Raw genomic sequence first — 57,671 nt, 5'->3', positions numbered from 1 at the left:
GCAGGGGAGCACCGTCCCGATCTGGAGCGAAGCATGCCAAAGGCACCCACGGTCTTCTGATCGTCGTTTCCGACCGTCGCCCCCAAGATCCTCCAGCCCGTCACTGTGACGGGCACAGAGTGATCAGGAGTCGAAATGGTTGTTGGGATCCTCACCGAGAAGCCGTCCGCGGCACGTCACCTGGCCGCCGCCCTCGGCGGAACCCGCGGCCATTTCAACGGCGAAGAGTTCGTGATCGCCCATGCGCGCGGGCACCTGTACGAGTTCGTCGACCCGCACCGTATGGTCCGGGATCCCGCTTTGCAGGCACAGTACAAGGCGTGGGATCTCGCCCATCTGCCGTGGGCGCCGGACGACTTCACCTGGCAGCTCGAGGCGGATGCTGACGCGGAGCCCGTGGCCCGCGAAGTGAAACGGACTCTCGCGGAGTGCGATGAGCTCGTGATCGCCACCGACGTCGACCCCTCGGGTGAGGGCGGCATGATCGCCGTGAATGCCTTCCGGGAACTCGACCTTCGCCCGACGTCGTGGTCGCGCATGTACTTCACCGATGAGGCAGCACCCTCTCTGCAACGCGCGTTCACCGAGCGCCGTCCGATCCTCTCGTTGGAGGACTTTGACGAGTACAAGAAGGCCGTGTACCGGTCCAAGTTCGACTTCCTGTCGATGCAGTGGACCCGGTGTGCGACCGTCCTCGCCCGCGGCACCGGCCGCGACGTGGTGCTGCGGCAGGGCCGGCTGAAATCGGCGATGGTGACGCTCGTCGGTGACCAGCTGAAAGCGCACCTTGAGTACGTCAAGCGCCCCTATTTCCAGAGCAGGTTCCGGGATGAGAACGGCGTCACGTACACGAATCAGAAGGAGCCCCGATTCGAGGATCGGGCGCTCGTGCCGCAGCAGTACGCAGCGGCACCGGTGGTCATCGACGACACGACAGTGAAGTACACGGCTCCGCCGAAGCTGCTCGACCTGGCGGCGCTGTCCGCGATGCTCGTGGGCAACGGCACGACCGCGAAGCAGGTGCTGGAGATCTACCAGCGGATGTATGAAGCGCAGGTGGTGTCGTACCCGCGCACCGAAGACAAGACCATCACCCCGGAGCAGTTCGCCGAACTCGCCCCGCTCATCAACAAGATCGCTGCGGTCGTCGACGTCGACCCCGGCATCCTCACGCGGCGTGTTCCTCGAGCAACCCACGTGAAGGCGCAGGGGGCGCATGGAGCGAACCGTCCCGGCCCGAACGTCCCCGCATCGCTTGACGACGTCGCCGGGCAGTTCGGACAGACCGGTCGAAAGATCTACGAGGTGCTGGCACGCAACTACCTCGCGATGCTCGCCGACGACTATGCGTACGAGCAGCAGAAGGGGCACCTGCAGACCTACCCGGAGTTCGTGGGCATCGCGAACGTCCCTCAGACCTCCGGGTGGAAGGTCGTGTTCGACCCCGACGCCGGCAAGGAGACCAAGGACGACTCCGCGTCAGACGACGGCGGCATCACGGACAGCACGGCCGGGCTCGGTACATCCGCCGCACCGTTCGTCTTCGAGGGCGCGAACAAGCGGCCGGAGCATCCGAGCATGAGCTGGCTGATGAAGCAGCTCGACAAGCGAGACGTCGGCACCGGCGCCACACGCACGTCGACATACAGCGACGTCACCAACACAGCCACCGCGCACCCTCTGCTCGAGGCGCAAGGCCGGAAGGTGACTCTCGCGGCGGCCGGGGCGATCAGCTGGCGACTGCTGCACGGAACCCGCATCGGAGATCTCACGCTCACCGAGAAGGTCTACGCCGACATGCGAGAGATCGCCGCCGGCACCGCGACCGCCGAAGAGCGCCTCACCGTGGTGGCCGAGTGGGTCCGGGAGGATATCGCGACGATGACGGCGAACGCTGCCGCCCTCGGAAGGAAGAAGGGCGTAGCCCCAGAGCGCGAGAAGACGGCCGGCACCTGGCAGGGATGCGAGGTGAGCTTCGCACGGGAGTGGGGAGGACATCGATTCACCGACGACGAAGTGGCCCGTCTTCTCGCCGGCGAGACGATCGAGTTCAACGCCCGCAGCGCACAAGGTACGACCTACGACGTGTTCGGCGCCCTCGCCGAGCAGCAGCACAAGGGCCGCACATTCGTCGGCTTCGCCAAGCAGGGATTCGGCAGGCGCGACGCCACAGGCGCGGCACTACCGCCCCGGCAGTGGTGTTCGCACACGTTCACGGCCGCGGAGCTCAAGCAGCTCATGACTGGTGAGGCCGTTGAGGCCACTGATTTCGTCAGCAAGAAGGGCAAGCGCTTCCGCTGCGTCGTCACCTTCGAAGAGGAGAAGAAGGGCGAGGGAAAGAAGATCATCGCTCGATTCCCCTGATAATCGTCGGCTCGCGACAGGCGCACCTCGTCTTCGACTCGATGATCGTCGAAAGCACGCGTTCGGGACAAGGTTCGGCAAGTGCGTCCCAGGAGGGGACGTCGTGACAGAAATGGATGGATCGACATGGCTGTGAAAGTACCGATCACCGTCGAGGGGAACCTCGGCAAGGATCCGGAGCTCGGTGAGAAGGATGGCCGCCCCTACGCGCGTCTCCTGGTCGTTGAGAACGATCGCCGGTTCAACGACCAGACGAAGGAATGGGAAGACGTCGGTGAACCGATCTTCCACAACACGGTCGTGTTCGGCCGCCTGGCGGAGAACGTCAAGGCGTCGCTGCGGGAGGGCAATGCCGTGGTCGTTTCCGGCGACCTGCACTTCACGTCCTATGAGAAGGACGGTCAGCGGCGTCAGGGCACGCAGATCGTGGCCTCAACCGTTGCGCCGTCGCTGAAATTCGCGACGGCGCAGGTGCAGCCGAACGCGAAGGCCCAGAAGCCGGCACTGAGCGCGGAGGCGTGGTCGACGCCGGCTGCCGAGGCCACGGGTCCGGTCGCGGTTCCTGATGCGGGGTGGGAGGTGGCCAACATCCCCCGCTAACCCGGGGTTGAGCACGAAGGGGCGTATGGATTCGTGGGATCCATACGCCCCTTCGGCATCTGCTGCGGCTGCACGAAAGGGGACTTGGATCGGCTCGGGTGCTGTTTTGTCCGGCCAGTAGTCTGGCGGGATGCTTCCGGTCATTGTCCTCGACAGCACCGCTCTTCACGGGCGAAACTCGCTCGCTGGAGCGAACGTCACGTTGCTCCTCGCGCTGGCAAAGATCGGTGAGATCAGGCTTGTGGTGCCCGAGGTGGTGTTGCTGGAGCTTTCGAGGCAGTGGGCCGAGGAGGTCGAGTCAGCGACAGCCGGCATTGGCCGATCCGTCGGGAAACTCAACGCGGCACTCCGCGACGTCGGGCACGAGCCGCTAGTCGTCGACGTGACGTCCCTCGATCGGTCAGTGTTCTATGACCACGTCTCGGCGCACCTCATGGGCAAGAGAGTCGAGATCATTCCGCCACCGCAGGTCTCCGTCGTCGATCTCATGCACAAAGACCTCGACGTCAGGAAGCCGTTTGTTCGCACCGGAAAGGGCTTCCGCGACGCTTTGACGTGGGAGACAATCAAGCAGCTCTGCAGCGGCCTGGCGGATCCAGCGAACTTGGTCGTCTTCGTCACTGACAATCACACGGACTTTTGCATCAAGGAGAACGGTCCGCTGCACCCCGATCTCCGAGCCGAGCTTCACCCCTCCCAGCGGTTCGACGTACTGCCTTCAATCAAAGCGCTACTCGAGCACACCGAGCTTGATCTCATCGTGAAGCGATTCCGCGTCCTCGAAGAGACCTTCACACCGACGCGTCTACTGGAACTGATCGACTTCGCCCTCTCCGAGCTGGTCGGTCAGGAGGTCTCTGACGCACTCGGCGTCTACGAAGGGGACGGACTGTATTCCGTGCCGATCAATGTCGGGCTGGACGGCGCTGCATTCGACGAGATCATGATCGACGAGAATTCGATTCAGTCCGATATCTACCGGGTCGGCAAAGACCTGACGATCCGGGTGACGGTGGAAACCGAATGCAGCTTCGACGGCTTCATCGACAAGAGCGACTACTTCGTATCCGACGATGAAGATGGGCTGTCTCTCCTCGAGGACTGGAATGACCACGTGTTCCGGGCCGGAGCTCGGCGAGAGGTCCGCTTCACGCTGAACGGATCGTTCACGGAAGACACGCTCGATACCTTGTCGCTCACCGTTGACGATGCAGTAGAAATCTGACGAAGGCGGAACCGAGGCATAGCCCTTCACGGTCCTCGCCGTTGCACTCAGCCCAGCGAGGGGCCTGTCGGGCGGTCGGGCGACGAGACGGGCTCGGGAGCTTCCGTCGCCGCGGCCCGTCGGGGCGCGTGACGCGCCTGTGTCTCGGCCGCGGCGCGGTCGGGCTGTGCGGAGAGTGTCTGGAGTTCCTTCGCGAGCTGCACCCGGGTTTCGATGTCGAGGATGTCACCGTCCGCGTCGATGCCGACCTCGAGCAGGGCGGTCAGAGACTCGACACGGGCGGCGTTCGCTGCAGCGTCTGCAGCCAGTTGTTCACGGAAAGAGTGCTCCCGCGCGACCGCTTGGGCGAGACGGGTGAGTTTCGTGTGGCGGTCGACAACCTGGTCGTAACCGGCCTGTGCGTCTTCGAGGAGGGCGGTGATGCGTTCGCGGTGTTCGGGGGTGAGGGCGATCCCATCAGGTCCGGCGTCGGTACGCAGCATCGTCTGCACGGCAGCGATCTTCTCGGCTCGGCGATCGCGCTCTCCTGCGACCTCGTCGAGTTCGTTCTTCGTCGCGATCGCCTTCGCACCCAGCGCAGTGACCTTTCCGAGGGGACGGCGGGCGCGGTCGTCCCAGGCGGGGATCTCGTTCGCGAAGCGTGTGCGGATGGCGCGACGGCGGGCGTCGTCCTCGTAGGCGGTGACATCGGGGCCGAGGCGTTCACGGATCGCGCTCTCGCGCTGCAGGTCGTTAATGCGACGGGTGATCTTCCCGTACGCACGCGACAGATCGGCGCGCTCCGCTCGGGCGGCCGCGAGTCGCGCATCCAGGGCGTCCTTCGCCGGGAGCAGGAGAGGGGCCGGCGCGTTGTCGTGGTCGCTGATCGCGATGGCGTGGCTGACCGCGTCCCAGGTGGCGATCTTAACGTTCAGTTCGTCGAGGGCGTCCTGGTCGACGCTGATGGTGTCGCCGAGACGGGCGATCTGTTCGTAGAGGCTCTTCTCCTGGTCGACGGCATCGGCAAGGAGCTCGTCGATCCGCGCCCAGGTTCCCAGGGGGCGGGCCGTGCGGTCATGCCACGGTGCCGGCGTCCCGTCATCGGTCACGGGCGTGTCAGCGCGGCGGGCTGCGCGAGAGAGCTCCAGACGTGCGGCGGTGCGCGCATCGTCCAGGGTCGCTTCGATGCGACCGCGCTGCATGGTCTCGACGAGCTGCGCGCGGGCCTCTCGGTTGCTGTCCGCTACGAGAATCGCAGCGTTGTGGAGCCGCCCACGGGTCAGCCCGACGTAGAGGCCGGCGGCGTCGACGCCGGGCCCGACGAGCGCCCGGTCTGTGGTCTCTCCCTGCACGCCGTGCACTGTCGCAGCGTAGGAGAGGTGCGCGTGGTCGGTCAGGTAGTCGCCGTCGACGTCGCGGGTCATGCCGGGATCCTCGACGGAGACCAGCCGCGCGGTCAGCACTGTGCCATCGCGGGTGGTGGTGACGTCGCTGATCGTCCACTGCTGCCGGTTCTCGACGTCGTGGTAGCGGTGATTGCGCCGGGTTTGGATGATGTCGCCGATGTAGGCGACCTGACCGCCCTGCAGTCCGACGGGGCGAGTGATGTCCAAGTGGCCGGCCTGGATGCGGCGGGCTTGGATGGTCTCGCTGATGGTCTGCGATTCCTCGTGCGTCGCGGTCACGAGTGCGATGCGTTCCCCAGCCGCATGTCCACTCAGCCACGCCTCGACCATGTGTGCGCGGGCGTCGTGGTCGGTGGTGACGACGACAGCGTGGCCGGTCTCGATGATCTCGTGCGCGACAGTGTTCGCGTTCGTGCCGGGATCACGCACCCGAAGCGACAGCTCGGCCCAGGCAGTGTCTTTCGTGGGTTGACCGTTTTCGTCGGTGGTGAGGAAGCGGTGTACGGACGAGAGTTCCACGACCGCGGTGGAACGGGTACGCATCAGCGACATGGCTCCGGAGTGTCCGACCGGGAGGGCTTGGAGATGATCGCCGACCATCGCGATCCCGACGCCGGTGTCGCGCGTGATCGCGGCGAGGGCGTTGGCGGTGTGCAGGTCGACCATGCCGGCCTCGTCGACGACGATCCGGTCGCCCCGCTCGAGCGGGAACCGTCGCGGGCCGGTGTACTCAGTCCCCGTGACAGGGTCAATCTGGCCGGGCACGAGTCGGGTCCATACCTGGCCGGTGGGGGAGTCTTCCCACCGGAACCCCCAGTCCAGGAGCAGGCCGTGCAGACTCGATGCTTTCGCGCCGGTCTCTCGGCCCGCCACGCTGGCGGCCTTTTTCGTCGGTGCGACGACGACCATGCGTCGTCCTTGGTTCTCGAGCAGTCGACGTGCCACTTGCAGCATGGTGGTCTTGCCCGTACCGGCGGGGCCGGTCACGGTCACGAGTCGGTCCGTGCCCGCGATCGCTGCGGCCGCGTCGGCCTGGCCCGCATCGAGGGTGCGCCCGGCCGGGAGGGTGGCCGCGGCGACCTCGGCCACGGTGTCCGAGGGGATGACCTCACCGGGGGCGGACAGTTTCTCGAAGGTGTCCGCGAGGGCGAGCTTCGCCCCGGCTGTGCGGGTGGCCATCCGGTGCTTGACGTGACCGGGCATGTCCGGGTCCTCTACGACCTGGACGGTGGATCCCGTGGCTGCACGCGCGGTCACGTCCTCGATCAGCTCGGTCAGCTGCGCCCGGTCAGCGACAACGCCGGCTGCGGCCAACGCACGGACAACCCCTGCACGGAGGTCGAAGTCGCTGAACCGGCCGCCAGTTCCGGCTGCGCGGTTGTCCGCGTCCGCGACCGCTCGGGCAGCGAGGTCGTCCCGGTCAATGTCCGCGATCGCCACCGACGTGACCGGTGCGGGCGGACGTCCGCCGGCGGCGACGGCCGCAGGGTCGATGTCCGCGATCTCGCGGCGGACGGTGTCGAGCCATTCGTCCTCGTCGACGTGGCCAGGCTTGTCCGGGCGTTGGTGCGCCCATGCCCACCGGTCAATGGCCGTGAGGACGTCGCGGTCCGGTTCCTGGCCGGGATTCTCTGCCCGCCACGCGGCCAGGCGGACAGCCTTGTTGGCCTCGATCTGGTTCGACCGACGCGACAGTGGCCGGACAACCGTGGCCAACTGTTCGATCTCGCCGTCGTCGCCGATCGTGTAGCCCTTCGCGGCGAGGGCGGCCACCCACTCGGGGTCTGTCCGTGCGGCCAGTTCCCCTTCCGCGTTGACCACGTTCTGGAACCGGAGCATCACCCGGGAGTCGATCGATGACCACTTCCCGTCGACGCCGAGAACCTTCGCGTTCAACCACAGATGGCGGTGCTTGTGTGCGTCGAGGGCGCGGGAGCGTTCGTGGCGCAGCTCAACGACTTCGATCTGCGCGAGGTCCATGCGTTCCCGGCCGGCCTGACCGCGGCGGCTATTGAGCTCTTCCCGCCACATCGTGATGATCCGGTCCCGGAGCCGGTCCTGCAGCGCCTCGTAGGCGTCGTTAAGTTCGGGGTCGAGGACCGCGGCGAGGCTGAAACTCTTCGGGGCGTTGATCGTGGCATCGAACACCAGGTCGGTGGCGGGGGAGGAGAGGTCGCGGCCGCGGCGTTCCCCGGTATCCGGGTCGGAACCGGAGAACCAGGTCTGCAGCTCGTCGACGTTGAGCCGATCCAGGGCGATGCCCGCATCGGTGACGACGAACCGGTCCACGGTCGCGCCGGCGTAGCGCGCCGCGGCGATCGTGCCCTGGGTGCTGTCGACTTCGCGATCGTGCCCGGCGTCGCAGGCACCACCGAAAGCGTAGGCGGCTGCGGAGGTCACGCCGGAGACTCCGACGCCCTTTTTCCACCGTGCAACACCACCCCGCATAAGGCCAGCGTAGCGGCCTTTCACTCATAGTGCCTGCGTGCATCAAGTTCTGTTTCTTCGTGTGGGACTGCTAGCGTGCTGGGTATGGCTAGTCGTCGGAGCTGGGTTGCTGGGTCTTCGGATCTGTCGATCAGTTGTGTTCTGGGGGCTGGTTGTGATTTCGCGCGTGTTCCTTGCCTTGTCGTCTCCGGATCTCGGTTCGTCGTCCCCCACACAGGGGAGGGCGTCCTGCAGTCGGGTGTTGTGGCCGCATCTCTCTTCCTGAACGCGAGGAATGATGGCCCGACGTACCCGCCGCACCACCGGCACCGATTGGCAGCAGCCAGAACTCGACCTGTGGGGGCTCTCCGATTCGGAAGCCGACGCCACGGTGGAGGCCACACGGACCGCCCCGCCGACCGAGCGGGAGCGCGAGCTTGCCGGACTGCTGGACTTCAGCGCCGGGCAGTCATCGGAGGAAGGACGCGACCATGACCCAGCACGATCCGCACAACCACGAGCAGTGGGCGTTGTCGACCACACCGGAAGCACAGACCGAGATGGAGAAGCTCTTCCGGAGCGGTCGAGTAGAGATGACTCCCCGTACCGACCCGGAGCTGGTCCGCATGCTGTCGGGCACCGATCCGGCAGGGGAGTCGTACTTGGAGAAGGTCGGGCGGATCAACAACGCCCGGACGCGGGCGACGGAGATCGCGATGGCGGACCTGCCGCGTCCGGTCGATCAGGACGACTGGGAGCACCGGTTCGAGATCTGGCAGGGCGGGCACCCGTTCAGGGTGCTGCTGCGCGAGTTCCACAGGGCGATGGACGAGATCGAGGACCGGACGCCGGAGACTCCGGAGGACGAGACGGCGCAGACAGCCGACGCGACGTCGACGAAGACCTGGTTGCTGTCCGACCTGGAACGGGCGGGCCTTCCCACGCATCTGGCCGAGCAGTGCCTGCAGCCGACCCCGGTCGAGGGGACGGACGTGGCGACATGGCAGACGCCGGCGTCGGCCGACGCCGCGATCACGACGCTGCTTCGGGGGCAGTGGGAGTCGCTGGCAATCGCGACGCGGGAGGCGGCCTGGGACGCGCCGTCGGACGGAGCGGACTACTACCAGGCGACGCAGCGCGTGGCACAGGGACTGCCCCGCTTCTAACCGCACCCCGGTTCACCCCCGGCTCTCAAGAGGATCTCGCACCCTCGGGCGCGAAGGCCCGCTACGAGGCGAACGTCACCGCGATCCGCCTCGCGAACGCCCTCGCCGTAGAGGACCGTGCGGCAACGGCCGCGGAGCAGGCCGTGCTGGCACGGTACGGATCCTGGGGTGCCGTCCCGGACGTGTTCGACCTCCGCAAAGACAACTGGGATGCCGAGCGCGTCGAGCTGCTCCGGCTGCTCGGCCATGAAGCATACGACGCTGCGGCGATGACGACCATCAACGCCCACTTCACGGACCCGGCGTACGTGCGGGAGATCTGGGCTGGGCTGGAGCGGCTCGGCTTCGACGGGGGACGGGTGCTGGAGCCCGGCGCCGGTGCTGGGACCTTCATCGGCCTCGCACCTGCGTCGGCCGAGATGATCGGTGTGGAGATCGACCCGACCACCGCTGCGATCGCGACCGCCCTGTACCCGCACGCGGATATCCGGGCGGAGTCGTTCGTGGACACGAACCTTCGAGGGCAGCTCGTCGACGCCGTGGTGGGGAACGTGCCGTTCGCGAACGTGCAGCTGCACGACCCGGTGCACAATCCCGATCGCCGGCACTCGATGCACAACCACTTCATCCTGAAGTCTCTGGCCCTCACCCGCCCGGGGGGAATCGTCGCCGTCCTGTCGTCGTCGTTCACTCTCGATGCCGGCAACCCTGGTGCCCGCCGGGAGATGAACAAGCTCGCCGATCTGGTTGGTGCGGTTCGTCTGCCCACCGGGGCGCACAAGCGCGCCGCGGGCACCGAGGTCGTCACCGACCTGCTCATCTTCCGTCGCCGCGAGGCAGGCGTCCCCCCGCGCGACCGCACCTGGGAGACCGTTACTGCCCGTCACGTCGACGGGGAGACGGTGCACCTGAACAGTTACTTCGACACCCGCCCGGAGAACATCCTCGGCGACGTGCACGCCAGTCACGGCATGCATGGCAGCGCCACACTCCACATCGCCTCCCACCTGGACACAGTGCCTGCACGTCTCCGGCAGGCGATCGACGGGATCGTCGCCGACGCGACCGCACACGACCAACTGCTCACCCCACGCACCGCGGCCGCGGTCGTCGACGTCGCGCCGCGGCGCGTGGCCGACGAGGCTCTCTGGGAAGGGTCGATCGTCCTCGACGGCGACGGGTTCGCGACCGTCGAGGACGGGATGCTCACCCCCCTCAAAGTCGCGAAGAAGAACACCGCCGAGCTGCGACTGTTGCTCGAGCTGCGCGACCTAGCAAAGCAGCTGCTCGAGTTGGAAGCCTCCACCCTCGACGACACCACCGAGATCGACTTCGCGCGTGCCACACTGCGCGACCGGTACCGGGCATATGCGGGCAAGTACGGGCCGATCAACCGGTACAGCTATGCGTCCAACGGCGCACGGATCACCCCGGAAGCACCGCGCAAGATGCTGCTGGACCCGTTCGGGCCTCCGGTGCTCGCGCTCGAGCTGTTCGATGACGAGGAGCAGACCGCCACCGAGGCGGCGATCCTGAGCGGCCGAGTCATTGCCCCACGGCCGCTCAAGGAAGGCACCGACAGCCCGGCCGAGGCGATCACGTTGAGCATGGAGCGTCACGGCCGTGTTCAGCTCGACACGATCGCCTACCTGCTCGGCACGTCTGAGACCGAGGCGAGGGAGCAACTGGGCGACCTGGTCTACGACGACCCCGAGGATTCCGACCGGATCATTCCCGCTGCCGAGTACCTGTCGGGGAACATCGCCGAACGTCTCGACGTCGCCCGCGCCGCGGCCGAGACCGACCCGGACCGGTACGGGGTGAACGTGACCGCCCTCGTCAAGGTGTTGCCGGCACCGATGCTGCCGGAGGAGATCGAACCGCGCATCGCCGCGGTGTGGATCGACCCGGCCACGCATCAGCAGTTCTTCCGTGAGCTGCTGCGCAACAACCACCTCCATGTCGCCTCCCCGCTCCCGGGATCCTGGGAGGTCACGGGCGGCACGAAGTACGGGGTGCTGTCGACGGAGACGTGGGGCACGGAGCAGAAGCCTGCTCACGAGCTGATCCGGTCGCTGCTGAACCAGACGCCGATCAAGGTGGAACGTGAGGTCGAGTTCGGGGACCGGACCACGAAGATGATCGATCCGGAAGCGACCGCGGCCGCGATCGCGAAAGCGGAAGAGATCCAGGAGCGATTTGCGGAGTGGGTGTGGGAGGATCCCGAACGCTCCGCACGTCTGGCGGCCGAGTACAACCGGCGCTTCAACTCGATCGTGCTGCGCAACTACGACCAGGCCGGCGACTTCCTCACCTTCCCCGGCATGGTCGAAGGGTTCCGTCCCCGCCCGCACCAGCGGGCCGCGGTCGCGCGTGTCATCAGCGAACCCGCGGTCGGCCTGTTCCACCAGGTCGGGGCGGGCAAGACCGCCGAGATGGTCATGGGGGCAATGGAGCTTAAGCGGATGGGCCTGGTCAACAAGCCTGCCGTGGTGGTCCCGAACCACATGCTGAAGCAGTTCGCGCGGGAGTGGTTGCAGATCTACCCGCAGGCCAGGATCCTCGCTGCGGGTACGGCAGATCTGGAGAAGGACAAGCGCCGGCTGTTCGTCGCACGCGCTGCGGCGAACGACTGGGATGCGGTCGTTCTCACCCAGACCGCATTCCAGTCTCTGCCCCTGTCGCCGGAGGCGACCGAAAGGTACATCCGCACCGAACTCTTCGCGTACAACGAGGCACTGCTGGCGGCACAGGAGGCGGGCCTCGAAGGGACGAGCGTGAAGAAGATCCAGAAGGCGATCGCGAGCCGCACCGAGGCGCTCAAGTCACAGTCCGCAATCACCCGGGATGCGGGGATCGGATTCGAGCAGACCGGGATCGACTACCTGTTCGTCGACGAGGCGCACCTGTACAAGAGCCTGTTCACGCCGACGTCGCTGGATGTGGCACCGAACCCGTCGAAGAAGGCCACCGACCTGCACATGAAGCTCGGCCTGCTGCGCGAGCGCAACGGCGACCGGGTCGGCACCCTGGCCACGGCGACCCCGCTAGCCAACAGCATCGTCGAGGCGTTCACGATGCAACGGTATCTGCGACCAGATCTGTTGCACGCGGCGGGGATCCGCACGTTCGACGAATGGGCGGCAACGTTCGCAACCGTGGCCTCCGACGTGGAGGTCGACGTCGCGGGCCGGCTGAAGATGAAGTCGCGTCTGGCGAAGTTCCAGAACGTGCCGGAGATGCTGCGCATGTGGCACGTGTCCGCGGACGTGAAAACGCAGGAGGACCTCAACCTCCCAGTCCCGACGCTCGTGCCGCGTGAGGACGGGAAGAACCTCGCCGCGACGCACACGATCGCCCCCAGCGCCCAGCTGGTGGAGTTCTTCCAGCACCTGGCGGTGCGCGCCGACGAGGCGAAGGGGCACCGCCCGCAGGAAGGCGCGGACAACATGCTCGCGATCGCCACGGACGGACGCAAGGCCGCCGTCGACGCACAGCTGGCAGGGCTCCCCGCCGACACGAACTGGGTCACCAAGGCCGATGTCATCGCCGAGAAGGTCTACGGGATCTGGGAGCGCACACGCGATCGCGAATACGCGAACATGGAGACCGGGGAAACCTCGCCGATCAGGGGAGCGCTGCAACTGGTATTCAGCGACTACGGCACCCCCAACTCGGACGGCACGTACTCGATCTACGAGGACCTCCGTCAGAAGCTCGTCGACCGGGGGATGGATGCCTCATCGATCCGGTTCATGCACGAGGCGCGCAACGACCGGGAGAAGGATCAGCTGTTCACCGCCGCTCGCGCCGGGCACATCGCCGTCCTCATCGGGTCCACCGAGAAGATGGGTATGGGCACCAACGTGCAGGCCCGCGCGATCGCGCTGCACCACGTCGACTGCCCTTGGCGCCCGGCCGACGTCGAGCAACGCGAAGGGCGTGTGATCCGGCAGGGGAACCAGAACGTGGAGGTGGAGATCCACCGCTACGTCGTCGAGCGGTCTTTCGATGCGTTCATGTGGCAGACCGTGGAACGCAAGGCCCGGTTCATCGCCCAGGTTATGCGCGGTAGTCTCGATGCCCGCGAGATCGAAGACGTCGGGGATGCGGCGATCAGCGCCGCGGAGACGAAAGCGATCGCCACCGGAAACCCGCTGCTCCTCGACCAGGTGCAGACGAACGATGAGCTGCAGAAGCTGCGGCGCCTCGAGCGCGTCCACAACCGTTCCCAGTCGAACCTGGTCCGCTCCCGCGAGTACGCTCAGCGCCGCGACATCATGCTGCGCCGCGACATCACCGAGCTCGAGCGTGCGGCCTCCCAGGTCATCAATACGGCGGGGGAGCAGTTCGCGGTCGAGGTGAACTCCAACGGCGGATACGGACGCTCCTGGAGCAGGTACACGAAGCGGTCCGATGCCGCGCACGCGATCGGCCAATGGGCAGCCCAATCACGCATCGCCTACCGATCCACAACGATGCGACTCGGGGAGATCGCGAAGATCGGGGCGTTCACGATCGAAGCGCAGCTCCTCGCCGCCCCCGGGGTGACGGACGCGACCGTGAAGTTCACGATCGATGGCATCCCCGACGCGGAAGCGACAGCAACACGCAACGACGTCCTCGCGGGCAGCATCGGAGTCGTGACGAGAATCGAGAACCTGCAGGCCTCAATTCCGACCCTGCTGGACCGCACTCGCGAACTCCTCGTCGACAACGAGCTCAACCTCGCAGACGCCGAAAGACGCATCGGACAGTCTTTCAAACACGCTGAGCTGTTGACCGAAGTGCAGACCCGTGCTGACGCGATTGCAGCACAACTCGTCGAACTGGAACGCGCCGAAGATGCTCCCGTAGCTTCCTCTCACGCTGCGCTTCTCCCACAGATCCAGGACAACGACTGGTGGCGCGAACGTCCAGTGGCGGAGGTCCGTGAGCTCCTCAACAGTACGCACGACACCCGTGGTCAGGATCCCGCTGCGGCAGCTCTCTACGAGGCACTCAGCACGCAGGTGCGGAGCCGCTACCCAGCGGCCGTCGCACAGCACCTTGGACTGACATCGAGCATCGATCAGCCCCGTGGCAACATCCAGTGCGAAACCGGACCCGCGGTGGCATCGTATGAAGCGGGGATCCCCTCACTGAGATGACCGTTGTACCGAAGACAGCCCAGCCACCGGAAGCGTCTGGCCCCACCATGATGAACGGTCAGAGCGATTCCCTCCACCGACACGTCATACTCCTGCTCAGGCATCGTGGCTCCGAATCTCGTGGTTGGTGGGCGAGCTCATGCGACGCTCTGCTGTTCTTCGGTGTCCTGGGTTTCGGTGAACTCCAATTCGATGCGGGAGCGCCGACGGTACATGGTTTCGAGTTCGGTCTCGGAGTAGTTGGCTTTCATGTACCAGTGGTTGGTCTGGTGTTCCCAGTAGGCGACGTTGGCTCTGAGCTGCGCGTTCTCGGCTTCGAGGCGTTCGATTGCGTGTCGCATGTACTCGTATGTGGCCCATGAGATGTGCGGGCGCTCGACTTCCGACGTGGCGGGGCCGGTGGTGCTCATGGTCGGTTTCAAGCCGTGCGGGCGGCGAGCTCGTCGATTTTGTCGGGGCGGAACCCGGACCAGTGGCCGGCATCGGTGACGACGACGGGAGCCTGCAGGTAGCCGAGGGCTTTGACCTGCTCGAGCGCTGCAGGGTCTTGGGTCAGGTCGCGGATCTCGTAGGCGATGCCTTTGGCGTCGAACGCACGGTAGGTGGCGTTGCACTGGACGCAGCTGGGCTTGGCGTAGATGGTGATCGTCGTCATGGTGTTTTCCCTGGTTCCGTATGTCTCTTCCGTACTTCTATTGTACCGAAAGAGGCTCGAAACTGTCTAGTGTTTTTATGCTTTGAACTGGTGTTTTATGGTACGTTCGCGCCGGGGCTGCTGGTAGTTGTGCGGGCTGGGAGCCCCCGTGGCGCAACGTGGGATCTGGGGGAGCGGGCCGCCTGTTTGTCACCGAGGGTGCGGTGCGGTGCGGACGTTTCGTGGGGTGCATGGTTCGTGCCGAGGCTCTGCGAGTGGCTGTCTCACGAGATCCCCCGTCGTCTCCAGCTGAATGAACTCGTGTCGAGTGGGTCGTGAGGGATCTCGTCGCCGTGCCGATGCTCCGGGTTGGATTCTGACCCGGCGACGAGATCACCAGTCGGCTACAGTTCGAGCCCGGGCGCAGCAGTCTGCGTGGGGGTCGTGCTCGGGCCCGTGTCCTCGCGTGCGGTGCGAGGAGTGTGGCGTGAGGGCAGGAAGCGTTGCCCGAGGGTGACGAGTGCGGATTTGATCTTTGAGTTCTCAGACACGGCGTCCTGCAGCTGCTGCTCGGTCTCGCTGAGCTTGTTCGAGAGTCGGTTCACCTCTTTTGTCAGGGTGTCCGTGGTTCCCAGGGCGCGTCGGCTGATTCGATCGAGTGCGGCCTCGACGGGTGAGAGGTTCTCGGGGCGGGTTGCTTCGGCTTCGAGGCGGAACTGTTCGAGCCGTTCCCGGAGTTCCTGCTCGTGGATGTGACGGGTTACGTGATCCTCAGAGATGTCGGTGGAGTCGGCCCAACTGCTTCCTGTCCAGAGCTGTTCCTGCCAGCTGTAGCCCTCGAGTTCGCCGGTGAAGCCGGTCTCCCCCCAGAACTGGATCCGACGATGCTCTGGGAACTCGAAGACCTGGGCGAAGACGTCGTTCTCGTAGACGCGCCAATCCGTCACGTCTCGGGACTCCTGGCGGATCTGGTTCGCGAAGTCTGAGATGGCTGGCGTTGCGGTTGCGGCGTCCTGGTTGGGCTCGCCGGTGGTGTGTTCTGCCATGGTGTTGCCTTTCTTCATTGGGTGGTCTGGGGTGTGGCGATGTCGTATCCGCCGTAGGGGCTGTAGCCGGGGACGCATCGGCCGGGGCGGTCAGTGAGGATGGGTGCTCCGTCGATGCGGAACTCGGGCGGGTAGTGGGTTTCGAGCCAGGCGGCGAGGGCGGGTTTCATGGTCCGGGTGCCGGCTTGTCCGCGGAGTTTGGCGGGGAGGGTGGGGAGGTCGCGCCAGCCGGGCCAGGCGTGGTCGTGCCAGGCGATGACGGCTTCGCTTTCGTTGCTGCTGATGTGGTGCCAGGAGCAGTCGGGGCAGTTGGCTTGGTAGAGGAGGTCGCCGACGCAGGAGCAGGGGCCGATCATTTCCCACTGAGCGGCGAGGTAGGGGAAGCTGCAGCGGCAGCGGAGGTCTGTCTGGAGGAGGCAGAGGCGGTGGCCGGGTGCGGTGGCGCACCATCCGGTGGTGATGCCGAGGATCCACGTTCCGAAGGTGGGGTGATCTTTCGACCACTCGCTGCGAATCCGCGCAAGTTCCGTGCGCGCCTCGAGCAGCTGCTCGGGGGTGAAGTAGCGGCTGGTGAAACCGAGTGGGGCCGGGCCGGTGTAGGCGGGGCGGGTGATGTCTTCGAGGAGGTCGAGAAGGTCATACATGGCGAGCGACCTCCGCAGGGCAGGGGTGCACCTGGTGGGAGACTTCGCACCCGTTGGCGCAGTTCTCGTTGCGGCAGGGCCAGGTACCGAAGGTGGGCCAGTGGCAGCTCATGCAGGAGGCGACACGTTCGAACATCCAGCGCTGAGGCCAGCAGGTGCCGAAGCGTGCGATGGTGCCGTCGTCGAGGGCACCGTGCTCGATGACAAGGGCGTAGGCGTTGCGGACGGTGATGCCGCAGTGGGGGCAAGTGAGGCCCAGACACTGTTCCGCGTGGACGTAGTTGTCCATCGGGACGAGGTGTCCGCAATCGCGGCGGGGTGCATCCATCTCGGCGAGGAGACCCAGAAGATCTGTCGGCTGCTCCCGCCCTGTGCAGCGATCGACCGCCACCTGGTGTCGGGAACTCGTGTTGATGTTCATGGTCCTCCTCCTCGTTCTTTTTGCCTTGAAGGCACGTTTCGTGCCGTCAGGGAGAAGGACGGAGCGCAACCCGGAGGGCGGGGGAGGAGAGAATTTCGCCGCGGAATAAGCGCAGCGCGTGGCGAAAATCTCGGGGGAGCCGGCCCCACGTAGTGGGGCTTGCGTGGAGGACGCCGACCGTAGGATGCCGCAGGCTTCAAGGCAAAAAGAAAAGGGGTGCCGCGCGTGCGCGGCTCCATCGGGCCGCTCCGTCGGACCGCCGCGCCCGCCGGGCGCCCGTAGGTTCCCGGGCATCTCACACCTCCTCCCGGCAGTCACGAGACTCCGTGAAGAGTCCGTCGACGACCTTGCTCGGGGAAGTGCGGAGCGACGATCAGAACTGCTGGCGAATCAGCTGATATTCGCTGCCGGGTTCTCGGGGACGTGAGGATGGGTCCCGCTGTCCACCTGTGGGCGAGCTGAGCCGGGCGTAGCTCGGGTCGTCCACAGGTGCGTCAGGGGGTCGGTCAACCGAGCCTGGGCCCGCCGCTCCCGGAGATGACCGGCCCGGTGGAGGGGCCGGTGTCCTCTGCGGCGCGTGGGGCGGACAGCCTGCGACTAGCCGTGCGAACTGCATTGACGACAGCCGGACGTTCTGCCGGTTCGTAGGAGGCGTGGATGATGGCCGGTGCATCGCTGGCCAGCGCGGTCATCGTGTCGCGGAGATCCTGACTCGTGTCTCGAGCGCGGGAGATCGTCACGGCCGCGGACATGTACTCGCGGACCCAGTGGGCGCCCTCAGCGGGAGACATTCCGTTGAGGCTGCGCCCGGCGTCGACGGCGCGGCGCGCCTCTCCGGCGACGGTGCCGGCCGAGGCTTCGTCAACGGAACGGTCGTAGAGAACCTGCTGGGACCGCGTGAGGACGGTGATGCGGTCGACGGCGGAGTTCGCGACGAGCTGCTCGATAGCGTCGGGCATCGCCGAGTATGCGGCGGCATGTGCCGCCGAGGGAGTCCAGCGGTTGCGGTCCGCTCCTGTGCCCGCACCAAGGAATCGGGACACTGTACCCAGAAGCGAGACAGCCCCGGGAACTGCGAGTGCGCGCACTTCGGCACGGTACCCGGAATCGCGGAACGCGGCCGCGGTGCGCGCGACGACGTCATGCTGACGCATGGTCGTCTCCAAGATGACACTGCGGCGTTCTTGCCGGAGATGCTCCGCAGACATCCCGACCCAGGCACCGGACGCCTGCGCGGTCACGCCGGGCATCGCGAGCGGATCAGAGTCCATCAGATCCCAGTAGTCGGGGTGGAAGGCTCGGAAGTCATCGCCGATGATCGCGGTCGCGTCGGGGTACTCGTCTTGCACGTCGGCGATCGACCGGGACTTGCCAGCACCGGGTTGCGCGCCTACAAGCACGAGCGTCGGGCGGAGCGTGATGGTGCCGCTCGCCGAGAGAGTGGGGGCGATGTCGCGGTCGAAGATCTCGCGCAGGGTTGCCGCGTCGAGGACGTTCTGCCAGCTCACGCAGTCGCGCGCAGCTGCTGCAGGCGCGTGCGGTACTCGACCGTCTTCGCCTTAATCGTGGCCAGGTCGGACCCGCGCACCGCGTTCACGTCCTTCCACAAGGCGATCTGAGCCTCTCTCGCGGCCTCACGCTCAGCCTCGGTGTCCGCGTGCCGGGACAGCCAGATGTAACCGCCACGGAGCTCTGTGGCGGTCTCACGCATGATGTCGTAGATCATCGGGTCGAAATCGGCGACCACGGCCGCGACTGCTGCTTTCGCCATGGGATTTCCCCTTCCTCTACCTTTCGATCATACGCTCGGGTACCGACACCCACCCTGGGGTCTGCTGTCCACATGTGGGCGGGACCGACCTCCGCGAATTCCGGAGCCCCCTCCCCATGTGGTTAGGAGACCGCAGCTCCTCGGAATGCCTCGTCAGGTGATGGTGATACGGAATCGGCGCGCAACGCGTTCCAGGGCGTCATCGAACAAGCTGATGGGTTCCTCGGTCACGATGCGCACGCCCTCGATCGGCGGTGGCGTCCCTTCGGGAAGCCAGAGAGCTCGACACCATGCGTTGCCGTGCTTGCTGCCGAAGTGGATGCCTCGTGGGCGCGTGCCGTCGTCGAGGACTGCAGCTCGGACGATGTCGGCGATGTGGGTCGTCACGGTTCGGTTGTCGCTGGTGAGCGTCGAGACCGTGAGGGCAGACACACCTTGACGGCCGAGCCAGCGGGCGAAGACGCCATCGCCGGCCTGTTCGACAGCAGCGATGCTGTCGGGGTGCTGGATATCGACGAGCCATCCGGGACCACTCATGTCCACGCCGTAGATCGTGCGGTCGTGACGCCAAGAAGCGGGCAATGCGCCGATGCCGTCGAAGTCGGGCTCGAGAAGTTGCCAGTCCTCAGTGATCCACTCGATCGCCGCCTCGCGGGGCACTCCGTACATGTCGGCGATCTCCTGCAAGGGATCCTCAGCGCCGTTGGGGAGTTTGAAGCCGGCGAGGACCTCGGCATAGGCCGTCTCGACGTTCTCCGCGACGTAGAAAGTCTGCCCGAGAACATCGAAACGTCCCCACTCCTGCCGGTGCACATCAGCTGTCCGTACCGGCGCAGAGGGTTGCGGGTACTTCGACTTACCGATGTGAAAACCCCAGGTTCCACCCAGCGGGACAAGCCTGAGCCCGGTGGCGGTGCAGGTATGAGGCTGCGCACTCACTCGTCGACGTCGCCGTCGACGAACGCCTGGGCTGCGCGCCGAACCTCTGCGTGCCGGTCGTCTCGGATCGCAGCGATGGGCGATTGTTCCGACAGCAGTGGGTTTCCGCCGATGAACCAGCGGCGTGCGACGCCGGCACCTTCAGCTTCCTCGACCGCACGCCACACCTGGTGAGCAAACTGCAGCCGATTCCACGCCGCTGCGCGAGGCTCTGCCCCGTCAGGCTTTGCCCACTCATACGGCTGAGCACGGTTCTTCGACCCCGCCAGAGCAGCCACCAGAGTGGTGCCGAGGCCAGCGTTCAGCTCTCGGACCAGTTCGTGAGGCTCGTAACGGTTTGTATCGCGATGCCGCTGAACCACGGTTGAAGTGACCATGCATCCAGGTTAGCGCGTATCAGCAGTATATGGGAGGAAAAATACTGAGAAACCGCATCCAAAAACAACAGTGAAACAACCGATAATCGACGTTATGTCAACTTAGGTTGACAGTTGCCTGGCTGAACCTGTTCTTGATGCCGCGCCGCTTCCCCGAACCAGCGAAGAAGAAGGAGTTCTGACGCGCTGGCAATTCGTGTCTCGCACGTGCGATACCCCAGCAGCCCGTTCCTCGGGATGACGCCACGGGCCGGAAGGATAGTGGCCAGAATCGCGATCGCCACGACCACCACCTAGATCCAGGTCCTGTCGGGGCCTCGCTTTTCGGAGCCTGTAGCCGACAAGTTATCTACGTGATGGTGACGATGCGAACGATGCCGTTGATGTCTTCGGTCGGTCCTGTGTTGGTGAAGGGAATCATGAAGTCATCGATCAGCTGGGCTTCGACCCCGCCGGAATCCGTGTAGAACTCCGTGTGGAACTCCCCGGGGTCACCGCACGCGCTCCCCCAGTCTTCATTCGGGTCGAAGATCACGAGGCAGGGCTTATCGTCGTCGTTGACGCCGACGAAGTACCGGTTCGAGTGCGAGTCGTCACCGATGTAGCGCGCGGATCCGCTCTCGATAGGGATCTGATCGGTGATCTCGCGGGGAAGAGTATCCCGCTGCTGTTGGGGTTCGGCGAGGCGCTGTTCGAGTGCCGTCTGCGCAGCGCATCCGCTCAGCAGGGCGGCCAGCGCGGCCGTAGCAGTGGTCGCCGCGAGGATGGACAGGGTTCGCATGCGTCTCCTCGTTAGTAGTAGATCTTGCACACGGAGTCGATGGGGTCGTATGACGCGCTGTTGAACGGGCGCCACCAACACTCGACCCGGGCGTTGTTGATCCTCGGGTGAGATACCTGCATGGCCTGGCCACGGATCTCGCTGGATCGGTAGACGCTACCGTCCGACCTCACGGTGCGGAGCGCCTGGTAGTGGAACTCGCTCAGGAACCAGCCTCTACCTCCGGTCATTGATGCGCGGTTGGCGGAGGCTTTCTTCACGTTCGAAGCGACCTTCCCCTGCCAGTAGATCGATTCCGCAGCTTGGGCGGGAGCGAGCTGGGCGGGTCCAGCCGGGCTTGCGACGACGAAGGCCGCGGCGCAACTGAGAGCCACGGCCCACGTCCAATGGCGCCGGGCCTTCATTGGACAACCTCAAGGATTCCCACAGTGGGAACATCCGACACTGCCGCCGCGCGCTCCTCTTCGGAAAGGAACGGATCGACCGTGAGGAGATTCTTCGTGAGAGGTTGGACAGCGCCAACTGCTCGGCTCCGAGCGAAGGCACCCTCAGCTGCGGTGTCAGAGATCAGGTACTGCTCTGCAGCGCCCGCTTCACCGGTGGTTCGCAGGCCCACACCGACCCGGTCGAACTGTTCGGGGCTCGTGCAAGAAGCAGACGCGGTCCACTCTTCGTGGTCGAGGTACACGATCAAACAGATCATTCCGTTTTCGCCGATGCCGACATAAGTGGATGAGTCGTCTTGTTGATCCAGAAGCCGCACAGAACTCGGATCAACGCTCTGAGCGACCTCGGAGTACAGCATCGGGTCGGGAAATGCGACCGGCTCGCCTTCGTACAGTGCCTGGATGTCGTACCTTGCGCCGCTGAAGTCGGGAAGCTCGGGCGTGGATTGCCCTGAGGCTGCCAGGCTTGACAGTGTTGCACCCCCGGCCCCTCCGACAAGGACGCCAAGCAGTATTGCTAGCGGCTTCGTGAATTTGTTCCTCATGATTGACCTCTTCGTCATTGGTGCGGATCAGGTGATTACGCGGCACTGCAGCCAGGCAGGGTTCGAAGGAGTTGTTGAGTCCCAGTTGGACCAACTGCACCTGCTCTTCCCGTCGAAGCTCACCGCGTGACTCATGCTCATGTATGCGCCTCTCGATGAGTCCTGCGAATGCACAACCTTCCCGAACACGTCCACGGTGCTCAGGTGGCCACTGGCTCGGTTCCCGATAAGACCCTCGATGGTGCCGCCACGAATGTTGGCTGTCACGCTGCTCTTTGTTGTTTTCGGAAGCACGTTCGCGCTCCAGTAGGAAGTGGTGGCAGCCTCACTGGCACTTGGAATTAAAGTCATCGCGGCGATTGAGAGAGCCGCGACCGCAGCGATGCATGCTGCCCGCGCGTCGTTCAGTCTTGCTGTTCGTGTTCTCATTTCCCGGCTTTCGTTGGCGGGTGGTGTCGTTGGTACCGAAACCATAGAAGGCGGGCCTCGTGAGCTCCAGCAAGCATGATCGCTTGACTTCTCGCTGCGGATGCGCCCCTCGTCGCAGCGCGCATCCGGCAAGAGCAGGAATGTCTACGAGAACCACCCGTACCGCCCGTGCGGTTCGTGCGATCTTGAGCGCCGCGCTACGGAGGATCGGGGTTGACGCACGCAAATCACCTCCAGGACGTCCGCGCAGTGAAACCACCGAGACACCCTGGGCTATGGCTCATCACAACGACGTGCAGAAGCTGGCGGAACAGCTGCTCCAAATCCGTACCGCACGAGGTCTCTCACAAGAGCAAGTCGCGCACGCCGCGAACCTATCCACCTACACCTACAGCTGCCTCGAACGCGGAGTCTCGCCCTCCGGCGGCCCCGCGAACCCGACGCTGGAGACGTTGCTTCGCACATTCGATGCCCTGCAGATCGTCCCACCTTCGCTGATCGACGACCGCCCCGACGCCGCGCCACCTTTCGCACCGTCTTGGGCACTACCCCTGTGACCACAAGCTCAGGAGCCCGCCGAGCAACCACCACGCGGTGGTGGTTTCTCGCCTCGCTCGCATGCGTAGGTGTCTCTGCTTGCTTCACCCCATGGGCCGTGGTGGTGCATGTCTTACTGCTCGGCCCGGCGATCTACCGAATGACCCGGAAGCCACCTCGAGCCGAAACCATCTTCCTCATCACGGCGATTGTGACCATCACCCTCGCTCTAATCGGCTACGGACTAGGCACCGTCGCCACCTACACCTTCTACTCCCACACCACCCACACCGCTGTCCCCCTGCCCTAGACACTGCTCGGCGTTCTCCCCCCCGCGCCAATGCTGATGGAGACATCATGAACGACGAAGACTCACCGGAGAAGAGAAGTCAGATGGATCGGCGAAAGGCCGTAGGCCATATTTCCGCCAGCGGAGTGAGGGTCATGATTGTTAGCGTGCCAATCAACTCCACAGGGCCGCGACCGCGGCCCGTGCCGAGCAGGCTTGCCGGTCCGCGGCTGCGAGTGATCGAGATGCCTGATCTGTGACAACTGATACCCCTATACCGACGCATGCAGATCAACGTCCAGCGCCTTCCCACCGAGGCAGAGATGAGCCAAAAGCCATGACGACGAACACCACTCCCCCAGATGCTCCGATGGGTGCCAGCTTCGGTCGCTCGTCGGCAACGAGGCGCGGCCACATGATCACAAAGGGCCATCTTGCGGCCTTCGCTAACGAGCGCAACGTGGTCGACGTTCTGGACGTTCTCGAAGGGCGCGGATACCCTTCGTCAATCGAAAACGCCACCGTGGTCAGCTACGTATACGACCCTGCCGTTTTCAACCACAACCTCGAGAAGCAGTTCGCTGCCATCGAGGACACGGGCGTCGGGGCCCTGAACAGGCTCCGGGCGGGCAAAAAACCGTCTGAGAGTGACCAGCTCGCGGTGATCGAGTTCCTTGACATGCATCTTCACCGCGGCCGGTACGCCGATCGCGCCGGGGACTCACAACCCGCGACGCTCTTCAAAACCGATGGCAGCATTGAGCAATCCCGCCTCAACTACGGAGATCTCATTTCTCTCGCGCACGATCACCCCGATACGCTGCGCCTGACCAAACTGGACCTTGAGAAGTGGTCGTGGCAGATCTATACGACGACCAACCTGTGGACGGGCGACGGTGCTGTCATGCTCTGGCGGCCGGACGCCGATCACGAACTCTCCACCGTGACATTCCCCCTCTCACCGACTCAACTGCTCGTGATCGGCGAAGACATCCCGACCGACTTCGACATGAGCCGAGCGATCGCTATGCGTAGTCGCCGATGGGTAGTGGGGCCACGCGGAGCGTTGCCTATCGAGGCCATCAAGCGGATGAAGGCGGAACGGGACGCTGTCTCCGAGTAGGGGAGCACCACCGCCATCGTTGTCGCAACGGTGAAGCCATCCCCGCGGCGTGGAAGCCTATGGGGATTTCTTCATCGTCGCTGCCGCTGGAGGTACGGTGAGCATCATGACCGATCTTTCTGAAGTACGCATCGTGGCGGCCGGCCTTTCTCTCTCGGAAAGCGAAGTAGGCACAGCCGCCAAAGTCGAAGCAATGGCCGAACTGAAGCGCGCCAGCTTGGCCGCGCATTCAGACGACGCAAGCTTGGCAAAGTGGCTCAGCGACGAGCACTACGCCGGGGGTGTCTACCTCACCGCTGCGACGATGAACAAGCGGGCGGAGATCTCAGGGAAGGGCGACGCGTTTGATGCAATATCCCGTCGGGAACTCATCGCCCGATACAACCGTTGGGCATCGCAATTGGTAGAGCGACTTGACCGCGTTGAAGAAGGCAGCGCGGCACCCGCGCAGTACCTCGACCAACACGCTCGATTCCGCGCGGATCCCATCCACGCGGAGCCCTAGCCACATGGTGTCACGATCGCTTCATCGGTGGACGACGGATCGCGCCGCGGCTATGGACCGCATGGAACGTGTACACGCTGCGGTCACAGGAGGGCTGCGTGGGCGGCCAAGAGACGTCACCGAACTCAACCACGCCCTGTTCTTGCGTTTAGCTGCAGAGGTGCAAGGTTATTGCCGAGATCTCCATGATGAATCGATCGCGGCGATGCTCACACCAACACTCGTGCCGAACGCCGCCCTCCGTGAAACATTCCGCCACGTTCTAGAAGACAACAGGAAGCTCGGGTCTGGGAATGCTGGCCCCGGCAATATCGGGAACGATTGGATACGCCTTGGGATGCAGCTATGGGCAGAGCTCTACAGCGCGTACCCCTCCCCCACTGTCGGCGGGAGGGATTGGAATAAGCGGCTTGAGTGGCTGAACAGCGCGCGCAACGGTATCGCTCACAATGACACGGTTAAGGTCGCAGCGGCCCACGACGATCACCCGCTCACCCTCAACACCTTTCGAGTGATGCGCGGCCGCCTCACCAAGTTTGCCACTGCCCTGGACGCCGTAACTGGCGCATACTTGAAAACAACCACCGGCACCGCGCCGTGGTGATGAGGAGGAGACATGGCAAGCAGTACTGCCCGCTCCCGGCGTCACGCCCGTCATGCGGTCGCGCAGACAGAGCCCAAGGCGGGGACTCGCGTTCGAGTCTCGTTCGGCAATCGCGAGTCAGATGGCGTCATCGTTGGAAAGACAATCACAGACCGGTACAACGTCGAGATCGAGATCGTCGGTGCAGATGAGCCGGTAACAGCCAGCTACACCCGCGATGAGTTGGAACTCGCCGCAGGCTAGGCGACGTCCAAAATGCGGCGGAGCTTGTCAAGTAGGACGGCGTCCTTTACGCGGCCGTCCGGGGTTCTTGCTGAGAACAATCGGCCGACGCCGGGCCTGCCATCCGCGTTGATGGTGCGTTTGATCGTGCAGGCATAGTCTGTGCCGTTGTAAGGCACGTTCTGCTTCTGTGTGCGCTCAGTCATGAGCTCAGAGTACGAGCCCTACTGTTGGCTTCGCCATCGGTCTGCAGTTCGCCGGAACTGTCATCCTCTTGTCGTGGTCATCGAGTCCCGGATTACCCCACCGCGGATCGTCGATTGAACGCAGTCCACGCGGTACCGCCGGGAGAGGTGGTCAGGGGTTGAGGCCGGGTACCAGCCAGGCGATGCAGGGTGGGCGGTCGCGGTGGGCGGGACTCAGCCAGCGGGCGAGCCACCAGCGCCAGTGCGGCACGCAGAGGCCGATCTGGTCGCTGGAATGGAGCTCCTCGAGCAGCGGTGCCGGGATTGCCGTCGACCATTCGTCGGGCATCCGGTCGCACGCCCAACACGACTCGAACTCCATGCCGTCAACATACCGACCTGATGACGAGGGAGACGTGGTGGCCCGAGACCGGGGGGGTGCGTTCGGGCCACCACGGACGGCGGAGACTCACTTCCGACCGTCGGATGTGCCGGACGACGAGAAAGTCATCCAGCGGATGCGTCTGGGTACGCATCCTGTGCACGGCCGATCACAGCACTCTTCCTCTGCGGGGTAGCACAGACCAGCCCAAGACCCGCACGTCTCCCCCAGATCTCGGTGCATCACCCTGAGCTTCTGCGCACGAAAAGCGTCTATGCCTGGCGCACGGAGAGCAGCTGCCAACCGTCGTTGATCTGGGCGCGGAGGGCATCCATGTTCTCCGCGGTGATCTCTTCCATGCCATCGCTGCGGTGGAACTTCCCGTTGATGGTACGGGTGGCGCCGGCTTTCTCCATGGTCACGAGTGCGGAGACGAGCTCCCATCCAGCTGGGGCCTGAGCGACGAGCTGCGCGCGGATCTCCGAGATGTCCTCCCCTTTCAGGGTGATGGTGTGGACTTCGACGGGGCGCACGAGACCGATGAGCATCATTCCAGCCAAGGTCGCTCGCCCGCCGCTCCCCCACCATCGAGCCCTCTGGCACATAGCTCCGCGCCTGTCAAATATTCGAATGTCAAAGGACGAGCGCATACTAGAGTCTCGGGTTTTTGTTCAGGGGAGACGGTGGGATGCTGGCGACGTTACCGCGGCCCGTCGATGCGGGTTCGCTATCGGCGGTGATGGTCGCACCGATCGCGGTGGCGTGCGGGTTCCCCTCCCCCGCGCAGGACTACTACGACGGGCCGATTGATCTGACGGACATGCTCGTCGACGACCAGGCGGCGACTTTCATCGTCCGCGCGTCCGGGCACTCGATGACCGGCGCCGGCATCAGTGACGGCGATGAGCTGCTCGTCGACCGCTCCAAGCGTGCCCAGCATGGCGACATCATCGTCGCCGTTCTCGACGGCGAGCTCACCGTGAAACGCCTAGAGGTAACAAGGACCGGTGTGGTGCTGCGGTCAGAGAACACCGAGCACCCCGACATCGTGGTGGCGGAGTTGAGTGACCTGCAGGTGTGGGGCGTGGCCACGTACTGCATCCATCACCTCAGGTAGCCGGTCATGCTCGCGCACGTGGATGTGAACAGCGCGTATGCGTCCTTCGAGCGGGTCTTCAACCCCCGCTTGGCGGACGTGCCTCTCGTGGTCCTCAGCAACAACGACGGGATGGTCGTCGCCGCCTCGAAGGAGGCGAAAGCCCTCGGTCTGGATCTCGGCAAGCCGTGGTTCGAGCTGCGCCCGCACGCGAAGCACATGGGCGTCGAAGCGGTGTCATCGAACTATGAGCTCTACGGGGATATGTCCCGTCGGGTGATGGACGTGCTGGAGCGGTTCACGCACGAGCTGGACGTGTACTCGATCGATGAAGCGTTCCTCACGATCGATCGGCGCACCGCGGCCGACGTCGACGCGATGCAGGCCCTCGGCCGCGACATCAAGGACACCCTGCAACGTCTCCTCGGCGTGCCGGTGTGCGTCGGGATCGCGCCCACGCGGACGTTGGCGAAGCTGGCGAACAGGACAGCGAAGAAGGTGCCAGTGTTCGATGGCGTGTGCGTGTGGCCGGGCACCCGCCCTGAGTGGCGGCAGCGGCTCATGGAGGCGCTGCCGGTGTCGGAGGTGTGGGGCATCGCCGGCCGGTTGGAACGGCGCCTGAACGGGTATGGGGTGGTCTCGATCTGGGATCTCGCGATCGCCGATCCGGTGCAGGTGCGGAAGTGGTTCAACGTCGTCGTCATGCGCACCGCGCTCGAGCTGCGCGGCGTCGCGTGCATCGGACCGGAAGAGGACCGCACCGGGAAGAAGGATCAGCTGATCGTGTCGCGGTCGTTCTCGGAGAAGGTCACGACCGTGGCGGGCATTCGGCAGGCACTGTCGGTGTACGCGCAGCAGGCGGCGTCGCGCCTGGTCAAGCACTCCCAGGTCGCGCGACGCGTCGACGTTTTCGCGGGCACCAGCCACTGGACCGAGCAGAAGCACTACCCGTCCGCACGGGTGCGGCTGCCGTTCCCGACCGCGGATCCGGTGGAGCTCACCCGCGCCGCGCACCAGCTCCTCCCGCAGATCCATGACGGACACAGGTATGCGCGTGCCGGCCTCATGCTCACCGATCTCCTGCCCGCCGGCGTGCACCTCCCCCTCGAACCCTTCCGGCAACCCCACGAGGATGCCGGGATCGCCGCTCTCGTCGACGGGGTACAGAAGAAGGCCGGGAAGGACGCCCTCGGCCTCGGACATGGCGGGTTCCGCCCCGGACCGTCCTGGCAGATGAAGCGCGGCATGCTCACGCCCCGCGCGACCACGCACTGGGATGAGCTCGCGCGCGTACGTGCCTGAGTCATTTCGACGATCTCGTCGAGGCCGCAGAGCGTGCAGGAGCTGCGGTTCAAGGTTGACGCGGGGACGTGCTGTCAGCGACTAGCTTCCGCTTTCGCCCGTGCAGTCGGGGAACTGCCGTAAGTCGGGCGAGCGCTTCGTCGTCTTATAAGTGACGGGTCGCCGCGCGAGCTGGGTGGGGCTCCGCTCGCCGCGCCGTCGTCCGCGGGTATCCCCAGTATCTGTCGGATCGGTGGTGTCCCGTTCCCCCGGGTCATCACTGGAGCGGGTCCGGCACTTCGTCACCTTTCCGGAGTGCCGGGCCCGCTCACTTCATGAACGCAGGTTGCATACAGCGCCTGATGGCCGTCCGCGGATTTCTGCGGGCGGCCATCAGGGGTATGAAACTTCCCGTGTCTCAGGCGGCGATGTGAGCCTTTCGACGGCGGATGACCAGCGTGGCCCCGGCGGCGGTGACCAGGACGGCTCCCACACCACCAGCGACGGTCGGGTCCATGAGGGGTGTGGATTCGTCGGACATGACGACGACGACCGGGCCGAGGTCGATGACGACGTTCTCGCCGTTGGGGAGGGTCTCGGTGGCGGTCAGGTTGTTCGGGCCCTGCGGGAGGCCGGAGATCGGTGCGGACCATGCGCCGTACTCGTCGACGATCGTCTCGCCGACGGTGTTGCCGTCCTTGTCGGTGATGACGACGGTCGAGCCCGGCTCTCCCGTGCCGGTGAACGTCGTCCCAGGCAGCAGCGTGTTCGACTCCGACAAGTTCGGGGTGAGGACCACGAACGGGGCCGGGTCGGGTGCGACAGGAGCGGCGGGAACGGCGAGTTTCATACCCGCCTCCCAGTTCGTGCCGGAATTCGCGTTCGTGACGACGGAGGAGGCGCCCTCGATCCGCAGCATCGCCCCGTTCGCCTTCGCTGTCTTGAAGGTGACCGGCGAGGTGGTGAACCATGTCTGGCCCGGGTTCGTCTCGTCGCAGGGGGCTACGGAGACAGCGCCCGCGGCGCCCGGCTTCGCCGCCTGCAAGCACAGGCCGTCGCTGGAGATCGGGCCCGACGCCCCCACGGACGGGTAGGTCCAGATCGGGGCAGCGCCGGACTCCACCGCAGCCTCCAGCCCGGGCAGGCCGCCCGAATAGGTCCCGTACCCGGGGTTCAACGTCAGGAAGTAGGACTCCCCGGCGATCGGCCCGGTCATCATGTTCTCGAGGGACGCCGCGTTCGCCGGCGCTGCAAGCGTCATGCTCACAGCGGCCAGGCCCACCATCGCCGCAGCAGCCGAAGCCACCCGTCCGATGCGTTTCCCGCTCTTCGTGCTAACCATTTTCGTACCTTTCCTCAGACAAAACCCGGCAGTTCCAGGCGCGGGCACCCCGCGGACTCGCGGATGCTGGCCGCGGCGCAGAGTTGTGCCACGCGGCAGCCGAGTTCAGAGCACAGCCTCACGCCACATCCAGGTCGGACACGGCGACGACGGCGACAGCGCACTCCCCAGCTCCTCCGTCACGAGAAGTCGCGACGACGGCAAAGACGCCCCCAGGACGTCAGATACCCAATAGGGAGATGAACAGCGGCGGAATTCGCTTACGGTATCTCTTCGATGCCATCGTCAGGCTCACATTGCTCGACACGAGAATGTCTCGAGACACCGCCCGGCCGGTGACACAGGACAGGGATTCAGTGCACGCAGGCCGTGACTTCGTGCACGATCGTTCCTCTTGCGTGAACCGCCACGTGTTGAGATTTCACCACCCGCTCTGTGATGCCGGTTAGGGGTTCTGCTTACGGCGTTTCGGCGAGTTCTCGGATACATCCAGACTTCTCAGTATTTGCTTGTGACGAGGCTTTTTGTCAGGGAGTGGAGCGTACGCTTAAGCCACCCACCCACGAGCTACGTCACTACCCCGATTCTGTGCCGTCACCGCTCACCTCTTCGTACCCGTTCGAACGGCGAAGGCTCCGGAGCCCGCCGCGTACGGGTAAGAAGACCGCTCCGAATGCCCTGGAGATTCTCATGCCTGATTTGCGTGATGCTCGACGTGCCCGCCATCTGTCCGACGACGGGGCGCTGCTGCTGCGCGCAAAGAGCGGGGAGGACGCAGCGTTCGCCGAGCTCTGGTCGCGGTACTTCGACTATGCCGTGCGCAGCGCCCGTTCCGTCACGACAGCCTTCGACGCAGAGGATCTGGCTTCCGAGGCACTTGCCCGCATCTTCGAACGCCTGCGGGCCGGCGGCGGCCCTGCGAGCGAGTTCCGCTCCTACCTGTTCGTGTCGGTGCGCAACCTGGCGAGGGAGTGGGCCCGAGCTCAACGCGAGTACACCACCGACGACGAGGCCCTGTTCGAGAAGATCGAGGCGACAGCAGATTCCGCTCCGCCCGAACCGGCCGACGAGAACTCCACACTCGTGCAGGCCTTCCGCTCTCTCCCTGCGCGCTGGCAGGAGGCTCTGTGGTACACCGAGGTCGACGGCATGTCCACCGCCGAGGCCGCCGACGCACTCGCTCTGAGCCCGAACGCCGTGCACCAGCTCACGTTCCGTGCCCGCGAAGGACTGCGCGCCGCGTGGATCCAGGCCAGCCTTCCGCGTCTCGCGTCCGCGCCCGCGTGTCGGTGGAGCGTCGAGCGGATGGGCGCCTACGAGCGCGACCGCCTCGGCATCCGAGACCGGGCGAAGTTCGAACGCCACGTACGCGGCTGCGCGTCATGCACCCGCATGGTCGAACTCGCCGAACGCGAAGGTGCGCGCCTACGCGCGATCCTCGTACCGCTGCTGCTCGCCGGTGGACTCGGTGCCGGAATCGGCCTCACCGAAACGCAGAGCGCCACCGCCGACACGGCACAGGCTCCCCGACACGTCGCGCCCCGACGCCGCCGCGTGACCACTCTGCGCCGTTTCGCGACCGTCGCGGTCATCACCGTGTCAGCACTGCTGGTCCCGTCGCCCGGCCCCGTGTCGCAGGCGACATCCGTCGCATCCGACGATATGCAGACGCACGGGCACACCCCCTGGTACGGCGCCCCCACAAGGGCCGCGGAAACGTCGCCGCTTCTCGATCCGCCCACTCCCGTCGATGACTTGCGGGCGGTGACCCCGAGTGGCGACCCGAGCGCGCCGGCGCCTGAGGCAGAGTCTCCGCGACATGTTGAGCCGGTCGGCCCCCCGATCGGGGTTGTGCCGCCCGCAGAGCCGGTGGAGGCCGAGCCGGCGCCGCCGCCCGCATCCGGTCCGTCCTACAGCGCAGCGTTCGACGGAACAGTGCGATACGACCGCGAGACCGATCTGTATGCCGTGCCGTTCACCTTGACCCGGATTCCTGGTGCAGACCCGGCGGCACCCGTGACGCTCTTCCTGTCCCCGCTCGAGTACTACTCACTCGCGGGCGTCGACGGCGCGGAGACCGTTGATGCCATCGCCACGGACGACGGGTGGGAGATCACCTTGGCCGGGGCGAGCTCCGATCCGGCGACCCGTGCATTCGCCGTGCTATTGAAGCCGGAGTCTTCGTCGTGGCCGCCGCCACGGGTCACTGACGGCATGATCTGCAGGGACGCACGCGCCGACATCCGGATCACTGCACGGGTGGTGGATGTCGATGGGCGATCCGCCGATGCCTCGATCGCTATCCCCGGCATCGGGGTCTGCGAGCTCTGACCGACAAGTCTCTCGAACCGCGCCGTCACGCTCGGGGACCAGCCCGCCGTCTGAACACGAGGATGCCGACGGCGGTGGTCGCGGTGATGAAGAGCAGCAGCCACCAGGGGAAGTCGGGTGTGCCGTGTGCGGAGACGTGCTGGGCTGTGGTCTGCTCGGGGTCGACGCGCACGCCGCGGACGAGGAGGCGGTGGGTGTTGACGTTGATGGGTGTGCAGGTGATGAGGGTGACGATGTCTTCGCCGGGGATGATGGTGAGTTCGCTGATGTCGTCGGGGCGCACGATGCGGAGGCTGTCGACCTCGTAGGTCAGGGTCTCCCCGAGTACGGTGACCTCGAACCGGTCGCCCTCATGTAGTTCCGACAGCCGGGTGAGCATCGATGCGTGCGGGAGGCCGGCGTGGGCGGTGAGGACGGCGTGGGTGCCGGGGCCGCCGACCGGGAGCGAGGAGCCGAAGAGGTGCCCGGCGCCGCGGTCGAGTGCGGCGTTCGATGTGCCGTGGAGGATGGGCAGGTCGACACCGATCTCGGGGATGCTCAGCTCCCCCATCACATCGGTGCCCGGGACGCGGAGCAGCCGGAAGTAGTCCTCGGCCTCGTCGTCTGCGCCGGTCGCGGCGGAGTACGGGTCGCGCAGCAGCCCCGGGGCGAGCTGGTCGTTGTAGGCGATTGCCGCATCTCGTAGCGCGGTGATCTGCTCGTCGGGGAGCTGTTCCGCCGCACCCGCATACGAATCGAGGACCGAGGCTTGCGCTTGCGCGGTGAACCAGGTCGCTGCCGCCGGGTACAGCAGCACGGCGATGCCCGCGATCGCGACCAGAAAGGTCGACAGCTGCCGCAGGGGCGGTCTGCGACGGGAACGCGCGGCATGCTGCGCGACTGGTCGGGAGGGGGTGAGCACGGCAGTGGTCTTCATACGGACCGTGGGGAGGCCGGCGTGAGTACCGCCGGCCTCCCCACGTTGTGTGTCAGGCGTCAGCGCTGACCTTGCGACGCTGACGGATCACGAGAATCGCCGCGCCGAGGAGGATCGCCGCACCGGCCCCGTAGATGAGGGCGGTGTTGATCGTGGAACCGGTGAACGGAAGCGTGAAGCCACCGTTGCTGGGCGAGTTCTCGACGGTGAAGTCGATCACCGTGTCCACAGCACCCACGGTGATACGGATCGGCTTCGCGAGCAGCTCGAACCCGGCCGGGGCTGCGGTCTCCGCGATCCAGTAGTACTGGAAGCCGGTGTCGCCGGCGGCGACGGACTGTCCGTTGTACCAACCCGACTGACGCAGACCCGAGATCGTGAGCAGACCCGACGCGTCGGTGGTCCACGACGAGGTGCCCTCGATCGAGATCGGGTTCGTGCCGGCGGTCGCGTCGGCTTCGGTGAGGTAGACCTCGAACGTCGCACCGGCGAGTTTGGCCGTGTTGTCGGCCGCGTTGACCTTCTCGATGGTGACGTTGCCGTACTTGACCTCGGCCTCCGGGGTGACGATGGGGCCGCCGGGCTCACCGGGCTGGATGTCGAAGCTTCCCTCGTTCGGGTAGATGATCGCCTCGTTGAGGATCTCACCGACCTCGTTGATGGTGGTCCGGATGACGACCTGCACCTGAGCAGCCTTGTTCGCGACGAGCTTCGCGCGGCCTGCCGCGGTGAAGTCGACGGTCACCTTCGTCGGTGTGCCGGAGGCGGTCACCGTGTAGTCGGTGTCCTCGACCAGCGTGGCGCCGTTCGTCAGCGACACGACCGTGTCGACATACGTCAGCCGCGCATCGAGCGCATCGACGATACGGTAGCCGTCGAGCACGTCGACGAGCGGGATATCTCCACGGATCGTCCAGGTCACGGTATCGCCGACCTTGTGCGCCTGCGACTCGTCGACGGTCTTGCTGCCGCCGCCGATCACCGAGTTCTTCGGGTACACGTTGATCGTGTACATCCACGCGTTCAGGTCATCAGGATCCGTCATCGGCACCGTCACGAGGAACGGGGCACCAGGCGTGGTACCCGCCGGGTACGAGGTCTCCGTCACCAGGTAGACACCCAGGGGAAGCTCATCCGCCGATGCCAGACCCGTGCTGTCGCTCGTGACCGACACGGTGGTGCCGTGCGGTGCCGTCGCGGCCGCTGCGGGGGTGAGCGAGCGAAGAGCACTCCAGCCCGCGTTCGTGGTCAGGTCGTACGTTGCCGGGTCCACCTGCACGACCGAGAACGTCACCCCCTCGAGCGGTTCGAGTCCGGTGGTGTCTTTGACCTTGCCGTTGTCACGGTCGGTCGGCGCATCCTCCGGCATCTTGAACTTGTGGATGTTGATCGTTCCCGTCTCCGACGGATCGATCAGGTGCGGGGCGGGGGCCGCGGACGCGGCAGCCGGCACCCCCAGGGCGAGCATCGCGCCAGCGGCGAGAGCGGCAGCGAGACGGAGCGTCCGTCTTCTTGGGGACTTCACAAGGACTCCTTGCTTCGGTGATATGTGTTCCTGCCCGCGACGCGGGAGGTCTGAGGACCGCCGACCAGACGGCGGGCGGAGCGGCGGTCAGTCCGCCGAGTTCCGGTGTCGTCGGGCCGCGAGAAGCGCGAGCCCGGCGATGATCAGGAGGAACGTGCCCGCGACGAAGTAGGGAGCGACGCCCCCACCGCCCGTGAGCGGCAGCGTCACTGCTTTCCCGTCCCGCACGTGAATCACATCGCCACTGACCGTGACGTCAGGATTCGCCACCGGATCGACGATCGTGATCGCACTGTCAGCGCCGATCGTGAACGCCGCCGGGCGAGCGAGCAGCGAGTGACCGACGGGAGCCTTCGTCTCCGACAACCAGTAGGTGCCCGGCATCAGCCCCGCGACGGTGAACCGCCCCACCTGGGCATCAACAGCCACCACCGGCATATCGGCCAGCGGTTCACCGGGACGACCCGCATCATCGGCGAGAACCTCGAACGCACTCCCGCCGACGGGCACGACCTCACCGTCGCCACCGGCACTGTTCTTCTGCACCTGCACGAGCGCGCCCGTCTTCGACGTGGTGCTGCACGGATCACACGACGCGAACGGCACGTCAGCCGTCCCCGTCACCGTGTTCGTCAGTGTCGCCAGCCACGCGTCGGCGTCGACGACCACCTGATAGGTGAGCGCCGCCTGCTGACCGTCCTGCAATGAGAACGGCGCCGTGCGCAGAGTCGCCGGCTCGGCCGGGCCCGGATCAGCGACAGCCACCGGATCCTGCCCGTCGACGACGAGCTGGGCAGACCCCGATACGAAGCGGGCGTGATCGAGCACCTTTGAGAGATCGTCCTCAAGGACGACATCATCGACGACGCCTCTCGTCGACGACGTGGTCACGGTGTAGGTGAGGGTGTCGCCCGGGGAGACGACGCCCCCCGTCGGCTCGACACCATCGATCGTGACGCCCTTCGCCACGGTCCATGTGGAAGGTGTGACCTCGGTGGTCACGGTCGAGGAGTTGTTCGACGTGTCCGGGTCAATATCGACGCCCGAGACCGTCGCCGTGTTGACGATGCCCTGCGTGGACGATGCGGGGACCGTCCCCGACAGACGAATCGTCACGCTCTCCCCCGCAGCAAGCACCGACGGAACCCGGGCCAGCGGATCACCACCCGTGAGGTCGGCGAACGTCCCGACGGTCGAATTCTGTGCGACCGCATACCCCGGCGCCGCAACCTCACACCGCAGGTCATGACCGGCGAGCACACACCCCTCCGGAGCTCTCACAATCCGCGGATCAGACACATCCGCCGGGATCGCGTCATGGACCACGAACCCGTGCGAATCCGAGCTCCCCGCCGCGTTCGCGACAGTCAGCTCCCAATCGATCGCACCACGGTTATCGACCACCGCCGGCGCAGACTTAGACATCGACAAATCCGCCGACGCGAATGCGAAGCCCAACGTCGCGTTCGGCACAGAGCCGAGCGTCACGGGTCTCAACAGCGGCTTGGTGATCTTCGCCATCGCGTAGATCCGGAACGAGACGCTAGAGACCCGTCCCTCCACTTGGATCGCAGACACCGGCGGGTTCTTATCGAGCACACAGCTCTCAGGGCGGTTGGCAGTCGCCTCCGGACCCACGACGCGACCATCTACGAGCGACGTCACTGCGGTCGAGTAGGTGAGAGTGCCACGGTCATACTCGATGGAATCGACCAAGGAGAGTTGATCCGAAGCAACCGGCTGACCGTTTACGCGGGTGAAGCTGAAGTCGTTCCATCCCGACCAGCATTCGGAGTTCTGTCCCGCAACACTTTCAACCGACCAATCTGTCGTTCCACTGCCGACGTAGATGATCGGATCGATCTCGGGCCGCGGAAAGGTCACTGTGGCGGCGAAGGCGTAACACTCCTTCGCGGGACCGACTTCCAGATCGTCCCCCAAGCAGTTCGCTACATCAGAAGGAACCAAGTCGGAACCCTGCTGGATCTGTCCGATGTTGACGGACAACGGGATCCCGTGGCCGTTCGGGGTCATCAAGGGGTCAGTGACCGAGCTATCGGCTCGAGTGGCCAGCCAACGGAGGCTGTCCTCATCGATTGCGAACTGCATCGTTCCCGGTTCGTTCCCTGGCATCGCCGCGGTCGTCGAGAATCGATCAGAAGCGATGTTCCATGCCGAGTTCGGCAACGCCGAGACATACCCGGTCGGCTTCTGGACCGGGTAGGCGGGCCGATCAGCCACCGTCGTCGACGCGGTCGCTGACGGCAGCACCACGACGCCGACGCCGATGGACGTTAAGGCGACTGCAGCGCGCAACACCTTGCGCCGAACACGAACAGAGAGCGGAGATCGCACAGTCCTGTCTTCCACTAGGCAAAGGGGGGGCACTTAGTGGATGAAAGGCTGAGGGCCATGCTTACGCGGATCGGCCATTGATGGTGCAGAGCACTCTATTCGGAGGCGATCTGTTCTCTTCTTTATCGCGAGTGCGATTTCAGGGATTGCCCACCAGACACAGGTAGTCGGTTCTCGGGCGCTCACAGCTCCCTCGAGCGCTGCCCGACTGTCGTTCCCGCTGCGGTCCGGGTCGAGATCCCTTCGAGCCGCGCGCCAACCTCGCCCGGGGATTCAAGAGTTCCACCTGCGCCCACGCCTTCCTGATGCCGACGGAATCTCCTACGCCGGTCCGCTAGAAGCACGAGGACGGCGGGATCCCCGGCTCCTCGAAGGAGTCAGGGCCGCAGAATCGCGATGCACGGGGGCCTCCCCTGCGCTCTTCCGACGAAGCGGTTGAGCCACCAATTCCAATGGTGGCGACAAAGCTCGATCATCTCGCTCGAGCTCACTCCCTCGAGCAACCGTGTGGGTATGGACCGCGACCACTCCCCAGTCAGTCGGTCGCAAGCCCAGCAGGACTCGCTTTTCATGCCCCCACCATAACCACCGAGTATGCGGGTGGCTAGAGACGGGTGGTGACCCGAGCAACCCGTGGGGCCACCACCCGGACGGCAGAGTCTCAGAACCGCCACCGTCGTAGCACGCCAGACGACCTGTGAGGGAATCTTCTGACTGTTGCATGCGCTGGAAGCACGCAACCTGTGCACCGCTCACTCAATCACTCCCCCACTTTCGTGTCCGTGCTTCCACCCCTAGTCCGCACGAAGACCATCAACTCCCGTACGGGGATCAGAAACCTCCGAGGTTGTGTGCCAGGCGGGCAGAGTCCGGGGCCCCGACGATCCCGCATGGCGACTTAGGAGCTCTGCGCGTCTATAGCCTCAATGAGATGGAGGCCATCGTCCTTCGAAGTGAAGGGTTGCACCTGGTCGATACGGAGCTGTTCAGCTTTGGTGACTCCGGCGCGGACGGCTTCGTCGACGAGGTCCTGGTCACCGCTGATGGTGGGGTCGATCCAGTGGAGCCAGAGGTCTTCGGGGAGGATGACGGGGTTGCGGTCGTGGATCCCGGCGAGGGTCTTCACAGAGTCGGACGTGATGATTGTGGCGGTGAGGGTCCACCGGTCGGGGTTGTCGGCGTCTTTGGTGGGGTCTGGCCACCAGGAGTACAGGCCGGCGAAGCCGAGGAGGGCGCCGTCGGGGTCGGACATGAACCAGGGCGTTTTGTGGCCCCTCTCCCCCGTCCATTCGTAGAAACCGCGGGCGAGGACGATCGCCCGGTGCGTCTGTAGGGGTTTGCGCCAGGTGCTCTTCTCGGCCATTCCTTCCGCGCGGGCGTTGAAGGTGGGGAACTTCAGCTTCAACGTAGGTGACCAGGCGGGCACCAGCGACCAGCGCGCGCGCTCGAATCGCAGCTCCCCTGTCTTGGCGGAGTCGAGCAGGATCGGGATGTCCTCGGTGGGTGCGATGTTGAACGCGGATTCCCAGTCCGGCGCCCATTCGTCAGGGCGCCGCCCGGTGCGAGTGACGAACTCGGTGATCTCCGAGTTCACTCTGTCGTCCATTGCGAATCGACCGCACATGGTCCTGTCTCCTCCGTGGCGCGTGATCGCTGGCAACGTCAGCTGCCGAACGGACGTCCCCTCTGGAACTCGCTGGAGTTCGGTGGGAAGACCTCTCCCCCATTGTGCGCTTCTTCGAGTCGCGCGAGCTCGGTGGCGATCGCTCCGTTGATGAAGGCGCGCATCGACGTGTACCCGCCGGCGCGGCGGAGCACTGCCGTTTCGCTCCGGCGGACGAGGCCTTCTTCGATCTTGAACGTGCGGTCGATCATGGTGGGGCGGGCATCGCGTGGTGCTGGCGTCGACGTCTCGTGGCTCGCAATGGCTGAGGAGCTGGCTGGTTGCGGCGTAGGGCTCGTCTGCGCCGAGGGCGTAGCGCGCGTCTCGATGGCCGGTTCGGGGGCTGTCCGTACCGCTTCGACCTGTGGGGTCAGTAGAGGGCTCTGAGCGCCGGGTCGGCGCCGCTCGGGACGACTCATGCTGCTTCTCCGATCACCTTGGTGATGTATTCCGCTGCGACGGAGTCGTAGAGCGCGACTGTCCTGCGGCTTTGCCGGTCGGACCATGCGGAGAGAGACACGGCCGCGGAGTCGGCCTCAGTGAGCCGAACCCATTCGGGGATCCATCGCGGGATGAGCAGATCTTCCATTCCAGTCTCCTTGACGATTCGCGTGGGATCGAGGAACAAATCCCCGAAGTGTTCCCGCGCACCCGCCACCTGCTCTTCCGCCTCGAGGCTTCGCTTGTACCTGGTCGCGACGACGCCGCCAACATGAAGTCCCGGGTTGGCAAGATCTTCAGCATGGACCTGTACGAAGTCGCGGAGTCGGATGGCGGCTTCGACGGCGTCGTAGGTGGGGTCGAACGGGATCAGTACGGTGTCGGCGACCGCGAACGCCATCTGCACGAGGTGGCCGAGGCTTGGCGGGGTGTCGATGAGCACGACGTCGTACTCATCGGTCCAGCCTTCGAGCGCGCGCTTGAGGCGGCGGACTGCGCCAACCTGGCCGGCTTCGGTTTCTCGGTTGATGAGGTCGAACCGAGACGGGATCAGATCGATGTTCTCAGCCTCGGCGGTGGGGTTCCCCGCAGCGTCCACCCAGCCGCAGGGGATGACAGCGCCCTGGCCGACGCCGCGCTCCCCTGACTTAATGACCTCAGACATCGTCACGATTGGGGCATTCGGGTCGTATTCGATCCCGAGACGTCGTGTGGTGTTGGCCTGGGGATCCAGGTCGCACACAAGGACCCGTAGCCCGAACCTTCCGAGCGCCGCAGCGAGCTGCACGACGAGCTGTGATTTCCCGACGCCTCCCTTGTTGTTCGCGATCGAAGTTATGTGGGTCTCGGCCAGCTGCAGAGCTGCAGGGATCCCGAAGCGGATGCGTCGAGCGCGCACGTCGGTTTTGTTGCCCTGGAATGTCGTGATGGCCACTTGTTCTCCAATCGGGGAATGCAAGCCTTGTTTGCATTCCTTGTATAGCTTCGCTGCAGTCTCGCTCTAACGGCTGCAACGACTCACGGTACGTTGAATCTGAAATTAAAACAAGCCTTGCTTGCGTTGCAATACTTGTTTGCCAAGTAATCCTTGTATGTCTTGCAAGCTAAAGAAGTCTTATGTATACGAATCAGTCTTGATCGGCTTCACAGATCTGGCGTACCGCACGTACTTCTGCCGGTTTTTCTACCTATCCAGTGCGGATCGGTGCTGGTGCCAGCTCGGGGTGGGGTGGGATGAGAGGTGTCCGGTGGGGGCCTGCTGCCAGCACCGGGCAATGCTCCAGGCTGTTCGTCGATGTCTACCTCGTGCGGCCCAGCACCGTCGTTCGAACGACACCGGGGTGGGTGGGTGTCAGGCCTGACACCCACCCACCCTGCACTCTTCATGAGCGGTGTTTACTTGATCCTTTGCCTCATCGTCGCTGCGTTGAGCATCGCGACGATGCGTTCCACGGGGGAGAGGAAGTAGCGCCAGTCCGCGAGATCTAACACTCACCGGACGCCACCGCGCCCATAACCTCATAGCAGGGGCCGCAGCGGCGGATACTCCACGACCTCGGTGTCTTCGCCCGAGCCGGGCCTCGTGTGCAGCAGCATCCGGGCAATGGAGCGAAGATCGTCAGGTGTCGGTCGAGGGGGCTTCTCTCGGTGTGGGAAGACCAGAGGCCCGTCGATGCCGAGCTGCGTCATCGCGTCTCGCAGCTCGTCTTCGGCGTCCAAGTACTCCTGCAGCGCGACGACGCTCGGGAAAATCCACCGACGATGGTCCAACGCACCAACATCCGGTGGGGGAGTGGGATCCTCTTCGACACTCATCCGCACAAAGTACTTACCCTCCCGCGCTGGCCGGACAGCGATCAGGGATCCCCGATTTCTGTGCGCTTGGATCCGTAGAGGTGACGGAGATGACCGTGCTGGGGTCCCGCTGTCCACCTTGTGGGCGGGCTGAGCCCGCGCGATAGCTCGGGCCGTCCACAGGTGGGTCAGGGGGGAGGTTTTTCCTGCAGCGCTCGGAGGCGCTAGCTAGCGGGCGCGGTCCGTTGATGCGATCCGCGAGCCGGGTCGTATCAGTGCGTCAACGCCCCGTTGTGACTCGACCGGGCAGCAACGGTACGCCCGTCCCAACCCGGGACATGGCGATCGAGGTGTTCTTGCCTTTCAACGGACCACGAGGCACTGGGACTCACTTTCTGGTCGCGTTGACGGCGAAGCCAGGCCCAGAGTTGACGTTCGTGAGCGTCGTCGGAGCGCTGCCTCGGCAGATGCTCATGCGCATCAACGAACGCAACGAGATCTCTGGCGTGCTGGTCCCACGTTTCGCGACGATCGGTGTCCCATCCCGGGAGTAGCCCGTCGAGATAGGCCTGCCGTTGCGGGGTCCATGTCGAGCTCGAGCGCCCCACTCGTGCTGCGCGCTGATTCAACATCCAGACATGCAACTTGCGCTCGCGTGCATCGCGGCTGCCCCGCCGTGGAAAACGACCGTGTTCAGCAAGGAACTGTGCGAACTCGTCGGCCTTCACAATCCACTTGTTCACTGAGTCTCCCGCCCCTGAAGCAGAGAAGAAGGCTCTCTCTCCAGGTCTCATCACACCAACGGTTGAGCACCGAATCTTCTCAGTCAGAAGGAATTCAGTACCGTCACGACTTCGAGGACCAGCCATGGGCTGAGCTCTCCGTGGACAACGGGCGCCGGTGGGTAGACAACAGCCTGAGGGGCACGCACCCCTCAACCTGAGGCGGGGTTGCCGACCGCTCAGGTCGCAGGCTCTCGTGTCGAGGGCTCAGGCGGTGAGGACGAGCGCGCGGGAGTCGTGTGGAATCTCCGCGTGGACGGGCTCCGTGGCAACCAAGCGGCCGCCGAGTACCCGGCCGATGATCTCCTCAACGGTGGAGGCTGCGTCGCCCGCTCGGGCGACGGCTGTCTCCACCGGAACTCCTTCGATGATCGCTCGGGCGACCCGGTAGTCAGCTGTCCCGTCCGCACGTCGAGGGTGAGCGCCGTGGCGGTTGGTGCCGGCGTCCGGCAACAACGCCAGCTGCGTCGGCCCGGGACGCCGGCGACGCTTGTGCGGGGGAGTGCTCATCCATTCCTCCTCTGCCCGCCACCACGCCCACAACTCCCGCTCCACGTCATAACGCCGACGACGTGCTTCCAACCGTCCCGCAACATTCAGCAGCTCCGCGACCGCGCCACGACGATCCACCCCCGGAACTGTCCATCCCTCGACGTGATGCTCTGCGAGTCCGAACTGTCCCAACACGGATAGACGACTGGCGACCCATCCGACACTCACCCCGAGTCCTGCAGCAATCGCCGGGGTGGGGGAGGGCTGCTCGGTAAGGCGAGCGAAGAGGTTCCCCGTGCGGAGCCCCAGGGATCCGCCGTGAGAAAAAACATCGTGCGTAGCTGCATGGATTCTGCGGGTGAGAGTTTGTAGGAGAGTCTCGCGCTCAGCGGACCCGCGCGGCGTGTCCGCTTGTGACCGACTTGGGTCTGATTCCCTGTGGAGAACGTTTTTGGGGTCAATGCTCCAGAGCGCTCCGTGCGGGCCTTCAGCGACCGCAGCGCGGACGATCCAGCCATCGCTGGCGAGGGAGCGGAGAGCCGTGCGAGCGGTCTCTCGTCCGATGCCGGCCAGGACAGCAAGTCGGCGGATATCGGCTTCCACGCGGGCGTTGACGGCCTGCAGCGCCAGGACGGAGAGGACGTCGAGGATGCGGCGCTCCGTGGGGCCGGCACCGCGTTGCCACCGTCCGACGGATGCGTCGGCGCGCTCCTGCAGCTCGCGCACGTGGGTGGCGATCGCCGCGGCGCGGGACTCGAAGGTCGGATCGGAGCCTTGGGCGCCGCTGGAAGCGATCTGACGCACCGCCTTGTCCCATTCCGTACGCAGGACGGCCGCGGGGGATTTCGACCCCCCACGGGGCCGTGCGACACGTCCGGTGGCTCCGGGAATGGTCCGCACGCGCTCGAGGCCGGGCTTGCCCTCCATGACGAGGGCGGCGACGTCGGCGTGCCGCCACCGGGCGGCCGCGGCGCCGAGAAGGATCTTCCACAGCGTCGCCGAGGCATCGCCGGTGACGGCTGTGTCGACGGCGGCCGCGACGTCAGGGGACAGATCACGACGCGCGCCTGGGAGGTACAGCCGTCCGTGCTCGTCGACGGGCAACGGGCCCGTCTCTGGAGCCGACTGCTCCGATTCCGCGGGGCGAGCGAGCGCAAGCTCAGCGAACCGATCGGTGAGCGCCTGGAAATCGGCATTACTCGTCGACGGGGCGCGCAGCGCATCGAGCGACCCGGCGACGGGGACCGAGGCGCCGCCGAGACGGTGCGGGGCACCGGGAGGGCGAGCACAGCCCGCCACAGGGTTGCTGAGCATGCCGTAGTCGAGCGTCGGAAGGGACGCCTTCGCGAGACGCCCGAGCTGTGCGACGGCCGCGGCATCCTGGTGATCGCTCAACGCCACCCAGACATGGCGGCCACCGGTCGGGCCGGACACGCACACCACGTATGCGATGCGGAGCTCGTCAAGCAGTGACGTGAGCAGCTGCAGGTCGCGAGGCATCTGATCCGCCGCTGCCGGCGTCTTCACATCCAGGTCGAAGCACAGGAACCGGTACCGATGATCGGTGCCCGCAAGGCTCATCGCCCACGACGTCGACGGCACCCCCCGACTCATGAACCACGCAGTAGGACAGGAGTTCTCGATCGCTCCCGATGCATCCTCAACGTACGCACGAACCGTCCGACGGGGGCTCAACTCCAACGTCAAAGCCCACGCCGTAGCAAGATCTAACCCAGCGCCAGCCTCGGGGAGATCGTCGCCCGAACGAGCGACACGCCGAGGATTCAGGGGCGAAGACTGGAAAAGCGCAGCATCGCGTCGTATGATGACATCACCTCTTCTGGACGGGAGAAGGTACACCGAAGCCCCGGCGCCAACCGGTACTTCACAACTCGATCCGACTCAGTCGCCAAACTTCACGGATCGAAGACTTTGGGAGAAACCCGCCGCACCTGCGGCGGGTTCTTTCGTTAAGCGGCAGCCGTTCTGGCCTCCTTGGGGAACTGAAGTGCTTCAGCACGGTTGTGCTGAGGGGCAGGTGAGAACTGCGGCATCTCAAGAGCTTGCGCCGCGAGCGCGAGAAGGTAATCACCGTAGGTGTAACCTTCCTTCGCTGCGTTCTCCTTGAGGATGAGAGCGAAGGGAATCGGAGGCTTTGCGAGAATCGCGTCCCGCTCGCCCTTGCTAGGTCGACCGATGCCGTTGCGTGCCATGCGATGAACATATGCCGCGTTTGTGTTAACGAAACGGATTGGCTAGGGCGTGTCTCGGCACCTGTGTCCGCCGGACCTTGGCTCTCCACGGAAGGAGTTGCCTGATCGAGGGCGTGCGGACCAATGAGGCGCCACCAGCTCCTACTATCAGCTTCGCTAATCAACATATCGCCTGCCATCGTAGACCCCCTGGTCCGATAGAGGTAATACGCTCAGCCGCCCCACGCCCGCAAATCGGACGACCAAAATGAGCTTCCCAAGTCCTGATGTAGACCTTTGGCTAGGTACTGTCAGACTTTTCGCTAGTTACGTATCTATGGCTATCCGCATACCAAGACTGCGCGCATACACCCCGTCTCGTAACGGGATCGAGGACGCTTGACGAGCACCCTCACCCCAGGAGCATCACAGATGACGTCACCGCTAGCGCCGATCGCGCAGCCAATGAGCAACCCTTCGATACCGGCCATCTCCCTCATCGCTTCACCGCAAGCACGCGACATTCTCCGAGTGTTGCTGGAAGGACCAATCACAGTCGACGCATTGGCCCGCGAACTCGAGCGGGCAGTATGGCGCGTGCGGTCTCAGTGTCGGAGGCTCGCTGAAGCAGGAGCGATTCGGCTAACCGAGCACGACGAGATGACGACTGACGCTGCAACGATTGTGCGCGCCATGCGGGAGTCCGTCCACCACGCATCTGAAGAAAACGTGGGGCGTTCGGCGGCCTAGTCCGGTGGTGCACTTCTCTTACGGAAGATGTCTGCTGCAATAGCGTCGATAAGGCTGTCTGCCTCGCCCGCAACTGCGTAGTAGCGAGGCGGGCGGCCTCGGCGGAGCCTCTCGGGCGGGGGATCCGTAGCCACTACCCCCGCGTCCTTGAGAACCGTCAGCGCTCTATTCAGACTCGCTTGGGGGAACCCCTGGCCCGTGATGCTCTGGGCGATCTGATGGAACCCCTCGTGTATCTCGCCGAAGTACAGGCCGGGATTCTCTTTGATGAAAACGTACAACCGCGCTCTAACGGGATGTCCCCACACCTGATATGCGGTGGACAGACGCTGTGCGTCTCCATCCGACCCACTTGCATGTTCAGGCATCGCTCGATTCTCGCAGAAGAGAACCGTATACCGGAAAAAATCCGCGAGACTGCAACTTTTAATATCACTCTTGATAGTGTGTAAAGCATGAAGCAACTTAGCTCTAGCAGTACACGCGCGTGGGGCCGAGGCTGTGGGCCGTGTTCACGGCTTGCGGAGGACCCTTGCGCCGATCGGTCTGAAATCTAAGGAGACGCGATGAACAGCACCGATTCCATCCTGGCGGAAGACGGAAACGTGGATGTCGAGACACCGGCGGGGCTCTCTCCCGCGAAGCCCAAGTATCGAAGGTGGCTGATCGGTTCCGCGATGGCGGCCGCGGTCGTGGCTGCTGCAGTGATCGTTCCTTGGCAGTTGCAGGAAGCCGCTCACCGCGGCGCATGGGCCACGTACCAGGATGCCGTGTCAGCGCACGATGCGGCCGTCGACGGCTACGTTGACGGCGCAGCTGCCCTCACAGCTCGGTACGAGCTCGCCGGCGAGCAGCTGGTCACCTTCCAGAAGATCATCAGCAGCACTCCGGATGCTGCGGTCACCCCCGCCGAGGCGAAGCCTGACTTTGTCGCCGCGGTCAACGACTTCGAGGCCGTCGCAATCGTCCCCACCGCCGAAGGCGAGGACGCGGAACCAGCATCAGAGATCGCGCCTCTGGACACTGAGCATGCCAAGAAGCTGCAGCAGGACGCAACCACGGAGCGCATCGAGTCGGAGACGACCACGGTGCGTCGCGCGACCCCGCAGTATGACGACGCGATGAACGAGGACGCCGGCACGCTCGAGGCGATCGACGGCGCTTATGACGAGGCGATCTCCAAGCTCGACGCGATGATGGCCGCGGGCAGCGCCTGGGGCAACCGTGACGTGTACGCGAAAGACACTGCGGAGCAGGGTGCGGCGCTTGTTGCTGCTGCTCAGGCTCTCGTGAAGCCGGACGGTGAGGCATTCGAGGGGCTGGACGATCGCGCTGCCGCGATCCAGGCTTTCGTGGACGCTCAGGCTGCGGCTGCAGCTGGACACGCGAAGACGGTCGCGGCCGAGGAAGAAGCAGCCCGCCAAGCCGCGGCCGCCGAGGCCGAGCGGCAAGCCGTGGCGCAGCGCCAGGCCCAGCGCCAGCAGAACAACAGCACTCCGAATACTGGGTCGCACCAGAACAACGCCTCAAGAAACAACTCTGGGGGCGGGTCTCCGTCAACGCCTTCAGTGCCCCAGGGTGGCGGCCGTCCGGGTGGCGGCACGAATGAGACCAATGGTGACTGCTGGACAAGCAACGGCACGGGTGGCAGGAAGCCTTGCTGATTCGTCACGGCCAGTTCTTGCGTGTCGGCCATTCGGGAGTGATCCCGCTTTGAACTCTACGCTCACCCCGAGCGTGGCGACGGGGACTGAGGGTGCAACCTCAGCCCCCGTCTATCCAAGAAAAACGAGAGAGGGAATCTCCATATGCGTTCGTCTCGGACGTCTCACATTGTAAGGAAGAAGCGGGGGCCCGGCGCCTCGGGTCGGAACCCATTGCTCGGGACCACTCCCCGAAGGGTGGTTGCCGGCGCGGTTCTCGCAGGCCTGGCTTTCGGTCCGATCGCTGGAGGCACAGCGGCGACGGCCGCGGTCGGAGGTGGAAGTTCGGCAGGAGGTGGCGGCGGGGGCGCAGCCTCGGACAACTACTGGCTGTACACCCTCGACAACTTCCCCCAGGGGGGCACTCCTGAACAGGGGTGGGGGCCGGACTCGACGGACTACTTTGCTGCGTCTATGGAGGCTGAGGGCCAATGGGCGAGCGGATCGGGGCCGATGAACGGAACCCGTTCTGCGCTGCACAGCTCCTGCAATGACGCGATGGCGCAGGCGATCGACCGCTCGGGTGTCCCCGGCGCGAAGGCCCGCGTCGTTCAGGTTGGCGTGTCCGTTGGCAGCTTGGGTGGGAAGCCGATCCTCGGATGGGGTGGCACGAAGGCCACAATGACGAGCTGGTACCAAGGACTCACCGCCGCGCACTATTGGCAGGGCAGCCTGGTCGACTTTGACCAGAAGTTCTTGAATGCCGTGTCGAGTGAGTTCCTCGCCCATATCCCTGAGGGGCCTCGAATCGTCTGTATCGCGTTGAACGAGTTCGAGCCGGAGCGCCAGTACACGCTGAGCATCACGACGGATGCGCAGAACACGTTCACGATCGCGAGCGGCAAGGAGCCGGTGCGCGATCTGATCCACGCCTCGGCGGGCAACTCCTCGATCCGTGAGAACGTGAGCTCTGACGTGATCTTGCACTGGACCGGTGAGGACGGTTCCACGAAGCAGGTCAAGAAGTCGAAGGCGATCGCGAACCACGGCGACACCTACTCGGACTGGTTCGCGCCGGCCGACTTTGGGTGGGATGAGTGGCAGGGCGGCGAGTACTGGTTCGATATTCACGTCGCGAAGCAGAAGTCGATGGCTAACGCTGTCGATACCCCGGATCGGGATCCTCGTGAAACGTGGGACTCTTGGGCACCGAAGCCCGAGAAGGAGGTCATCGGCAGTGGCGAGGAGTCCGGTGACCACACGCATGAGAACATCAACGGTCTCTCTGTGTGGCCGGGTCAGAAGCTCGAGTACTCCGTGGGCGTCGACCTGGTTGTCCCGGAGAAGGTGCGCGACAAGATCACCTCTTTCGCGGTGCAGGACTCGTTCGATGCGCAGTTCACGCCGAACAAGACCTCAGTGGAGTTTTGGGACTCCCGGAACCCCTCGAACCCGAAGCCGGTAGCGAAGAGTGCGTACAAGCTGACCTGGGATGACAAGGCGAACTCGTTCACCGCGACGTTCACCGAGGCGTGGGTGCGGGACAACCTGGTGGGCAACACCGCTCAGGGGTGGCTCACGATGCGGTTCACGGGTGCGGTGAAGGACACTGCGGCTCCTGGGACGACGGTGAAGAACCAGGCGTTCCAGATCGTCAACGGTGTGAAGATCGCTACCGAGGTTCCCGAGGTGAAGATCCCGTCGATCAAGCCCGACAAGGAAGACCTCTCGATCGACCTGGTGGACATCGATGGGAAGACCGTCGTGAAGGGCGACACGATCCTGTACCGCCTGACGATGGATGCCACCCCGGGTCGTGACAAGCTCGCGTACAACGTGCACAAGCTCGGCATGGTCGACGACTACGACGACGAGTACCTCAGCGTCGACGTGGCCGACATCCGCGTGGCGGACAAGGCCACGGGTGTCGATGTGACGAGCGCGTTCAACGTGCAGATCCTCGATGGTGTCGTGTACGTGTTCGCCAAGACTGTCGACACGGTACTGCCGACCGGTGAGAGCATCCTTGGCGACCCGCAACCGGCGAACTTGAAGAAGTATGACGAGGCTGCGATCGATCCGCTCACGGACCCGATCATCGACCAGGATCTGCTGGGCAAGTTCTACTACGTCACCATCCCCGCGAAGGTCATCAAGGAGGTCGACGGGTACGTGATCGAGAACCAGGCTCGCGAGAACCTGGAGAACTCGCACCGTCAGACGAAGATCGTCTCCAACCCGTTGAAGCAGATCAACCCGGACAAGGATGTGGTTGTCGACCCGTCGACCGGTGACGAGTCGATCGACGGTTCGGAGATCAAGCTGCACTCGGTCTTCAACTACCGGCTGAACAGCTCAGAGATCCCCGCGGACCGCGCGTACAAGGCGTCGCAGTGGTCGGTGCGCGACACGTTCGACCGTGTGCACGACTACTACACGGGCGTCTGGGCCGTCCACGCGAACAGCGACCTCTACGACGGCACCACGCTCGTCGCGAAGAAGGGCGACCTTCTCGCGGATAGCGACGGCAGCACCGCCGACAAGCTGGGCGACCTGTTCACGGTGACGTTCGATGAGAAGTCGTACACGCTCACCGCGACCGCTACCGAGGCGTACCTGAAGCTCGTGAACAGCCGTGGAGATCTCGCACAGGCGTTCTCCGTCTACACGAAGATGGAGCGCATCGCTCCGGCCGAGAAGATCGAGAACAAGACGACCGAGTCGTACAACAACGTCGAGCGGGAATCGAACGTCGTGTGGACGAAGACGCCGGAGAACCCTGCGATCGATGTAGAGAAGTTCACGCTCAGCGAGGGCATCATCGATGGTGACCGCGACACCTCGAGCGAGGCGTACGAGATCCCGAAGAAGGAGCTCAAGGAGGGCACCCTCGTCGGGATCCGCGTCACCAACACCGGTGATGTGCCGCTGAAGAATGTTGTCCTGACTGATGCGACCCACAAGGGTCTGGCCGGCACTGTGAAGGACATTGTCTGCTTCGACGGCGACACGGAGATCGCCCCGGATGCGATCGGGGAACTGGCCGTGGGCGAGTCGATCGATTGCCAGGGTCTGCTCACCGGCATGAAGGACGGCCAGCTGCACGGTGACACTGCCACCGTGACGGGCGAGTCTGTCTACACCGGCAAGAAGGTATCCGACGAGGACCCATGGTTCGCGACGGCACCGAGCGCTCTCGCGCAGACCGGTGGCGCGCTGAACATGACCGGCGTCGTCGTCGGCAGCTCCCTGCTCGCTCTCGCCGGTGCGGCGCTGCTGGCAGCGAAGCTCCGCCGACGCGACCGCGTCACCGTCACCACGACGGAGTCAGCGGACAGCTGACCCGGCCGGGTGGTGATGTTCGCGCATCTCGCGGGCATCACCACCCACCCGTCGCCCGCCGCGCGACTCATTCTTCGCGTGCGCGACCCCCTCGTGGTCCCGCACGCCCCTCTCTCATCTGTCTCGCCTCTCAACGGGAAGGAACCCGTGATGACTGTCGAACACGCGAACAAGGAGCACACCATGACATTCCTTCAGATTGCGGGGTGGGTTGTCGGTGGCTGGATCACCGCGTCTCTCCTGCTGGCAGCACTGTGGGCACGGATCGGGATGGCCCTCCGTCCCAACACCGACCTTCCCCCCTTCACCTCCCACCTCGCAGAGCAGGAGGCGTGATGAGTATCCGACTTCGCGATGACGCACGCCGGCACCTGGCCTTGGCCGTGGTCCTCGGCCCCGGCACGCCTTTCAGCATCTACGACGTGATGGACGAGGCCCATTGGTATCGCACGGTCGTCGACGGCGACGGACCGTTGATCATTGGCGGCGCGCTCCTGGGAGCTTTGGAAGTCCTCCGTCGCCACGGGGCAACGTCCGCAGACGTGTTCTCGTGCCCGCTCACATCTCCTGGGGGAGTCGTCACCGAGGAGGACATGTCTCTTGCTGCCGGGTGGCTGGCGAACGGGCTCATGGAAGAGCCCGATTCCACGGCCGAACAGACGGCGGTTAGCGAGGCACTGCAGCTGAACGGTTGGACGAGGGACCCGGCCCACGTGACCTCTCTTGTGCTCGCGATCGCGCTCATCGCCGGCCACGCGGACGCCAAACGGTGCGAACGCCAGATCCTCACGACGGAGTACGACCGTGGCTAGGGCCGCCCGGCCCGCGGGACGGTGGGCACGACTGAACAGCGACGCAATCGCCATGCTGCAGGGCCGGTCGGGGATCTCCGCGAAGGAACTGTACGAGCGGGCGGGCATGTCCAGCCCCGCCTTCTATGCCCGAAAGAAGGGCCAGGTCCCGATGTCCCTCAACGACGTCGAGGTCTTTGCACAGATTCTGAACGTGACCCCGCTCGAGGTCCACATGCTCGCGAACCACCTCGGCAAGATCGACGCGGACACGATGCCCTCCGACGCGAGCAGCATCACGGGCGGCGGCCTGGTCCGGGCGGGAGGGGCGTCCCATGGATGATGACATCCGGCTGGTCGATGATCCGCTGCCGAGTGGGATTGGAGAGGCCCGGAGGCGGATCGAAGTTCCTGTACCCGACCGCAAGCGTCGCTGGCTGTTCGTGCCCGCCCTCGTTGTCACGGGCTGCGTGGTGTTGGGCCTCGGCGGATGGGCCGTGTCTGGGCTCGTGATGGGGGCTGAGACGCCCACGAAGCCGTCGACGGTCGTTACCCCGACTGCGGCCCCGAGCGTCGTACTTCCCGGCTTCGCAGTCGAGGCCGCGTGGTCGGCGTCGGACGTGGATGATGCGGCCGCCGCGGGCGGGCGGGTCTTGACCGTATCCGGTGACTTGGCAGTGCTGCGTGACGTGGCCACGGGTGATGTGCTCGCTGAGGCCGACGTCGCGGGAGAAGACGTGACGGTGGTGACGGCCCATGTGGGTGAGAGCACCGCTTTGGCGGTGTCATCGGACACCCAGGCGCTCGTGTGGGCGGGTGACGCAGTGGTGCCCGTTGTCGTGGATCTGTCCGGTGGCCGCCAGCTGGTGACCAGGTCCGGTGCCTTTTTCGTCGCCTCAGCGGACTTCTCGTTCGCCATGGTTACAGCAGAGGGCGTGGTGCCGGTGGCGCCTCCTCGCCCGCAGATGATCGTTCTCGGCGTTTCCGGCGATCAGGTGCTGTGGGCGGGCGCGCCGGCTCAGGTGATCACCGCGTCGACGAACGGCGCTGCGCTCAACGAGGTTGCACTCGCTCCACCGTCTGCCGGTGCAGTGGTGACTCCGAAGCGGGGCTGGCTGATGGTCGCGAATGGATCGCTGACGGTGATCGGCTGGACGGACACCGATGGCGGAGAAGCGACTGCAGCGTATTCCACAGCTACGGGTGAGATTCGGCGGCTGATCCCCGGGACGGGGGAGGGGCTGCTGTCGCCTGACAGAAGCGAGTGGGTCACCGGCGGGCAGCGCGTCTCCCTGGAGAATGCCACCGCCACCGTGCTGCCCGAGGGGTTCATCCCCTCTGAATTCCTTGGTGACGCGCTGTACGGAGCGCTCTCCGACGGCAGCGTCGCGATCCTGCCGGAAGCAGCCACTTCTCCGAAGACTGTCGCGGCTCCTTCTGAGCGGCCGTTGGCCGTTACGGCGAACGTGCTGCTCACCCTCAGCGATGGCCGCTTGAGCGCTCATCCTGCCTCCTGACCACCCACCACATCCGAAAGAAAGAGGAACTCTCATGTCGAATCACTTCTCACGCGCCGGGGCCGTCACAGCCCTGTCCCTGCTGTTGACGGTGGGTAGCGCGGTCCCCGCACTGGCCGACACGGCGACGCCACCCCCTGGACCATCACCCACCACATCCGAGCAGACGCAGCCCGAAGTGGCCCCGTTCGCGATCGACGAGGAACCGGGCACCGACCCCGGCACCGATCCGGGAACAGGCGACCCTGGCACAGACCCGGGAACGGGTGGCCCTGGCACAGACCCGGGGACGGGTGACCCCGGCACGGGCGGACCCGGGACAGACCCGGGCGAGGGGTCGGTTCCTGTCCCTAAGCCGAAGCCGGGCGCTTCGAAGCCGGGCAGCGTGGTCTCGAACTCGGGATCCCCGGTGTCGTCCTCGAGCAGTTCGCGTGCGTACACGTCTCGCGGCCAGCGGCCGTCGTCGGATCAGCTGGCAGCGACTGGAGCGGATTCGAGACAGGTGCTGATCGGCTCGCTGGTTGCCGGGTTCTTCGTCAGTGCGGGTGCGGCCGCGACGTTCTGGTCCCGTGCGGGTGTTCGTCTGAGCCGTCGCGCCAAGGACAGCGTGGCGTGACCGTATGGCCGGGAGTGGTGGGTGTCCGCATGGGTGACGCACTGCTCCCGGCCGCTGCATCCGCATCTCGATACCGACCGCCGAGCGCGCTCGATGGTCACAACTCTGAGGAGATCAGGAAATGAGCGATCCTCTGGCGGTCCGCCCCCAGAACAAGGCTCTTGCCTTGACGACAGCCGCTGGCGTCGGGGCGCTAGCTGTGGGCGGGTTCACCTTGTCTTTCACAGCTCTTCGCGAGTTGGCGCAGCGCGAGTTCGCGATCACTGCGGAACTGTCGTTCATCTACCCGTTGGTCATCGACGGTTTCATCGTCATCGCGACGGCTGCGGCGTTCACGATGAAGAAACGCGGACCCCGGGTGACCTGGTACCCGTGGGCGGCACTCGTGGGGTTCGGGGCGCTGTCCGTTCTCGGGAACGCCGCGCACGCGATCGACAACCCGCTCGCGACGTTCCCCGCGTGGGTCTCCGCGCTGGGGGCGAGCGTGCCCGCCGTGGCGCTGCTGGTGGCGTCGCATCTGTTGGTGCTGATGATCGACGGGAAGGCCGCACCGCGGCCGCGGGCGAAGTCGACGCCGGCACCCGCTGCCACACCGGCAGCCCCCAGGGAAGCTGACCCGGAGGGGCTGCACGCTTCAACGGTCGAAACGCATCGCCTCCATGCCCTAGACCGGCCCGCACCGGCCGCTGGACTCGTCGACCGCGTGTCCCAGGTCATCGCCGAGGGGCGTCCGGTGACGGCTGCACTCATCGCCGAGTTCGAGGGGGTCTCTGAGCGCACCGGGCGTCGACGTCTGGCCGAGTTGCGCGAGAGCCACCCCCGTCTTTTCGATGCTCCCGAGCACGCTCCCGCACGGGAGGGCGTGCTGTGACTGCTTTGGGTGGGTTCGCTGTTATCCCCACGGACCTGGCACGATCGTCGGCTGTCTCCGCGCAGGCGAAGGCTGTGTTCGTCGCTCTCACATCGCACTGCGGCGAGAGAGAGATCACGGTCGAACGGCTCGCCCGGGAAGTGGGAACCACCGCGGCCGCGACGCAGAAGGCCTTGGTCGCCCTGCAGGCGAGAGGTTGGGGCGAAGCCCTTGGCGCCCTGGCCCCGACCGTCGTTCTGGAACAACCATGAACGGGCATCCTCCCAGCGCCGAGCCGACCGGCCACGAACTCGTGAAGTTCGTCGACCCCTGGCTCCCCTACGTGCGAGCGCGAGTGGTGGCGTCTGAGGTTGACGACGTCATGCAGACGATCCGCGAGACAGTGCTGTCCCGCGCCTCACGCTACGACAGCGCGCAGGGGGAGCCGGGCGCCTGGGTGTTCGGTGTCGTCCGCGTCACGGTGAAGGCCGCTCGACGAGTGCACGCAGTCGCGTGTGAGCGGGCCGCGATCGTGGAGGTTGATGAGACCATCCCCGATAGGGGAGTGGCCGCGGGGGATCCGCTGGCCTTCTTGATCGAGCACCGTGAGGAACTCGAATGGGTCCGCATCGTTGCGGAGGCATCCACATCATTCGAATGGCAGGTGGTCGTTACGTTCGCTCGGACCGAAGGAACGGGTGTCGAGGTCGCCTCAGCGCTGGGAGTGCCGATCACCACCGTCCGGTCTGCACGAGAGAGAGTGACGGCGCTGATCCGCACCGCTATCGGGGCCATCAATGCGCGCGACAACGCAACGCCGATCACCCTCAGCGGGTGCATCCCGGGGGAGGGCGGATACCGCGAGGCACTCCCATTTCGGGACTCTGAAGAATCGGTTGCGGCTACGGCGCTTGGCCTCTCCGCCTCCACCTTCCGCAAGCGCCGTGCGATGCTCCGGCGCCTGCAGTCGATCGTCGACGTGATCAGGGCAACAGCCATGTTGCCTCATGAAACAGCAACCCAAGGAGAAGCATCGTGAAATCCACTCGACCCATCATTTTCGCCGCCATCGGGCTCGTTGTCCTCGTAGGCGGGGTGACGGCGTTCACCGTGTCGTCCCTGTCGAACAGCACACCGCAGAGTGAAGTATCGGCCAGCGAAGCTCCCCCGGTGAGCTATGAAGCGAAGGCCTACAGTGGCGACGCACTGTCGTACACGTACCCGCAGGTGATCGAACTGGGGTTGGTCCCGGAACCGATCACCACCGACCCGAAGGAGTACATTGCCGCTGCGGTGGCAGCGTGGGGAACGTTCGACAGCACCGGTGAAACCACGATGCCCCAGTGGGGGAAATACCTCGAGTCGTGGCAGAACCTGTACCCGACTACGGTCGAGCTCCCGACAGGGGAGACGGTCACGTTCGACCCCCCGGAGAAGAACCCGGTCTTTCGGACCTCATGGGTCGACCACCGCGATCTGTGGGTGATCGGCGAGCGTCCCTCCGGCACCGATCCCGCATGGGACGCCAACGACTGGGATCTGCTGCAAGCGCGTGGCGGGCGGGTCGTCGCCGAGGCCACCGAGATCGGCAAGCTCGAGCCGGTGATGTTCGACAATCGCACCGCGCTGGGTGAGCGACAGTCGGTCGTGGAATTCACGCAGTGGATGACGCTCGATGATGGCACGGATGGTGAACACGAGATCTCGTTCACGAAGCATGGGTCCGCCCTCGTCACCATCAACTGCAGCACGACGACACCGGCGCCGGACTCGGCGCAGCAGGCGGGCGATTGCAAGCTGGTGAGCTTCAAGATGCTCGACTTCAAGTAGTCGCCATGGCTTCCTTCCCCGGTACGAGCACTCGTTCCTCACTCACCCGTCGCCGCGTATTCGTGGCTGTGGCCGCCTTTGTGGCTGCAGCGGTGCTGGGACTGTCTGTGATGCTCGCCTCGATCGTGTCGATCCCCGCGCTCACCCTCTGGGGGTCCGGTTGCTCGTTCGACTCCACCAAGGCGGGGAGTGTGACCGTGACCGGCCGGGGTGGGGGGTCAGTTGAGCTCGGGGCAGGCCAGCTGCAGAACGCCGCAACCATCCTCGATGTTGCCCGCGAGCTCGAGCTGCCGCCCACGGCCGGCAAGATCGCGTTGATGACGGGGCTGCAGGAATCCACACTGCGGATGCTTGCCAACACCAATGTCCCGGGATCTCTGTCGTTCCCGCATGAGGGGACGGGTTCCGACCACGACAGTGTGAACGTGTTTCAGCAACGCCCGCACTGGGGTTCCCCCGCCGAGCTCATGGATCTGAACTATGCCGCCCGGGCGTTCTTCGGAGGCCCGAGCGGTCCGAACGGGGGATCTCCTCGTGGGCTGCTGGACATCCCCGGGTGGGAGACGAAGGGGCTCGGTGAAGCGGCGCAAGCCGTGCAGGTGAGCGCGTTCCCTGACTTGTATGACGGGTGGGCTGAGGCGGCCGATCAGATCATCGCGGCGGTGACCGGGGCGACCGTATGCGCGGCGAAACCTGTCGGTGATGGTAGCGACGGCCGCAACGGGTGGGGCGGGTACGAAAACGGTCGCATTCCTGTCCAGGTGCTGTCATCGATCCCCTGGTCGCCTCATCATCTTCTCCGCCAGGACGCGACGGCCGCGCTCACGGAGATGAACGCGGCCTGGAAGGCGCGGTTCGGGTCCGACATCAAGGTCAACGACGCCTACCGAGATCTTGCAGGGCAGGTCGACGCGAAAGCAGGCTGGTGTGCGCGGGGGCGCTGTGAGATGGCCGCCACGCCGGGGGAGAGCAACCACGGCTGGGCGGTGGCGGTCGATATTCAGGTCGGTTTTGGAGACGCCCAATACCGGTGGCTGAAGGAGAACGCCAGCCTGTACGGGTGGGTGCATCCGGACTGGGCCGAACCGACCGGAGGCAAGCCGGAACCGTGGCATTGGGAGTTCGCGGGGCGCTAACACCCATTTTCGACGTCTGATCGTCGTTCGGGTGCAAGGGACGCAAGGTGCGGTGAAACCGTCACCAACCGAAAGGCCCACACCATGGTCCTCGCCCTCATCGACCTCCTCACCCCGATCGCGAACATGCCGGATATCAGACCGGACTTCACCGCCCCCTTCTTCAAGGGGTTCATCATGGTCGCGTCGTGGATCCTCGCGATCGGCCTGGTCGCCGCGTTCATCGCGGTCGTTCTCGGCGTCACCATCCTCGTCTTCAAGGGGGTCATGAGTTCTCAACTGCGAGCGACCGCAGCCGCGGCACTTCCCTGGGCCATCATCGGTCTGATCGTCCTGTCAGGCATCACCGGAATCTTCACCTGGCTGCTGGGCCTGGACTTCGGATTCGGGACGACTTTCGGCGGGCCGGGCCACTAACCATGCGTCGGGTCCTTGTCATCGTCGGGGTGATCCTCGGCATCATCCTCGGAGGGCTGCCCCTCTCGAGTTCTGCCACCGCTTCCACCATCCAGCCCAGCGATCAGCAGACGGTCGCGGTCGAGCGGGCGGTGTCGGTCGTCGACGCCGCAGCGACCGGATGTAAGGACCCGAACAACTGGTGGGACAACCTTCGCCTCAACGCCGGGTCGATGAAGAACTGCAAAACCAACCTGCCACGGCCATGGGAGGCGGGAGACGCACTCTGCACCGTCGCGGAGAACGGCCGGGGGGTTGCGGAGCTGGTCAATTGCACCGGCGCCACACCGGAAACGTCCGGGTCAGTCGAATGCTGGATCAACGTCGCCACAT

At 65.1% G+C, this 57,671-nt stretch carries 53 protein-coding genes (1 of these 53 running past the window's edge); 27 read left to right on the top strand and 26 right to left on the bottom strand.

Annotation, left to right across the window (positions count from 1 at the left end):
• The 4 genes from ACFC14_RS18780 to ACFC14_RS18765 all read left to right on the top strand — a co-directional run.
• Positions 1-60: the 3' end of a DUF4913 domain-containing protein gene (locus ACFC14_RS18780; RefSeq protein ID WP_376108106.1), read on the top strand. It extends 417 nt beyond the left edge of the window; 60 of the gene's 477 nt are visible here — the last part of the coding sequence; its start codon lies beyond the left edge, outside the window; the stop codon is at positions 58-60.
• Positions 61-135: 75 nt separating this feature from the next.
• Entirely contained in the window at positions 136-2,364 is a 2,229-nt protein-coding gene (locus tag ACFC14_RS18775; protein WP_376108103.1) for a DNA topoisomerase, read from the top strand.
• A 126-nt stretch (positions 2,365-2,490) separates the two neighbouring features.
• Positions 2,491-2,964: a single-stranded DNA-binding protein gene (locus ACFC14_RS18770; RefSeq protein WP_376108100.1), complete on the top strand. Its 474-nt coding sequence runs from the start codon at positions 2,491-2,493 to the stop codon at positions 2,962-2,964.
• A gap of 130 nt (positions 2,965-3,094) precedes the next feature.
• Positions 3,095-4,189 carry a PIN domain-containing protein gene (locus ACFC14_RS18765; RefSeq protein WP_376108097.1) on the top strand — a complete coding sequence of 365 codons (1,095 nt, stop codon included), beginning with the start codon at positions 3,095-3,097 and terminating at the stop codon, positions 4,187-4,189.
• 47 nt (positions 4,190-4,236) lie between these two features.
• Here ACFC14_RS18765 and ACFC14_RS18760 read toward each other — a convergent pair whose 3' ends face one another.
• Positions 4,237-7,974 (bottom strand): AAA family ATPase, encoded by a 3,738-nt coding sequence (locus tag ACFC14_RS18760; RefSeq protein ID WP_376108094.1) that lies wholly within the window; start codon positions 7,972-7,974, stop codon positions 4,237-4,239.
• 518 nt (positions 7,975-8,492) lie between these two features.
• Here ACFC14_RS18760 and ACFC14_RS18755 point away from each other — a divergent pair.
• Positions 8,493-9,167, top strand: coding sequence for a hypothetical protein (locus tag ACFC14_RS18755; protein WP_376108091.1), 675 nt, complete (start codon positions 8,493-8,495; stop codon positions 9,165-9,167).
• A gap of 143 nt (positions 9,168-9,310) precedes the next feature.
• On the top strand, positions 9,311-14,317 hold the full coding sequence (locus ACFC14_RS18750) for a helicase-related protein (RefSeq protein ID WP_376108088.1): 5,007 nt from the start codon (positions 9,311-9,313) through the stop codon (positions 14,315-14,317).
• 137 nt (positions 14,318-14,454) lie between these two features.
• On the opposite strand, the gene ACFC14_RS18745 is transcribed toward ACFC14_RS18750, so the two are convergent.
• The 12 genes from ACFC14_RS18745 to ACFC14_RS18690 all read right to left on the bottom strand — a co-directional run bounded on the left by ACFC14_RS18745 (position 14,455) and on the right by ACFC14_RS18690 (position 21,921).
• Complete coding sequence (locus ACFC14_RS18745) at positions 14,455-14,727, bottom strand: hypothetical protein (RefSeq protein WP_376108086.1); 273 nt, start codon at positions 14,725-14,727, stop codon at positions 14,455-14,457.
• Between the two features lie 8 nt (positions 14,728-14,735).
• Positions 14,736-14,972 (bottom strand): glutaredoxin-like protein NrdH, encoded by a 237-nt coding sequence (gene nrdH, locus ACFC14_RS18740; protein WP_376108083.1) that lies wholly within the window; start codon positions 14,970-14,972, stop codon positions 14,736-14,738.
• 383 nt (positions 14,973-15,355) lie between these two features.
• Entirely contained in the window at positions 15,356-15,997 is a 642-nt protein-coding gene (locus ACFC14_RS18735; RefSeq protein ID WP_376108080.1) for a hypothetical protein, read from the bottom strand.
• A gap of 14 nt (positions 15,998-16,011) precedes the next feature.
• Positions 16,012-16,641 carry a DUF6349 family protein gene (locus ACFC14_RS18730; protein ID WP_376108077.1) on the bottom strand — a complete coding sequence of 210 codons (630 nt, stop codon included), beginning with the start codon at positions 16,639-16,641 and terminating at the stop codon, positions 16,012-16,014.
• Positions 16,634-17,062 (bottom strand): hypothetical protein, encoded by a 429-nt coding sequence (locus ACFC14_RS18725; RefSeq protein WP_376108074.1) that lies wholly within the window; start codon positions 17,060-17,062, stop codon positions 16,634-16,636. The genes ACFC14_RS18730 and ACFC14_RS18725 overlap by 8 nt, the downstream gene beginning before the upstream one ends.
• 506 nt (positions 17,063-17,568) lie before the next feature.
• On the bottom strand, positions 17,569-18,570 hold the full coding sequence (locus tag ACFC14_RS18720; RefSeq protein WP_376108072.1) for a zeta toxin family protein: 1,002 nt from the start codon (positions 18,568-18,570) through the stop codon (positions 17,569-17,571).
• On the bottom strand, positions 18,567-18,833 hold the full coding sequence (locus ACFC14_RS18715; RefSeq protein WP_376108069.1) for a hypothetical protein: 267 nt from the start codon (positions 18,831-18,833) through the stop codon (positions 18,567-18,569). Before ACFC14_RS18715 ends, ACFC14_RS18720 begins: the two co-directional genes overlap by 4 nt.
• Before the next feature lie 153 nt (positions 18,834-18,986).
• A complete protein-coding gene (locus tag ACFC14_RS18710; protein ID WP_376108067.1) occupies positions 18,987-19,646 on the bottom strand; it encodes a hypothetical protein in 660 nt (219 codons plus the stop codon).
• 122 nt (positions 19,647-19,768) lie between these two features.
• Positions 19,769-20,149 (bottom strand): hypothetical protein, encoded by a 381-nt coding sequence (locus ACFC14_RS18705; protein WP_376108064.1) that lies wholly within the window; start codon positions 20,147-20,149, stop codon positions 19,769-19,771.
• 349 nt (positions 20,150-20,498) lie between these two features.
• Positions 20,499-20,930 (bottom strand): hypothetical protein, encoded by a 432-nt coding sequence (locus tag ACFC14_RS18700; protein ID WP_376108061.1) that lies wholly within the window; start codon positions 20,928-20,930, stop codon positions 20,499-20,501.
• An 11-nt stretch (positions 20,931-20,941) separates the two neighbouring features.
• A complete protein-coding gene (locus ACFC14_RS18695) occupies positions 20,942-21,160 on the bottom strand; it encodes a hypothetical protein (protein ID WP_376108058.1) in 219 nt (72 codons plus the stop codon).
• Positions 21,161-21,330: 170 nt separating this feature from the next.
• Entirely contained in the window at positions 21,331-21,921 is a 591-nt protein-coding gene (locus tag ACFC14_RS18690; RefSeq protein WP_376108055.1) for a hypothetical protein, read from the bottom strand.
• A gap of 704 nt (positions 21,922-22,625) precedes the next feature.
• Here ACFC14_RS18690 and ACFC14_RS18685 point away from each other — a divergent pair.
• From ACFC14_RS18685 to ACFC14_RS18665, 5 genes are all read left to right on the top strand, one after another.
• Positions 22,626-22,907, top strand: a complete 282-nt coding sequence (locus ACFC14_RS18685; protein WP_376108054.1) for a helix-turn-helix domain-containing protein — start codon at positions 22,626-22,628, stop codon at positions 22,905-22,907.
• A gap of 606 nt (positions 22,908-23,513) precedes the next feature.
• A complete protein-coding gene (locus ACFC14_RS18680; RefSeq protein WP_376108052.1) occupies positions 23,514-24,299 on the top strand; it encodes a DUF4238 domain-containing protein in 786 nt (261 codons plus the stop codon).
• A 106-nt stretch (positions 24,300-24,405) separates the two neighbouring features.
• Positions 24,406-24,804, top strand: a complete 399-nt coding sequence (locus ACFC14_RS18675; RefSeq protein ID WP_376108050.1) for a hypothetical protein — start codon at positions 24,406-24,408, stop codon at positions 24,802-24,804.
• 52 nt (positions 24,805-24,856) lie between these two features.
• On the top strand, positions 24,857-25,408 hold the full coding sequence (locus ACFC14_RS18670) for a hypothetical protein (RefSeq protein WP_376108048.1): 552 nt from the start codon (positions 24,857-24,859) through the stop codon (positions 25,406-25,408).
• A 12-nt stretch (positions 25,409-25,420) separates the two neighbouring features.
• Positions 25,421-25,651: a hypothetical protein gene (locus ACFC14_RS18665; protein ID WP_376108045.1), complete on the top strand. Its 231-nt coding sequence runs from the start codon at positions 25,421-25,423 to the stop codon at positions 25,649-25,651.
• On the opposite strand, the gene ACFC14_RS18660 is transcribed toward ACFC14_RS18665, so the two are convergent.
• From ACFC14_RS18660 to ACFC14_RS18650, 3 genes are all read right to left on the bottom strand, one after another.
• Complete coding sequence (locus ACFC14_RS18660; RefSeq protein WP_376108042.1) at positions 25,648-25,836, bottom strand: hypothetical protein; 189 nt, start codon at positions 25,834-25,836, stop codon at positions 25,648-25,650. The genes ACFC14_RS18665 and ACFC14_RS18660 overlap by 4 nt on opposite strands.
• A 151-nt stretch (positions 25,837-25,987) precedes the next feature.
• Positions 25,988-26,197, bottom strand: a complete 210-nt coding sequence (locus ACFC14_RS18655) for a hypothetical protein (protein ID WP_376108040.1) — start codon at positions 26,195-26,197, stop codon at positions 25,988-25,990.
• Between the two features lie 272 nt (positions 26,198-26,469).
• The gene (locus ACFC14_RS18650) at positions 26,470-26,748 is read right to left on the bottom strand and encodes a hypothetical protein (RefSeq protein WP_376108037.1); all 279 of its coding nucleotides are present in this window, start codon (positions 26,746-26,748) and stop codon (positions 26,470-26,472) included.
• 188 nt (positions 26,749-26,936) lie between these two features.
• Here ACFC14_RS18650 and ACFC14_RS18645 point away from each other — a divergent pair, with 188 nt between their 5' ends.
• Complete coding sequence (locus ACFC14_RS18645; RefSeq protein ID WP_376108034.1) at positions 26,937-27,314, top strand: LexA family protein; 378 nt, start codon at positions 26,937-26,939, stop codon at positions 27,312-27,314.
• A 6-nt stretch (positions 27,315-27,320) separates the two neighbouring features.
• Positions 27,321-28,595 (top strand): Y-family DNA polymerase, encoded by a 1,275-nt coding sequence (locus ACFC14_RS18640; RefSeq protein ID WP_376108031.1) that lies wholly within the window; start codon positions 27,321-27,323, stop codon positions 28,593-28,595.
• Positions 28,596-28,992: 397 nt separating this feature from the next.
• Here ACFC14_RS18640 and ACFC14_RS18635 read toward each other — a convergent pair whose 3' ends face one another.
• The gene (locus ACFC14_RS18635) at positions 28,993-29,916 is read right to left on the bottom strand and encodes an Ig-like domain-containing protein (RefSeq protein WP_376108029.1); all 924 of its coding nucleotides are present in this window, start codon (positions 29,914-29,916) and stop codon (positions 28,993-28,995) included.
• A gap of 690 nt (positions 29,917-30,606) precedes the next feature.
• On the opposite strand from ACFC14_RS18635, the gene ACFC14_RS18630 reads away from it, so the two are divergent.
• Positions 30,607-32,247 (top strand): sigma-70 family RNA polymerase sigma factor, encoded by a 1,641-nt coding sequence (locus ACFC14_RS18630; protein WP_376108026.1) that lies wholly within the window; start codon positions 30,607-30,609, stop codon positions 32,245-32,247.
• A gap of 25 nt (positions 32,248-32,272) precedes the next feature.
• Here the strand turns inward: ACFC14_RS18630 and ACFC14_RS18625 are convergent, their stop codons facing one another.
• The 9 genes from ACFC14_RS18625 to ACFC14_RS18585 form a co-directional block, all read right to left on the bottom strand.
• Positions 32,273-33,163, bottom strand: a complete 891-nt coding sequence (locus tag ACFC14_RS18625) for a class C sortase (protein WP_376108023.1) — start codon at positions 33,161-33,163, stop codon at positions 32,273-32,275.
• A 52-nt stretch (positions 33,164-33,215) separates the two neighbouring features.
• Complete coding sequence (locus ACFC14_RS18620) at positions 33,216-34,688, bottom strand: SpaH/EbpB family LPXTG-anchored major pilin (RefSeq protein WP_376108021.1); 1,473 nt, start codon at positions 34,686-34,688, stop codon at positions 33,216-33,218.
• A gap of 87 nt (positions 34,689-34,775) precedes the next feature.
• The gene (locus ACFC14_RS18615) at positions 34,776-37,043 is read right to left on the bottom strand and encodes a SpaA isopeptide-forming pilin-related protein (protein ID WP_376108019.1); all 2,268 of its coding nucleotides are present in this window, start codon (positions 37,041-37,043) and stop codon (positions 34,776-34,778) included.
• 898 nt (positions 37,044-37,941) lie between these two features.
• On the bottom strand, positions 37,942-38,667 hold the full coding sequence (locus ACFC14_RS18610) for an SOS response-associated peptidase (protein WP_376108017.1): 726 nt from the start codon (positions 38,665-38,667) through the stop codon (positions 37,942-37,944).
• Positions 38,668-38,705: 38 nt separating this feature from the next.
• The gene (locus tag ACFC14_RS18605; protein ID WP_376108014.1) at positions 38,706-38,918 is read right to left on the bottom strand and encodes a hypothetical protein; all 213 of its coding nucleotides are present in this window, start codon (positions 38,916-38,918) and stop codon (positions 38,706-38,708) included.
• A 203-nt stretch (positions 38,919-39,121) separates the two neighbouring features.
• Positions 39,122-40,081: a ParA family protein gene (locus ACFC14_RS18600; RefSeq protein WP_376108011.1), complete on the bottom strand. Its 960-nt coding sequence runs from the start codon at positions 40,079-40,081 to the stop codon at positions 39,122-39,124.
• 584 nt (positions 40,082-40,665) lie between these two features.
• The gene (locus tag ACFC14_RS18595; RefSeq protein ID WP_376108008.1) at positions 40,666-40,962 is read right to left on the bottom strand and encodes a hypothetical protein; all 297 of its coding nucleotides are present in this window, start codon (positions 40,960-40,962) and stop codon (positions 40,666-40,668) included.
• A gap of 968 nt (positions 40,963-41,930) precedes the next feature.
• Positions 41,931-43,829, bottom strand: coding sequence for a hypothetical protein (locus tag ACFC14_RS18590; RefSeq protein ID WP_376108005.1), 1,899 nt, complete (start codon positions 43,827-43,829; stop codon positions 41,931-41,933).
• Between the two features lie 356 nt (positions 43,830-44,185).
• Entirely contained in the window at positions 44,186-44,428 is a 243-nt protein-coding gene (locus ACFC14_RS18585) for a hypothetical protein (RefSeq protein ID WP_376108003.1), read from the bottom strand.
• Between the two features lie 1,295 nt (positions 44,429-45,723).
• Here ACFC14_RS18585 and ACFC14_RS18580 point away from each other — a divergent pair.
• The 13 genes from ACFC14_RS18580 to ACFC14_RS18520 all read left to right on the top strand — a co-directional run.
• Positions 45,724-46,821: a hypothetical protein gene (locus ACFC14_RS18580; RefSeq protein ID WP_376108000.1), complete on the top strand. Its 1,098-nt coding sequence runs from the start codon at positions 45,724-45,726 to the stop codon at positions 46,819-46,821.
• A 492-nt stretch (positions 46,822-47,313) separates the two neighbouring features.
• Positions 47,314-50,142: an LPXTG cell wall anchor domain-containing protein gene (locus tag ACFC14_RS18575; protein ID WP_376107998.1), complete on the top strand. Its 2,829-nt coding sequence runs from the start codon at positions 47,314-47,316 to the stop codon at positions 50,140-50,142.
• A 150-nt stretch (positions 50,143-50,292) separates the two neighbouring features.
• Positions 50,293-50,478, top strand: a complete 186-nt coding sequence (locus tag ACFC14_RS18570; protein ID WP_376107996.1) for a hypothetical protein — start codon at positions 50,293-50,295, stop codon at positions 50,476-50,478.
• Entirely contained in the window at positions 50,478-50,954 is a 477-nt protein-coding gene (locus ACFC14_RS18565; RefSeq protein WP_376107993.1) for a hypothetical protein, read from the top strand. Before ACFC14_RS18570 ends, ACFC14_RS18565 begins: the two co-directional genes overlap by 1 nt.
• A 106-nt stretch (positions 50,955-51,060) precedes the next feature.
• Positions 51,061-51,276, top strand: a complete 216-nt coding sequence (locus ACFC14_RS18560) for a hypothetical protein (RefSeq protein WP_376107990.1) — start codon at positions 51,061-51,063, stop codon at positions 51,274-51,276.
• Positions 51,269-52,450, top strand: coding sequence for a hypothetical protein (locus ACFC14_RS18555; RefSeq protein ID WP_376107988.1), 1,182 nt, complete (start codon positions 51,269-51,271; stop codon positions 52,448-52,450). The genes ACFC14_RS18560 and ACFC14_RS18555 overlap by 8 nt, the downstream gene beginning before the upstream one ends.
• Before the next feature lie 385 nt (positions 52,451-52,835).
• Positions 52,836-53,066: a hypothetical protein gene (locus ACFC14_RS18550; RefSeq protein WP_376107985.1), complete on the top strand. Its 231-nt coding sequence runs from the start codon at positions 52,836-52,838 to the stop codon at positions 53,064-53,066.
• A gap of 121 nt (positions 53,067-53,187) precedes the next feature.
• On the top strand, positions 53,188-53,937 hold the full coding sequence (locus ACFC14_RS18545) for a DUF2637 domain-containing protein (RefSeq protein ID WP_376107983.1): 750 nt from the start codon (positions 53,188-53,190) through the stop codon (positions 53,935-53,937).
• Positions 53,938-54,229: 292 nt separating this feature from the next.
• The gene (locus tag ACFC14_RS18540) at positions 54,230-54,955 is read left to right on the top strand and encodes an RNA polymerase sigma factor (protein WP_376107980.1); all 726 of its coding nucleotides are present in this window, start codon (positions 54,230-54,232) and stop codon (positions 54,953-54,955) included.
• Positions 54,956-55,086: 131 nt separating this feature from the next.
• Complete coding sequence (locus ACFC14_RS18535; RefSeq protein WP_376107978.1) at positions 55,087-55,746, top strand: hypothetical protein; 660 nt, start codon at positions 55,087-55,089, stop codon at positions 55,744-55,746.
• 62 nt (positions 55,747-55,808) lie between these two features.
• On the top strand, positions 55,809-56,882 hold the full coding sequence (locus tag ACFC14_RS18530; protein WP_376107976.1) for a D-alanyl-D-alanine carboxypeptidase family protein: 1,074 nt from the start codon (positions 55,809-55,811) through the stop codon (positions 56,880-56,882).
• Between the two features lie 84 nt (positions 56,883-56,966).
• Positions 56,967-57,299, top strand: coding sequence for a hypothetical protein (locus ACFC14_RS18525; protein ID WP_376107974.1), 333 nt, complete (start codon positions 56,967-56,969; stop codon positions 57,297-57,299).
• A 29-nt stretch (positions 57,300-57,328) separates the two neighbouring features.
• Positions 57,329-57,671 (top strand): hypothetical protein (locus ACFC14_RS18520; RefSeq protein ID WP_376107971.1); only part of this gene is annotated, 343 nt, incomplete at its 3' end.

Origin of the sequence: Microbacterium sp. NPDC055988, assembly GCF_042269505.1 — a bacterium.
Lineage (GTDB): Bacteria > Actinomycetota > Actinomycetes > Actinomycetales > Microbacteriaceae > Microbacterium.
This window is presented reverse-complemented; position numbering and strand designations above follow the sequence as displayed.

Coding starts and splice junctions, on each gene's coding strand:
- ACFC14_RS18560 (WP_376107990.1), top strand. CDS start 51,061: ATGTCCAGCCCCGCCTTCTATGCCCGAAAGAAGGGCCAGGTCCCGATG.
- ACFC14_RS18525 (WP_376107974.1), top strand. CDS start 56,967: ATGGTCCTCGCCCTCATCGACCTCCTCACCCCGATCGCGAACATGCCG.
- ACFC14_RS18690 (WP_376108055.1), bottom strand. CDS start 21,921: ATGAGGAACAAATTCACGAAGCCGCTAGCAATACTGCTTGGCGTCCTT.
- ACFC14_RS18605 (WP_376108014.1), bottom strand. CDS start 38,918: ATGATCGACCGCACGTTCAAGATCGAAGAAGGCCTCGTCCGCCGGAGC.
- ACFC14_RS18770 (WP_376108100.1), top strand. CDS start 2,491: ATGGCTGTGAAAGTACCGATCACCGTCGAGGGGAACCTCGGCAAGGAT.
- ACFC14_RS18655 (WP_376108040.1), bottom strand. CDS start 26,197: ATGGAGTTCGAGTCGTGTTGGGCGTGCGACCGGATGCCCGACGAATGG.
- ACFC14_RS18700 (WP_376108061.1), bottom strand. CDS start 20,930: ATGCGAACCCTGTCCATCCTCGCGGCGACCACTGCTACGGCCGCGCTG.
- ACFC14_RS18695 (WP_376108058.1), bottom strand. CDS start 21,160: ATGACCGGAGGTAGAGGCTGGTTCCTGAGCGAGTTCCACTACCAGGCG.
- nrdH (WP_376108083.1), bottom strand. CDS start 14,972: ATGACGACGATCACCATCTACGCCAAGCCCAGCTGCGTCCAGTGCAAC.
- ACFC14_RS18715 (WP_376108069.1), bottom strand. CDS start 18,833: ATGGCGAAAGCAGCAGTCGCGGCCGTGGTCGCCGATTTCGACCCGATG.
- ACFC14_RS18555 (WP_376107988.1), top strand. CDS start 51,269: ATGGATGATGACATCCGGCTGGTCGATGATCCGCTGCCGAGTGGGATT.
- ACFC14_RS18580 (WP_376108000.1), top strand. CDS start 45,724: ATGAACAGCACCGATTCCATCCTGGCGGAAGACGGAAACGTGGATGTC.
- ACFC14_RS18565 (WP_376107993.1), top strand. CDS start 50,478: ATGAGTATCCGACTTCGCGATGACGCACGCCGGCACCTGGCCTTGGCC.
- ACFC14_RS18630 (WP_376108026.1), top strand. CDS start 30,607: ATGCCTGATTTGCGTGATGCTCGACGTGCCCGCCATCTGTCCGACGAC.
- ACFC14_RS18680 (WP_376108052.1), top strand. CDS start 23,514: ATGACGACGAACACCACTCCCCCAGATGCTCCGATGGGTGCCAGCTTC.
- ACFC14_RS18640 (WP_376108031.1), top strand. CDS start 27,321: ATGCTCGCGCACGTGGATGTGAACAGCGCGTATGCGTCCTTCGAGCGG.
- ACFC14_RS18610 (WP_376108017.1), bottom strand. CDS start 38,667: ATGTGCGGTCGATTCGCAATGGACGACAGAGTGAACTCGGAGATCACC.
- ACFC14_RS18670 (WP_376108048.1), top strand. CDS start 24,857: ATGGACCGCATGGAACGTGTACACGCTGCGGTCACAGGAGGGCTGCGT.
- ACFC14_RS18775 (WP_376108103.1), top strand. CDS start 136: ATGGTTGTTGGGATCCTCACCGAGAAGCCGTCCGCGGCACGTCACCTG.
- ACFC14_RS18735 (WP_376108080.1), bottom strand. CDS start 15,997: ATGGCAGAACACACCACCGGCGAGCCCAACCAGGACGCCGCAACCGCA.
- ACFC14_RS18665 (WP_376108045.1), top strand. CDS start 25,421: ATGGCAAGCAGTACTGCCCGCTCCCGGCGTCACGCCCGTCATGCGGTC.
- ACFC14_RS18625 (WP_376108023.1), bottom strand. CDS start 33,163: ATGAAGACCACTGCCGTGCTCACCCCCTCCCGACCAGTCGCGCAGCAT.
- ACFC14_RS18660 (WP_376108042.1), bottom strand. CDS start 25,836: ATGACTGAGCGCACACAGAAGCAGAACGTGCCTTACAACGGCACAGAC.
- ACFC14_RS18590 (WP_376108005.1), bottom strand. CDS start 43,829: ATGAGTCGGGGGGTGCCGTCGACGTCGTGGGCGATGAGCCTTGCGGGC.
- ACFC14_RS18725 (WP_376108074.1), bottom strand. CDS start 17,062: ATGAACATCAACACGAGTTCCCGACACCAGGTGGCGGTCGATCGCTGC.
- ACFC14_RS18705 (WP_376108064.1), bottom strand. CDS start 20,149: ATGGTCACTTCAACCGTGGTTCAGCGGCATCGCGATACAAACCGTTAC.
- ACFC14_RS18575 (WP_376107998.1), top strand. CDS start 47,314: ATGAACGGAACCCGTTCTGCGCTGCACAGCTCCTGCAATGACGCGATG.
- ACFC14_RS18595 (WP_376108008.1), bottom strand. CDS start 40,962: ATGAGTGTCGAAGAGGATCCCACTCCCCCACCGGATGTTGGTGCGTTG.
- ACFC14_RS18685 (WP_376108054.1), top strand. CDS start 22,626: ATGGCTCATCACAACGACGTGCAGAAGCTGGCGGAACAGCTGCTCCAA.
- ACFC14_RS18585 (WP_376108003.1), bottom strand. CDS start 44,428: ATGGCACGCAACGGCATCGGTCGACCTAGCAAGGGCGAGCGGGACGCG.
- ACFC14_RS18570 (WP_376107996.1), top strand. CDS start 50,293: ATGACTGTCGAACACGCGAACAAGGAGCACACCATGACATTCCTTCAG.
- ACFC14_RS18675 (WP_376108050.1), top strand. CDS start 24,406: ATGACCGATCTTTCTGAAGTACGCATCGTGGCGGCCGGCCTTTCTCTC.
- ACFC14_RS18645 (WP_376108034.1), top strand. CDS start 26,937: ATGGTCGCACCGATCGCGGTGGCGTGCGGGTTCCCCTCCCCCGCGCAG.
- ACFC14_RS18545 (WP_376107983.1), top strand. CDS start 53,188: ATGAGCGATCCTCTGGCGGTCCGCCCCCAGAACAAGGCTCTTGCCTTG.
- ACFC14_RS18650 (WP_376108037.1), bottom strand. CDS start 26,748: ATGATGCTCATCGGTCTCGTGCGCCCCGTCGAAGTCCACACCATCACC.
- ACFC14_RS18730 (WP_376108077.1), bottom strand. CDS start 16,641: ATGTATGACCTTCTCGACCTCCTCGAAGACATCACCCGCCCCGCCTAC.
- ACFC14_RS18765 (WP_376108097.1), top strand. CDS start 3,095: ATGCTTCCGGTCATTGTCCTCGACAGCACCGCTCTTCACGGGCGAAAC.
- ACFC14_RS18755 (WP_376108091.1), top strand. CDS start 8,493: ATGACCCAGCACGATCCGCACAACCACGAGCAGTGGGCGTTGTCGACC.
- ACFC14_RS18745 (WP_376108086.1), bottom strand. CDS start 14,727: ATGAGCACCACCGGCCCCGCCACGTCGGAAGTCGAGCGCCCGCACATC.
- ACFC14_RS18635 (WP_376108029.1), bottom strand. CDS start 29,916: ATGGTTAGCACGAAGAGCGGGAAACGCATCGGACGGGTGGCTTCGGCT.